Consider the following 42,982-nt stretch of genomic DNA (forward strand, 5'->3'; position numbering starts at 1 on the left):
ATATAGCCAAGATTGGGAATGATGTCAAGAACAAAGTGAGAACATAACATCACGCTTCCGTCCTGCCGCCTCGCCCCTCGTCCCCTCGGCGTCATGGCCGCACTTGGTGCGGCCACCCACGTCTTCGAGAACCACCCCGTTGCCAAGACGTGGGTGCCCGGGACAAGCCCGGGCATGACGGCGCGGGGATGGGGATGACGGGAGAGGATGGGTGACAGCAGAGGGTCGCTTGACGGAGAGGGTGCCATGAGGGGTCGCGTCATTCCCGGACTGCGGCCGCCTGGTATGACACCCTCGCCGTCATGGCCGCACTTGGTGCGGCCACCCACGTCTTGAGGAACTGCAGCGCTTCCAAGGTGTGGATCCCCGGGACAAGCCCGGGCATGACGGCGGAGGGTACGGGGATGATGGGAGAGGGTGTCATTCCCGGCCATGCCGGAGAATGCTGCGGCGTTACTCCGCCGCCACCGGCTGTGCCAGCAGCTGCCTTGCCGCCGGCCCGATATCGCCCGCTGTCCAATGCGGCCGGCAGACGGAGACGTAGCGGCCCTCGCCGCCGATCTCGACCACCTCGCCGGAGCGCACGGCCTCGCCGTTGCGGTCGTATTTCAGGATCATCGTGGCCTTGCGGCCGCAATGGCAGAGCTGCTTGATCTCCTGGAAATCCTGGGCCAGCGCCATCATCGTGATGATGGCGTCGCTGAACAGCGTGCCGTAGACGTTGTTCTTCAGCCCATAGGCCATGACCGGGACGTTCAGCTCGTCGACGATCCAGGCGAGCTGCCTCACCTGCTCCGCCGTCATGAACTGGACTTCGTCGATCAGAACAACCGTCACCGGCTTCTTCGCCTGTTCGGCCGAGACGATGGCCGCGATGTCGTCGCCCTTCTTCAGGGGAATCGCATCGGCCTCGAGGCCGATGCGGGATTTCACCTTGCCGACGCCGAAACGGTCGTCGATCAGGCTCGTGAACAGCAGCACGTGGCCGCCATTCTCGATGTAATTGTAGCGAACCTGCAGGAGATGGGTCGTCTTGCCTGCATTCATCACCGAGTAGATGAAGTGAAGCTTTGCCATGAATCCATATTACATATGGATGGCGCGCTTTTCGACGGCCATCGCCGCTTCCTTCACAGCTTCCGCGAGCGTCGGATGCGCGTGACAGGTGCGGGCCATGTCCTCGGAGGATCCGCCGAACTCCATGGTGATCGCCGCCTCGTGGATCAGGTTGCCCGCCTCCGGGCCGATGATGTGGACGCCGAGCACCTTGTCGGTGCCGGCATCGGCCAAAATCTTCACGAAGCCGTCCGTGGTGCGGTTGACCTTGGCGCGTCCATTGGCGGTGAAGGGGAACTTGCCGACATTGTAGGCGATGCCCGCAGCCTTCAACTCTTCCTCGGTCTTGCCGATGGAGGCGACCTCCGGGAAGGTATAGACCACGCTCGGGATCACGTCGTAATTCACGTGGCCTGCCTTGCCGGCAATGATTTCCGCAACGGCAACACCCTCATCCTCGGCCTTATGCGCGAGCATCGGGCCGGCGATCACATCGCCGATGGCGTAGATGCCGGTGACGTTGGTGGAGAAATGCGCGTCCGTCTGGATGCGGCCGCGATTGTCGAGCTGGACGCCCACATGATCGAGGCCGAGACCCTGCGTATACGGCACGCGGCCGATGGCGACGAGCACCACGTCGGCCTCGATGGTCTCAGGCGTTCCGCCGGCGGCGGGCTCGAAGGTGAGCGTCGCGCCCTTGCCCGTGTTCTCGACCTTGGTGACCTTGGAGCCGAGCTTGAACTGGAAGCCCTGCTTGCCCAGGATGCGCTGGAAGTTCTTGGCGACCTCGCCGTCCATGCCGGGCAGGATGCGGTCGAGATATTCCACCACGATCACTTCCGAGCCGAGGCGGCGCCACACCGATCCGAGCTCCAGGCCGATCACGCCGGCGCCGATGACCACGAGGCGCTTCGGCACGCTCTCGAGTTCGAGCGCGCCGGTGGAGGAGACGACCACCTTCTCGTCGATCTCGACGCCCGGCAGGCGCGTCACGTCTGAGCCCGTGGCGATGACGATGTTCTTCGTCTCGAGCACCTGGTTCGAGCCGTCCTCGGCGGTCACTTCGACCTGGCCGGGAGCGGCGATGCGCGCGGTGCCGAAGAAGGCATCGATCTTGTTCTTCTTGAGCAGGAACTCGACGCCCTTCACGTTGCCGTCGACGCCTTCCTGCTTGAAGGACTGCATCGTCTTGAGATCGAGGGTGGGCGCGGAAACGCCGATGCCGAGACCGGCGAAGTGGTCGCGCGCGTCCTCGAACATGTGCGAGGCATGCAGCAGCGCCTTCGAGGGAATGCAGCCCACGTTGAGGCAGGTGCCGCCATGGGTCTTGCGCTTCTCGACGACGGCGGTCTTGAGGCCGAGCTGCGCGGCGCGGATGGCGCAGACATAGCCGCCGGGACCGGTGCCGATGACGATGAGATCGTAGGACATTGGTTGTCTCCACTTAAACGTCATGCCCGGACTTGATCCGGGCATCCACGTCTTTGCTTTGCGTTGGAAGGCGTGGATGGCCGGGACGAACCGGCCACGACGCTAAATGGGCATTGTTCTTACAGGTCGAGCACGAGGCGGGCCGGATCTTCCAGCGCCTCCTTGACCCGCACGAGGAAGGTCACGGCTTCCTTGCCGTCGACGATGCGGTGATCGTAGGAGAGCGCGAGATACATCATCGGGCGGATGACGACCTGGCCGTTGCGCACCACCGGGCGGTCCTCGATGCGATGCATGCCGAGAATGCCCGATTGCGGCGCGTTCAGGATCGGCGTCGACATGAGCGAGCCGTAGATGCCACCATTGGTGATGGTGAAGGTGCCGCCCTGCATCTCGTCGATGCCGAGCTTGCCGTCTCGCGCCCGCTTGCCGAAATCGGCGATCTTCTTCTCGATGCCGGCGACGGAGAGCAGATCCGCATCGCGCACCACGGGCACCACGAGGCCCTTCTCGGTGCCGACCGCGATGCCGATGTGGTAGTAGTTCTTGTAGACGAGATCCTGGCCGTCGATCTCGGCGTTGACTGCGGGCACGTCCTTGAGCGCCTGGATCACGGCCTTGGTGAAGAAGCCCATGAAGCCGAGCTTGGTGCCGTGCTTCTTCTCGAACACGTCCTTGTACTGGCTGCGTAAGGACATCACCGCGCTCATGTCCACGTCGTTGAACGTGGTGAGCATGGCGGCGCTGTTCTGGGCGTCCTTCAGGCGGCGCGCGATGGTCTGGCGCAGCTTCGTCATCTTCACGCGCTCTTCGCGCTCGGCATCGACCGGCGCGGAAGGAGCGCGGACCTGGACCGGAGCAGCAGCGGGCGCAGGCGCCGAAGCGCCGCCCGTGGCGATGGCGGCGAGCATGTCGCCCTTGGTCACGCGGCCGTCCTTGCCCGAACCCGCGACGCCTGCGGGGCTGACGCCGCTCTCGGCGGCAAGGCGCGCTACGGCGGGACCGTTGTCACGGGAGGCGGCGGCCGCTGCAGGTGCGGGCGCAGCGGCGGGAGCGGGTGCCGGAGCCGCGGCCTTGGGAGCCTCCGCCTTCGGTGCGGCCGCAGGGGCAGCAGCGGCGGCAGCGCCACCTTCGATGACGGAGCCGAGCACGGCGCCGGGGCTTACCGTTTCGCCGTCCTTGGCGACGATGTCGCCCAGCGTACCGCTCGCGGGAGCGTTCACCTCGAGGGTCACCTTGTCGGTCTCGAGCTCCAGCACCGGCTCGTCGGCCTTCACGGGGTCGCCCGGCTTCTTGAACCAGCGGCCGATGGTGGCCTCTGAAACGGATTCGCCGAGAGTGGGTACGCGGATTTCGGTTGCCATGAGTTACGCCTTAGGGACGGCCCATCTTACAGAGGGCTGGGTTGGTGGGTCGTCCGCAGGATGGCCTGCGGAATCGGATGGATGTCGTATCGGAAGCCGCGGCCGGAGCGGATCAGCGGGTCGAACTCCGTCAGAGCGGAAGCCGCCGCCGGATCGCTCACCTCCACGATGGCCAGGCCCCAGACTCCCGCAGGATCGAGGACCGGGCCGACGATCACGGCCTCTCCCTTATCGGCTGCCCGTTGCCAGTACGCTGCATGGTCCTGCATCAGGCGAGCCTCCTCCCCCGTCATGTCGGCGGGGAAGGTCGGCCTTGGAGGCAGAAGCCTGCAGAGAAAAAACGGCATGCCCTGGTGCTCCGGTCAGGCGGCGAAGGCCTCGTCGAGGAAGGCCTGCAGCTGGGCCTGATGCTTGGACATCAGGCCGGTCGCCGTCGCGGCGGAAGCGGGACGTCCCACATAGCGGGGACGGTCGACCTTGGCGCCTGCCGTCTTGAGCGCCCATTCGAGATAGGGCTCGACGAAGGTCCAGGAGCCCATGTTCTTGGGCTCTTCCTGGCACCACACCACGTCGGCCTTCTTGAAGCGGGCGAGCTCGGCTGCCAGCGACTTCGCCGGGAACGGATAGAGCTGCTCGACGCGCAGGAGGTAGACATCGTCGATGCCCCGCTTCTCGCGATCCTCGAGCAGGTCGAAATAGACCTTGCCCGTGCAGATCACCACCCGCCGGATCTTGTCGTCCTTGACCAGCTTGAAGCCCTCGCGCCCGATCTGAGCATCGTCCTGCAGCACGCGGTGGAAATGCGTGCCTTCCGAGATGTCGGCGATGGTCGAGGTGCAGCGCTTGTGGCGCAGCAGCGACTTCGGCGTCATCAGGATCAGGGGCTTGCGGAAGTCGCGCTTCAGCTGACGGCGCAGGATGTGGAAGTAGTTCGACGGCGTCGAGCAGTATCCCACCTGCATGTTGTCCTCGGCGCACATCTGCAGCCAGCGCTCGAGGCGGGCGGAGGAGTGCTCCGGACCCTGGCCCTCATAGCCGTGCGGCAGCAGGCAGACGAGGCCGGACATGCGCAGCCACTTGCGCTCGCCGGACGAGATGAACTGGTCGAACACCACCTGCGCGCCGTTGGCGAAATCGCCGAACTGCGCTTCCCACAGGGTGAGAGCGTTGGGCTCCGAGAGGGTGTAGCCGTACTCGAAGCCGAGCACCGCCTCTTCCGAGAGCATCGAGTTGATGACCTCGTAGCGGGCCTGGTTCTCGCTGATGTGGTTGAGGTTGGTATAACGCTCCTCGTTCTCCTGGTCGGTGAGAACGGTGTGGCGCTGCGAGAAGGTGCCGCGCTCCACGTCCTGACCGGAGAGGCGCACGCGATGGCCTTCGATGAGGAGCGAGCCGAAGGCGAGCGCCTCGGCCATGGCCCAGTCGATGCCCTCGCCCGTCTCCAGCATCTTCTTTCGGTTGTCGAGGAAGCGCTGGATCGTGCGGTGAAGGTGGAAGCCCTCCGGAATCGTGGTGAGCGCCTTGCCGATCTGCTGGATGGCCTCGACCGAGATGCCGGTCTGGCCGCGGCGCGGATCGTCCTGGTCCTCGCGCACAGCCTTCAATCCCGACCAGCGTCCGTCGAGCCAGTCGGCCTTGTTGGGCTTGTAGTTGGAGGCGATGTCGAATTCGGCATCGAGCTTCGAGCGCCAGCTCGACTTCATCTCCTCGACCTCGGCCTGGGTGAGGACGCCTTCAGTGACGAGCTTCTTGGAATAGAGCTCGACGATCGCCGGATGCGAGCGGATCTTGCGGTACATGAGCGGCTGGGTGAAGGCCGGCTCGTCGCCCTCGTTGTGGCCGAAGCGGCGGTAGCAGAACATGTCGATGACGACAGGCTTCTGGAAGCGCTGACGGTATTCCGCCGCGACCTTCGCCGCGAAGGTGACGGCTTCCGGATCGTCGCCGTTCACGTGGAAGATCGGCGCCTCGACCATCTTCGCCACGTCGGACGGATAGGGCGAGGAACGCGAGAAGCGCGGATCGGTGGTGAAGCCGATCTGGTTGTTGATGATGAAGTGGATCGAGCCGCCGGTGCGGTGGCCGCGAAGACCAGACAACCCGAGGCATTCCGCCACCACGCCCTGGCCCGCGAAGGCCGCATCGCCGTGGATGAGGAGCGGCATCACCGCTGTGCGGTTGTCGGGCGAGCAGCCGTGCTGGTCCTGCTTGGCGCGCACCTTGCCGAGCACCACCGGATCGACGATCTCGAGATGCGACGGGTTGGCGGTGAGCGACAGGTGGACGTTGTTGCCGTCGAAGATGCGGTCGGAGGAAGCGCCGAGATGGTACTTCACGTCGCCGGAGCCTTCCACGTCGTCGGGGGCGTAGGAGCCGCCCTTGAACTCGTGGAACAGTGCCCGGTGCGGCTTGCCCATCACCTGGGTCAGCACGTTCAGGCGGCCGCGATGGGCCATGCCGAACACGATCTCCTTCACGCCGAGATTGCCGCCGCGCTTGATGATCTGCTCGAGCGCCGGAATGAGGGATTCACCGCCGTCGAGGCCGAAGCGCTTGGTGCCGGTGTAGCGCACGTCCAGAAACTTCTCGAAGCCTTCCGCCTCGACGAGCTTGTTGAGGATGGCGCGCTTGCCTTCCTTGGTGAAGGAGATTTCCTTGTCCGGACCTTCGATGCGCTCCTGGATCCAGGCCTTTTCGACCGGATCGGAGATGTGCATGAACTCGACGCCGAGCGTCTGGCAATAGGTGCGCTCCAGGATGCCGACGATCTGGCGGACCGTGCCGAATTCGAGGCCGAGCACGTTGTCGAGGAAGATCTTGCGGTCCCAGTCGGCTTCCGTGAAGCCGTAATGGGACGGATGCAGCTCCTGATCGTTCGGGCGCGGGTTGATGTCGAGCGGATCGAGCTTGGCATGCAGGTGGCCGCGCACGCGATAGGCGCGGATCAGCATGATGGCGCGAATGGAATCGCGCGTCGCCTGCTGCACGTCGACCTGGCTGATCTCGGCGCCCTTGGTCTCGGCCTTCGCCTTGATCTTGTCGCCGACCGCCTTCTCGATCTGGGCCCAGTTGCCGTCGAGGGCGGAGACGAGGTCGCCATTGGCGTGGATCGGCCAGTTCGGCTTTTCCCAGGACGGGCCTTTGGCCGCCTTCTCGACAGCCTGCTTGTCGTCCTTCAAGGCGCCGAAGAAAGCCTGCCACTCGGCATCGACCGAGGCGGGGTCTTTCTCGTAGCGGGCCTGAAGATCCTCGATATAGGACGCGTTCGCCCCATAGAGGAAAGCGGTGTTCAGGAGGTTTTGGTTGGCGTCTTGGCGTGCCATGACAATACTCGATCCAAAATGACGGTGGGCCGCCCCGGATCCGGGGCGGCCGTTTGTCGGTTACTTGCCCTTGAGAACCTCGACCAGGGTCTTGCCGAGGCGCGCCGGCGAAGGCGACACGCGGATGCCCGCGGCCTCCATGGCGGCGATCTTGTCCTCGGCTCCGCCCTTGCCGCCGGAGATGATGGCGCCGGCATGGCCCATGCGGCGGCCCGGAGGCGCCGTGCGGCCGGCGATGAAGCCGACCATCGGCTTCTTGCGGCCCTTCTTGGCTTCGCGGGCGATGAACTCGGCCGCCTCTTCCTCGGCCGAGCCGCCGATCTCGCCGATCATCACGATCGACTGGGTCTTCGGGTCGGAGAGGAACATGTCGAGCATCTCGATGAACTCGGTGCCCTTCACCGGATCGCCGCCGATGCCGACCGCCGTCGTCTGGCCGAGGCCTTCATTGGTGGTCTGGAACACGGCCTCGTAGGTGAGCGTGCCGGAGCGCGACACGATGCCGACCGAGCCGGGCTTGAAGATGTTCGCCGGCATGATGCCGATCTTCGACTCGCCCGCCGTGACGATGCCGGGGCAGTTCGGGCCGACGAGGCGCGACTTGGAGCCCACGAGGGCCCGCTTCACGCGCACCATGTCGAGCACCGGAATGCCTTCCGTGATGCAGACGATGAGCGGGATCTCCGCCTGGATCGCCTCGCAGATGGCGTCGGCCGCGCCCGGCGGCGGAACGTAGACGACAGACGCGTCGGCGCCGGTCTTCTCACGCGCTTCCATGACCGTGTCGAACACGGGCAGGTTCAGATGCGTCGAGCCGCCTTTGCCGGGCGAGGTGCCGCCGACCATCTTGGTGCCGTAGGCGATGGCCTGCTCGGAATGGAAGGTCCCGTTCTTGCCGGTGAAGCCCTGGCAGATGACCTTCGTGTCTTTGTTGATGAGAATGGACATCAGCTCGAAACCTTACTTTCCGCCGCGCACGGCGTTCACGATCTTCTGGGCGGCGTCGTCGAGGTCGTCCGCCGGGATCACGTTGAGGCCGGATTCGCGGATGATCTTTTTGCCCTCTTCCACGTTGGTGCCCTCGAGGCGCACCACCAGCGGAACCTGCAGGCCGACCGCCTTCACCGCCGCGAGAACGCCGCGGGCGATGACGTCGCACTTCATGATGCCGCCGAAGATGTTGACCAGGATGCCCTTCACGTTCGGATCGGCAGTGATGATCTTGAACGCCGCCGTCACCTTCTCTTCCGATGCGCCGCCGCCGACGTCCAGGAAGTTCGCCGGCTCCTCGCCGTAGAGCTTGATGATGTCGAGGGTCGCCATGGCAAGGCCCGCGCCGTTGACCATGCAGCCGATCGTGCCGTCGAGCGCGATATAGGCGAGATCGAACTTGGAGGCCTCGATTTCCTTCTCGTCCTCCTCCGTGATGTCGCGAAGGGCGACCACGTCGGGGTGACGGTAGAGGGCGTTGCCGTCGAAGGAGATCTTGGCGTCGAGGCACTTGAGGTGCTGATCCTTGGTGACGATCAGCGGGTTGATCTCGAGCATCTCCATGTCCTTCGCGATGAAGGCCGTGTAGAGCTTGGTCACCAGATCCTCGGCTTCCTTGGCGAGCGAACCTTTGAGGCCCAGCGCCTTGGCGACCGTGCGGCCGTGATGCGGCATCACGCCGGTGGCCGGATCGATGGAGAAGGTGAGGATCTTCTCGGGGGTGTCGTGCGCGACCTGCTCGATATCCATGCCGCCTTCCGTCGAGACGACGAAGGCGACCTGGCCGGTGGCGCGGTCGACGAGCATCGAGAGATAGAGCTCGGTGTCGATATCGGAGCCGTCCTCGATATAGAGGCGGTTGACCTGCTTGCCGGCCTCGCCCGTCTGGATCGTGACCAGCGTGTTGCCGAGCATTTGACGCGCGAATTCCTTGACCTCATCCACGGACTTGGCGAGGCGCACGCCGCCCTTCTCGCCGGCTGCGGCTTCCTTGAACTTGCCCTTGCCGCGGCCGCCTGCATGGATCTGGGACTTCACGACCCAGAGCGGGCCGCCGAGCTCCTTGGCAGCAGCTTCCGCCTCGTCGGGCGAGAAGATGGCAACGCCGCGGGAGACGGGAAGGCCGAATTCCTTCAGGACCGCCTTGCCTTGATATTCATGGATGTTCATCTGTTTTCCTCTTCGTCATGCCCGGGCTTGGCCCGGGCACCCACGCCTTAAACGAGCGTGGCGAGTAAAGACGTGGATGGCCGCATCAAGTGCGGCCATGACGTGCGATGTCTACTTCAGAGCCGGGTTGATCTGCTTGCAGGCGTCGACGAGGCCCTGCACCGAGGCGACGGACTTCTCGAACATGGCCTTCTCGTCGGCGGAGAACGCGACCTCGACGATGCGCTCGACGCCGTTCTCGCCGATCACGATCGGCACGCCCACGAACATGTCCTTCACGCCGTACTGGCCGTTCAGGTAAGCAGCGCAGGGCAGGACGCGCTTCTTGTCCTTGAGATAGCTCTCGGCCATGGCGATGGCCGACGCCGCCGGCGCATAGAAGGCGGAGCCGGTCTTGAGCAGGTTGACGATCTCGCCGCCGCCTTTTCGGGTGCGCTCGACCATGGCGTCGAGCTTTTCCTGAGACGTCCAGCCCATCTTCACGAGGTCGGGCAGCGGCACGCCGGCAACCGTGGAGTAGCGCACCAGCGGCACCATGTCGTCGCCGTGGCCGCCGAGCACGAAGGCGGTCACGTCCTCGACCGACACGTTGAATTCTTCAGCGAGGAAGTGGCGGAAGCGGGCGCTGTCGAGCACGCCGGCCATGCCGACGATCTTTTCCGGCTTCAGGCCGGAGAACTTCTGCAGCGCCCAGACCATGGCATCGAGCGGGTTGGTGATGCAGATGACGAAGGCGTTCGGGGCATATTGCTTGATGCCGCCGCCGACCGCTTCCATGACCTTCAGGTTGATGCCGATCAGGTCGTCGCGGCTCATGCCGGGCTTGCGCGGCACGCCGGCGGTGACGATGATCACGTCGGCGCCTTCGATGGCGGAGTAATCGTTCGCGCCCTTGTACTTGGCATCGAACCCGTCGACCGGCGCGGATTCCGCGATATCGAGACCTTTGCCCTGGGGGATGCCTTCCGCGATGTCGAAGAGCACGACGTCGCCGAGTTCCTTCAAGCCGACGAGATGGGCGAGCGTTCCGCCGATCTGGCCTGCACCGATGAGCGCGATCTTTTTCCGGGCCATAGTCTGTCCTTGGGTTTTGGCACGAGCCTTTGAGGTGGCGCTGTTTGACACAAGAGATGGGCGGCCATCAAGCGAGCAAAAGATTAACGGATAAGGCTTTGCGCCTAAGTAAAAGGCAGATGAAGCTTAACGTTTTGAAAATATCTTTGCAGTTCAATGCTTTGGGCCGATTCAAGGTGAGATAATTTTCTCGTTACAAATTTCAAAAATTGTAACTGGCGCTACACGCTTCCGTTCGCCAGCGCCCGCAGGACCACCCGGATCACAGTCGCAAGGCGCGGATTGAGGATGTCCAGCGGCACCTCCGCGTCGAGGCGGACGGTCAGGGGATTGATGAAGCGATAGACCGCATCGGTGATGAAGGCATGGGCCTTCTCGCGGTCCCGGGGGTCGAACTTGCCCGTGACGATGCCCTCGTCCAGCACCCGCTCGATCAGCTGGCGCATCCGTGCCCGGTGCTTGCGCACGAGGGGGCGCGAGGTCTCGGTCGCGGTGCAATAGACGTCGAAAAGGTGCCGGTCCTCGGTCAGCAGCTCCCGGTGGACCCGGGCCCAGGCCTGGATCAGGCGCTCGAGCTTGTCGTCGGCCGGATCGGGCGAATCCGCGATCTCGGCGATGGTGGCCTCCAGCCCGCGCAGCCACTGGCCGGCCACCGCATCGATGAGAGCCGCCTTGTTGGCGAAGTAGCGATAGACGTTGGCATGGGTCATGCCGGCCGCATCGGCGATGCCGACCACCGTGATATGCTTCGGCCCGAACTCCTTCAGCTGGTCGGCGGCGATGGCGAGAAGCCGGGAATCGGCCGGAGCGAGATCCGCCTGTCGCGCCGCGCCGACGGGCCGCTTCATGTCTCCGCAAGTCCGGTCGTGTCGCCGGAGGCTTCGGAATCCGAGCGGCCATGGGGCAGGGACAGGTATTCCTCGGAACGCATCTCGATCAGGCGCGAGACGGTGCGGTCGAACTCGAAGGCCTCGCGGCCGGAATCGGCGTGATAGAGCTCATGCACCTCGGCCTCGGCGGAAGCGAGGAGCTTCACATGGGCATCGTAGAGGGCGTCGATGAGCAGGATGAAGCGCTTCGCCTCGTTGCGGCGCTCGAAGGACATCGTGGGAATGTTCTCCAGGATGATTGTGTGAAAGTCCTCGGCGACGGCGAGATAGTCGGCGGCGCCGAGCGGCTTCGAGCACAGATCCAGGAAGGAGAAACGCGCCACGCCGCCGGCGGCCTGCGGCACCTCCACCGGATGGCCCTTGACGGTCAGAGTCATCGGCTTGCCCTGCTCGCGGCCGGTGAGGCTCTTGAAGGCGCGGGTCAGGGCCTCGTGCGAGCGCTCGTCGGCGGGCGCATAGAAGACGGGACTGCCGGCGAGCTTTTCCAGCCGGAAATCGGTGCGGGATTCGAGCTTCACCACATCCATCCGCTCCTGCAGGAGCGCGATGAAGGGCAGGAACAGCGAGCGGTTGAGACCGCCCTCGTAGAGCCGGTCCGGCTCCACGTTCGAGGTCGCCACCACCACCACGCCACGGGCGAAGAGCGCCGTGAACAGGCGCCCGAGGATCATGGCATCGGCGATGTCGGTGACGGTGAACTCGTCGAAGCAGAGCACCCAGGCCTCGTCGGCGAGCGCCTCGGCAACGGGCGTGATCGGATCGTCGCCCGAGACCTCGCCGTTCTTGAGCTTCTGGCGATAGACGTGGATGCGCTCGTGCACATCGGCCATGAAGGCATGGAAATGCACCCGCCGCTTGCGCCTGACGGTGAGCGCCTCGAAGAACAGGTCCATCAGCATGGTCTTGCCGCGGCCGACCGAGCCCCAGACATAGAGGCCCTTCGGGGCAGCGGCGCTCTTCTTGCCGAAGAGCCAGCCGAGCGCGCTGGGTTTTCGGGCGAGGCGGTGATTGGCGAGGCTCCCCGCAAGCGTATCGAGACGCCTGAGCAGGGCGACCTGCGCCGGATCGCGCTCGATGGCGCCCGCCGCGACGAGCGCGTTGTACCGGGCCGAGATGGAGTGGGGCGAGGAGAAGGAGGTGTCGTTCACGGGATGATCGATACCTCTCTCACCGTGTAAGCGCAAACGTCCGCTGGCCGGATTGCGCTGAGAACCGGCCTTTCCATGGGGCCTGGCCATTACAAGCCCAACGCTGCTCTACCCCCCTTGCAGGGACGGGTCAGGGGTGGGGGTGGTGCCGCCGGGTGAAACCGTTGCGTCAAACCCGCCACGTCATGGCCGGCCTTGTGCCGGCCATCCCGATACCGTGAAACGCCGTGCTTTTCTTAATCGAGATCACCGGCACAAGGCCGGTGATGGCATGGAGGGAGCACGACATGCGCCGCCTCACCTTTATGCCCAGCACCTTTCATCCAATCACCGCGCCAGCGACAGCGGCGCGCCCGACTTCGCCAGAACGCCGCTCAGCGAGGACGAGGAACCGCGCAGGCGTGCGGCGACCGCGCCGCCGGTCTGGTAGAGATAGACCTCGCCGTCGCGATAGTCCCAGGCATTGACCTTGGACAGGTCCTGGTTCGAACAGCCGGAGGCCGAGGCGCGATAGAGATCGAGCGAGGGAGAGCTCGAGAGCTGGATGCGGCAGGAACCGCCCGAGGTCTGGGCACTCCAGTTGCCGACCATGGCGGTGCGGCTCGAAGGGGCGGGAGCAGGTGCTGGCGCAGGCGCCGGACCGCCGATGGTCGGCGGCGGCGGAGCCGGCGGCAGGCCGGCGATGTCGGTGCCGCCGGCAGGAGGCGGTGCCATCGGGTCCGAGGGCAGCGGCGCACCGGCGAGCGGCGGCAGGGGAGCGGCCTCGATCGGCCCAGAGGGCACGGCCTCGACCGGCGGCGCCTCGATCATGGGCGCCGCGCCTGCGCCGGGAACCGTGGCACCGCCGAGGCGGGTCGAGGAACAGGCGCCAAGCGCCAGGGCAGAGCAGAGCACCGCGCCGGTCAACCACAGAGATCTCGTCATCGTCGTCCTCGAATTCAGGCCGCCCCTGAGGGCGGCTCATCGTATCGGCTCAGGTTATCGGGAGGAATATGAACCCAGGCCAATCGTGTTCCGGTTTCGACATATGGGATCGCCATTCACAAAAAAAGGCGCCCGTGGCGCCTTTTCGCAAGTTGTTGCAAGGAAGCGTCACACGGCGCGCGCGATCATCATCTTCTTGATCTCGGCGATGGCCTTGGCCGGGTTGAGGCCCTTGGGGCAGGTGTTGGCACAATTCATGATCGTGTGGCAGCGATAGAGCCGGAACGGATCGTGCAGGTCGTCGAGACGCTCGCCGGTGGCCTCGTCGCGGGAATCGATCAGCCAGCGATAGGCCTGGAGCAGGGCTGCGGGGCCCAGGAAGCGGTCGCCGTTCCACCAATAGCTCGGGCAGGAGGTGGTGCAGCAGGCGCAGAGAATGCACTCGTAGAGGCCGTCGAGCTTCGAGCGCTCCTCCGGCGTCTGACGCCACTCGGTCTCCGGCGCCGGCGTCTCGGTCTGGAGCCAGGGCTCGACGGAGGCATGCTGGGCGAAGAAGCTCGTCAGGTCCGGCACCAGATCCTTCAGCACCGGCATGTGCGGCAGCGGATAGATCTTGACCGCGCCCGAGCCGCAATCGTCGATGCCGAGCGTGCAGGCGAGCGTGTTGCCGCCCATGATGTTCATGGCGCAGGAGCCGCAGATGCCCTCGCGGCAGGAGCGGCGGAAGACCAGCGTCGCGTCGACGTTGTTCTTGATCCAGAGCAGGGCATCGAGAACCATCGGGCCGCAATCGTCGCGGTCGACGTAATAGGTGTCGATGCGCGGATTCTGCCCGTCATCCGGGTTCCAGCGGTAGATGCGGAATTCCTGGACGTTCGAGGCACCTTCCGGCTTCGGCCAGGTCTTGCCTTCGGTGTAGCGGGAATTCTTGGGAAGTTGAAACTGAGCCATTAGGACTTACCTTGCCTCTACTTCGTCATGCCCGGCGCTCTGAGCCGGGTATCCACGCCTTTGCTGCGCACTGGCGTGGGAAGACGTGGATGGCCGGGACAAGCCCGGCCATGACGGGTGTTGGTCAATACACGCGAGCCTTGGGCTCGATGTACTGGATGTCGTTCGACATGGTGTAGGTGTGCACCGGGCGGTAATCGAGGGTCACCTTGTGCGAGGTGTCGTCGAGCCAGGCGAGGGTGTGCTTCATCCAGTTCTTGTCGTCGCGCTCGGAGAAGTCCTCGCGGGCATGCGCCCCGCGGGATTCCTGACGGTTCGCAGCGCCTTCCATGGTGACGACGGCCTGCCCGATCAGGTTGTCGAACTCCAGCGTCTCGAGAAGGTCGGTGTTCCAGATCAGCGAGCGGTCCGTGACCTTGATGTCGGCGGCCGCGCTCCACACGTCGTGGATGAGCTTCACGCCCTCTTCCAGAACCTCGCCGGTGCGGAACACCGCGCAGTTGTTCTGCATGGTGCGCTGCATCTGCATGCGCAGATCGGCGGTGGTGGTGGAACCGTTGGCATAGCGGAACTTGTCGAGGCGCGAGAGCGCGAGCGCGTCGGCGCTCTTGGGCAGATCCGCATGGCGCGCGTTCGGCTCCAGGATCTCGGCGCAGCGCAGGCCCGCCGCGCGGCCGAACACCACGAGATCGATGAGCGAGTTCGAGCCGAGGCGGTTGGCGCCGTGCACGGACACGCAGGCCGCCTCGCCCAAAGCCATCAGGCCCGGCACCACCGTATCCGGGTTGCCGTTTTTGAGCGTCAGCACTTCGCCGTGATAATTCGTCGGGATGCCGCCCATGTTGTAGTGCACGGTCGGCAGGACCGGGATCGGCTCCTTCGTCACGTCGACGCCGGCGAAGATCTTCGCGCTCTCCGAGATGCCGGGCAGGCGTTCGTGCAGGATCTTCGGGTCGAGATGGTCGAGGTGGAGATAGATGTGGTCCTTGTTCTTGCCGACGCCGCGGCCGGCACGGATCTCCATGGTCATGGCGCGCGAGACCACGTCGCGGGAGGCGAGATCTTTCGCGGATGGCGCATAGCGCTCCATGAAGCGCTCGCCTTCCGAGTTCGTCAGATAGCCGCCCTCGCCGCGCGCCCCCTCGGTGATGAGGCAGCCCGAGCCGTAGATGCCGGTCGGATGGAACTGCACGAACTCCATGTCCTGCAGCGGCAGGCCTGCGCGCAGCACCATGGCGTTGCCGTCGCCGGTGCAGGTATGGGCCGAGGTCGCGGAGAAATAGGCGCGTCCGTAGCCGCCGGTGGCGAGGATCGTCATGTGGGCGCGGAAGCGGTGGATCTCGCCGGTCGACTGGTTGAGCGCGACGACGCCGATGCAGCGGCCGTCGGAATCCATCATCAGGTCGAGGGCGAAATACTCGATGAAGAAGTTGGTCTGGTTGCGCACCGCCTGGCCGTAGAGCGTGTGCAGGATCGCGTGGCCCGTGCGGTCGGCGGCGGCGCAGGTGCGCTGCGCGGTGCCCTTGCCGAACTCGGTGGTCATGCCGCCGAACGGGCGCTGGTAGATCTTGCCCTCGGCCGTGCGCGAGAACGGAACGCCCCAATGCTCGAGCTCATAGACCGCGGCCGGCGCATTGCGCACGAGATATTCGATGGCGTCCTGGTCGCCGAGCCAGTCCGAGCCCTTCACGGTGTCGTACATATGCCAGCGCCAATCGTCCGGCCCCATATTGCCGAGCGAGGCGGAGATGCCGCCCTGTGCGGCGACCGTGTGCGAGCGGGTCGGGAACACTTTGGTGATGCAGGCGGTGCGCAGGCCCGCCTGCGAGCAGCCGACGGTGGCGCGCAGGCCCGCGCCGCCCGCACCCACGATCACCACGTCGAAGGTATGGTCGACGATGGTGTAGGCCTTGCCGTTGACGGCGGCGCCGTTCGTTGCTTGAGCCATGAGAGAATTCCTTAAACCAGAATGCGGCCGAGGCTGACCTTGAGGATGGCGTAGAGGCAGGCCACCGCGATGATCACCGCATAGAAATTGTTGGCCATGACGGCGACGATCTTGAGCATGCGGTCATGGATGTAGTCTTCGATGACGATCTGCATGCCGAGACGCATGTGATTGGTCACCGAGATGACCGCGAGGATCAGGATGATCGCGACGAGCGGATGCGAGATGATGGCGATCGCCTCCTGATAGGAGGGCGAGCCGGCGAGCGCCGCCACGATGATCACGAAGGCGATGACGAGAGGCACGTTCGACACCGCCGTGACGCGGTGGATCCACCAATGCTCGACGCCGTGCCCGGCGGCGCCGAGGCCCTTTACGCGGGCGAGCGGGGTGCGCATGGAAACGCGGGTGTCAGCCCTGTTGTCGGCCATGGGTCCTGCTCCTTCAGAAAGCGATGAGGGCGACGACCCAGATCGCCAGCGTGAGCGCGACCGAGCCGATGAGGGTGAAGCGGGCCATGGCGATGCGCTGATCGGCCTCCATGCCGTAGCCGAAATCCCAGACCAGGTGGCGCACGCCGCCAAGCATGTGGTGCATCAGGATCCAGGTGTAGACGAAGAGGATCAGGTAGCCGAGGGGCGAGCCGAAGAACCATTGCACGGTATCGAAAGCCGAAGGTCCGGAGGCGAGAGCCACGAGCCAGATCGCGAAAAGCGCGATGCCGCCGTAGAGCGCGATGCCCGTGAGACGATGGACGACGGACATCGCCATCGTCCAGCTCCACTTGTAAACCTGAAGATGCGGGGACAGGGGCCGCGGGGCCACTTTCGCCTCAGCCATGATGGTCACTCCTGGTCGGCGACGAAGGGTCGCCCGTAGTTTGGAACGGTTCGTATCGGATGCGCGGCAACACCGCAATGCGCCTTCTGCCCAAGGTGGTAACAACAGGACACACTTCGTCAGCCGCGAAGATACCTCCGAGCTCGCTTATCGCACAATTTTTAATTATTCTTATCTACCTTCGCGGATGACGAAGGAAGCCTATGCAATTCGACCTGACCGATCTGAGCCTCTTCCGGCACGTGGTGGAGGCGGGAAGCATCACCCACGGCGCCGAGAGAGCCCATCTCGCGCTCGCCGCCGCGAGCACCCGTATCCGCAACATGGAGAAATCGCTCGGCGCCCCCCTCCTCCTACGCAACCGTCAGGGCGTGACCCCCACGCCCGCCGGGCGGACCCTGCTGCAGCATGCCCGCGCCATGCTGGCCCAGGCCGAGCGCCTGCGCGAGGATCTCGGCTCCTATACCGGCGGACTGACCGGCCAGATCCGGATCCTGTCCAACACCAACGCCCTGACCGAGTTCCTGCCGGAAGTGCTCGGCTCCTTTCTCGCCAGCCACCCGCAGGTTTCCATCGACCTGGAGGAACGCCTCAGCGACGAGATCGTCGGGCTGATCGCGGAAGGCGTCGGCGATCTCGGCATCGTGGCGGGCACGGTCGATACCGGCCGGCTCGAGACCTATCCGTTCCGCAGCGACCGCTTCGTCCTCGTGGTGCCGAACGGCCATCCCCTCGCCGCCAAGGCGAGCATTCCCTTCGCCGAGGTGCTGGAGCACGATTTCGTCGGCCTCGACCGGGCGAGCGCCCTGCAGCGCTTTCTCGCCGGCAAGGCGAGCCGCATCGGCAAGCCGATCCGCCTGAGGGTGCAGCTGCGCAGCTTCGATGCCGTCTGCCGCATGGTGGAGGCAGGCGTGGGTTTAGGCATCGTGCCGGAAACCACCGCCCGCCGCGCCGCCCGCACCGCATCCATCATCGCCGTCGATCTGGACGACGCCTGGGCCGCCCGCGACCTGACGCTCTGCATCCGGTCCCTGAAGGACCTCCCGCCATCCGCACGGCAACTGGTGGAGCATCTGCGCAAGGAGGCCTGACCGGCCATTCTAGGAATTCACGCCTGCGCGCCTTCAAAACGCCGTGAGGATGGAATGATTATCCTCGGCGAGTTGTCTGTAGAGCCGTCCGTCTCGAACAAGGACGGCCCGACATCTCCAAGGAGGAAACACATGCGTGGAACGGACAGCCTTTCGCTTATCGCCGCCATCGGCCTCTTGACGCTTGCTCCCATCGGGGCGGCCCAGGCCCAGAGCGTGCAGGAGACCACGTTCTTCATCACCAGCGCCGGTTCGGGAAAGGGCGCGGATCTCGGCGGACTCGATGGCGCGGACCGGATTTGCCAGACCCTCGCCGAGGCCGCCGGCATTCGCGGCAAGGTGTGGCGCGCCTATCTCTCCACGCAAGCCGCGGGCGGCGCGACGGCCGTCAACGCCAAGGACCGGATCGGACGCGGGCCGTGGCAGAACGCGAAGGGCGTCGTCGTCGCGAAGGACGTCGCGGACCTGCATGGGCCCAGCAACAACCTCACCAAGCAGACGGCGATCACCGAGAAGGGCGGCATGGTGAACGGCCGCGGCGACCAGCCGAACCAGCACGACATGCTCACCGGCTCGCAGCCCGACGGCACGGCCTTTGCGGGCAATCAGGACATGACCTGCGGCAACTGGACGAAGAGCGGCACGGAGGGCGCGGCCATGACGGGCCATCACGACCGCACGGGCACCGACGATTCGGCGCCGGCCAAGTCGTGGAACTCGTCCCACGCCACCCGCGGCGGCTGCAGCCAGGACGCCCTGCGCGGCACCGGCGGCGCCGGCCTGTTCTATTGCTTCGCGGCGAATTGATTGCTCAGGCGATGGGGCCCCTTCCCCCTTGTGGGGAGCGATGACCACGAAGGTTTGGCGCTGCCTCACCTCTCCTTGAGGGAGAGGTCGCGCCGGAGGCGCGGGAGAGGGGTTACAGGTCTATCCGGAGAAGGCGGTGCCCCCTCACCCTCGCTGCGCTCGACCTCTCCCCACCGGGGAGAGGTGAAGCTGCGGCGGCAGAGATGGATCTCGGGAACACTCGAGATCCGGGGAGAGGTGAGGAAACGGCACCGTCGCGCCTGTTCCTTTGAGCTTAGGAGCTAAATTCATCCCGCTTGCGCGGCGAAATCCACCGCCGGCATCGTGAGCCCGCGCCGGAGGCAGGCTGCTTCGAGCGTGTTGCGCAAAAGACAAGCGATGGTCATGGGGCCGACGCCGCCGGGGACGGGCGTGATGGCGGAAGCGACTTCGGCCGCTTCCGCATAGGCCACGTCGCCGACCACCTTGGTCTTGCCATCGCCGGCGGCCGGGTTCGGCACCCGGTTGATGCCCACATCGATCACGATGGCGCCGGGCTTGACCCAGTCGCCGCGCACCATCTCGGGCCGGCCGACGGCGGCGACGAGAAGATCGGCGCTGCGGCAGACATCCGGCAGGTCGCGCGTCTTCGAATGGGCCACCGTCACCGTGCAGCTCTGGGCGATCAGCAGCTGCGCCAGCGGCTTGCCGACGATGTTGGAGCGTCCGACCACCACGGCGTTGAGACCGGAAAGATCGCGCCGGACCGATTGCGCCAGCAGCAGGCACCCCAAGGGCGTGCAAGAGACGAGGCCCGGCACGCCGGTCATGAGCCTGCCGGCATTGATCGGGTGGAAGCCGTCCACGTCCTTTGCCGGATCGATCGCCTCGATCACCTTCTGCGCATCGATCTGCTTCGGCAGCGGCAATTGCACGAGGATGCCGTCGACCGCCGGATCGGCATTGAGCCGGGCGATGAGCGACAGAAGCTCCGTCTCGGAGGTGGAGGCCGGCAGCTTGTGCTCGAAGGAGCGCATGCCGACCTCGACGGTCTGGCGCGCCTTGTTCTTCACATAGAGCTGGCTCGCCGGATCCTCGCCGACGATCACCACCGCAAGTCCCGGCGTCACCCCCTGCCCCGCCAGGGTCCGGACGGCTCCGGCAATGCGGGAGCGCAGACCCTCGGCATAGGCTTTTCCGTCGATGATGGTGGCGGTCATGGGCTCCGTCCTGTCAAAGCGGCAAGGGTGGCGGCAATCCTGTCACCCTCGCCCGAAATCAAAAAGGTCTTCAGCCGGGCGGAGGCGCCCGCCTCCAGGCTTACAGCCGAGGCGGGCAGCTTCATGCTCTTGGCCAGGAGCCGTCGCACGCCCTCGTTCGCCGCCCCGTCATGCGGCGCGGCCCTGACCCTCACCTTCAGCACCGCCCTGCCGTCCGAGAGGATCTCGACCCCGTCGATGGCATCCCGACCGCCCCTGGGCGTCACACGCACCCGGACCTCGAGCCCGTCGGAGCGAACGCGCCAGGCCGAACTCTCCATCCGCTTAGAAGGCGATCGGCATCAGGTAGTCGACGATCAGGTTCTGGATGAAGATGATGAGCAAAATCAGGATGATGGGCGAGATGTCGACCCCACCGAGATTGGGCAGGATGCTGCGGATCGGCCTCAGGGCCGGCTCCGTCACCGCATCCAGGAAAGTCCAGATCGAGCGGACGAAATTGTTGCGGGTGTTGACCACGTTGAAGGCTACGAGCCAGCTCAGGATCGCCGAGGCGACGATGAGATAGGTATAGAGCTGCAGGGCCAGCAGGATGACATTGAGGAGCGCGCGCATAGGGAACCTGTCAGGGATCGGCTTAGCTCATGTAACGATTGAAGCGGGACTGAACAACCCTGGCCGCACCGACCGGCCCCGATCCGCCCCTGCCGGCCGCCGTCCAATTGGCCGGCCCAGCCGATTGACAGACCAAAGCCGGGAAGCCTAAAACTTCCGCCACTTGGCTCGATTCAATCGACCGGGGCTGTAGCTCAGATGGGAGAGCGCTGCAATCGCACTGCAGAGGTCAGGGGTTCGAATCCCCTCAGCTCCACCAAGCTTTTCAATGCCTTAGCTTAGATACGCATCAAGAGACCTATTGTTGGGTAAGCAATGGGTAAGCGGACGTGTAGAATTTAGCCCTAAATCTCCCGGCTTCTCGCCCACTGGTCAGATCGAATTGACTAACTTTTCGGCGAGCGCCCAAGGAGGTCATCACCTTCGTGCTGGTTCAAGTCGTTGAAGACGAGCTGATCCTCGAAAACAGTTAGCTGCCGGGCTTAGTAAATGCTCCTGGACTAAAGCCAGTGTTCCTCAGAAAGCACAGACTCAGCCCGCCAGCTTGACCACTAACCTATGTTACTGCTAGCTAGATGCTGCCTGCCCTAACGGAAACCCGTGGGCTCCCAACGTGCGTAAAAGGTATAGCGGGAGCTGGGACTGGGGGCAATAATGCGTATTTCTCTACTCGCTATTATCGCGGGCAGCCTTTCGTTGGGCGCCTGCGCCACGGTTACTCGTGGCACGACCGAACAGATCACTTTCGACTCTGAACCGCCGGCGGCAATGCGGACTTCAACCGGCCTGACCTGCCCTACGACTCCTTGCACATTGCAGGTCGATCGGAAGTCAGAATTCGTCGCCACCTTCTCGAAGGACGGCTATGAAAGTCAGGACGTCATGGTCCAGACACGCGTCGCCGGGAGTGGTGCGGCAGGATTTGCCGGCAACGTCCTGATCGGCGGCCTCGTCGGCATGGGCGTCGATGCCGCGACCGGCGCCACGCTGGAGCACTTTCCGAACCCTGTGAATGCTAGCCTGGCTCCGCTGGCTGTCTCGTCGAAATATCGGAACCGGAAGCCGGCAGCCCGGAGAGGTCCGATCAAAGAAGTTGTACCTCCGACCTCCTGATAGATCGAAGCGAAAGCAAACCCCGGCCTTGCGCCGGGGTTTTGTTTGACCCACTCACACGCGAAAATCTCCCAACCTTATGTGGGGCAAGGCGGCTGGCCGTTACGTTGATACCGCAGACCTGGCTCCTCCCCCCATCACTTGGGATCGAAGCAGCTTTCCAAACCAAGTACGCAGATATCGTGCCATGGCAGCTTCAGCTGCCGCGTCAGGCTCATTGAGCCATTCCATAAGCCGCAATGGCAGATCAATATCATTGCAGTCTGGGTGCAATTCATCGAGGAAGCCACGTGCGCCATCAGTTAAGCCGAAGTGTTCGAAGCTAATTGCACTCAAGTCACAGTCTGAGCCGTCCGGAAAGCGCCATAGGGAGTCCCGGATCGCTTCTCGTCGATCGCGAATGAGATGCTTGCCTTGGCGTTCCAGCCTCTCCTTATTGTCAACTGCGCCCCTCAGCCCTGCCAATGAACCTCGCCAGTGCCGCGGAAGGTCCCGATCGGGATAACGTCCAGTTCCGCACCATGGACGGACATCACTAACGGGAAAACACTCATCAACTCGCGCACGGATTCGGTAGAGCATTTGAACTGCGAATGGGTTAGCGAGTTCATCTTCCCAAGGTGCGTCGGATAATCCCACTTCTCGGCGCACAGGCTGTTTAGAGCGTCGTCGGCTAGCGACGATAGCGTGGAGCTTCCAATTCCAGAAGAAGCGCTCCTCAAGCCGCCGCGCCAGGAGATCTGATAGAAAGCTTTCTCGGTCGATTACGACGTCTGGAGGGAGATCTAGACTATCTTGGTATATTGTGCCCCCCGATCCACTAGCGCAGTGAATATGATACCCCTCGGTTTTTGCGACAAGCTCATGCAGCGTCCTTATGGGGTCCGCTGTTGTTTCCGCGCAAGCAATGTAGAAGTCCTGGAGAACATGAAACCGGGACTGCCCGACCTCGAAAGCCTCACCCAGGTCTTGGGGGATATCGCCTGCAAAAAGCACGCCCGGCCGGGCCGCCAAATCAGTGATCGAAAGCGCTGAAACTAGGATCCGTCGTGCATCGAAAAGCGCGCGTTCGGGCGCGACATATACCGGCAGAAACTCGCACTCCCATTCCGACCCTTCAGCCATATCAATGCGGCTTACCCTGGTTTTATGAGGGATAAGTATTCGCCTCGCTTCGAACCATTGCGGGAACTCCACCATGCGCGAGTCCCGCGGATAGCGTTGGCGCCGGGTCTGGAGTTGATGGATGAAAATATAGCGTGGCCCGAATAAGGCGGCGTTGCGGGCTTCTAAAAAGCTGTCGTCAAGGAGAACGAGGTCCTGCGATGACAGATCGAGTGGCTGCGTGCCCATGCGTTTCTCCGATAAAATCGGTGCGGAAAGCATGGCTTGGCCATGGACTACGACGTCGGTATCAGTCTACCTTCGGGGTCGTCAAGATGTTCGGATGCCTCGCCACGATTTGGCTACGTCGTATCGGATAGCTAGGCATGGCGCGATCCATAGGCAGAATTGGTGCCTGGCTAGGCAACGCCACTTCAATTCGGATGCTGTGCCAATAGCGTCATTAGCGCCAATAGCTCACGGACTCCCACTTCCTCAAAATCGCGCACTTCCGGTCAACCCTTGCGACGGTTGAGGCTGACGCTCTCTCACCAATGCCCCGGCATTAAGCTCAACGCCGCCTCCGGAACGCATCAAGCCGCATCACTCTCATCCGGCTTCGGACTATAAACGCGCACGATGGGGAAGGCGACCGGAGCGCCATCGACATCGGCGTCCAGTTCGAGTTGCTTCTTGTCGCGCCACTTGTCGGGCTGACGGTTCTTCAGCCAATTTAAGGCAGCGCCGGGATCGGGTGGGTAATGCGTGACCGTGTCGGCCCTGATGACCTCTCCCTCGAACAGGAAGAGCTTCTCGGTCGGCTGATCGTAGCCGGTCGCACGCTTGAAGAATGAGGCAGCGACCTCGGCGTCGGCCGGTATCTTCCCGCGCGTGACCGCCTCGGAAAATTCCGGGTAGCGTCGCTTCCACTCGTAGAACGTATCGGTGTTGATCTCGAAGAAGGCGGCCATCTCCTCGTCGGTGTGCGAGAGCATGGCCAGCTTGTAAGCGTGTTCGGGATGATAGTCGGGGTCATACTTTGTCGGGCGGCCGGCGGTCATCAAGTCCTCTCCGGGATGTAGCGCAGGGGCTGGATTTTCATGATGCCCTCTCGGATGTCATCGTTGAATGCTGCCATAGCGTGCGGGCCGATTGCTTTCATTTCGGCCATCTTTGCCCTGAGAACGGCCGCCAACCGCGGAGCCTTCATTCTGGCCGCGTACTGAAGCGCCCACGTGTAGGCGGGGTACTTGTAGCGGCTCGGAGGGCGCGGCGAGCTCAGCCTGAACTCGACCCATCCCTGCTCCATGGCAGCGGCGAACTCGGGCCTGGTCTCGATCCACTCATAAATCGTATAGACCGGCACGCCGAGCGCCTGGGCCATGCCCTCTTCGCTCAGGCCGACGCGGGCCAGGCCCCGCACCAGACGGGCGTGATTGTCACGGTATTCAATAGGTTGTGATTGGGGCTCCGTCATCGCAAATCCCGAAGAAGTTGTCGGTTTGTTCTACGTATCATATTCCGCGTCGCATTCGTCGACGGCCGCAATTCAAACTTCCTTGATTGAGGTCAGGCGGGGCCGGGCATGTCACGGTCGCGTAAACGGACCCCTGCGCCACCGCCATTCTCTGGGATGAATTCAACTCCTGCGCGCTCAAAGGTAAGCCGCAGAAGATTGCGGTTGCTGTCACGCATTTCGCCACCTTTTTCGAAGGCTCGCACAGTCACAACACTTAGCCCTGTCTCCTCAGACAGTTTGGCTTGCGTCCAGTTGAGTAGGCCTCTCGCGGCTCGGCATTGGGAAGCACTGATCATACCCGCCAAGATAGGCCAAACTTGCTTTTTTAGCAAGTTACAGCTTGAAATCGAAATAATCGGATGTTACTTTCTTTTTTAGAAACTTATTACGCATAAAGGAAAGACAATGTCCCTTTCGCGTAGAATCGACTGGACCGCCGCGATGCGCGATATGCGCGCCGACCGCGCCAAACCCACTCACGGCTTCCTTGCTTCCCGCTCCCTCGAAGCCGCACGGCTTGATCGGTTGGCCAGGGAAGCCGCCTCCGCGCCTCTCGTGATCGCGGGCGCCTATGACCGCTCTGCCATCATGACGGCGGCCATCGCCCAAGCTCGGGCGCAGCGCGCAAAGGGCAGCAAGGCCCCTTGGCGGCAGCTCATCGGCACGGCTCTTCGGTTCACGTGGGCTCGCGCGAAGTCTGCCCGCAACACGGGAGCGCACTGATGGCCATCCCCGAGTTCATCGTCTTTCTGCACTGCGCCCGCAGGTCCCGCATTCTGGCCAAGGCCTGCCCGGAAGAAGCAGCCCAGCACAAGAGTTGCTGCCGCTTCTGGGTGGAGATGGCTCGCCGGGCGCAGCCGCCGCCGCTTCCCTAAGCCGCGCCTGCACTTTCCCCACGACTGCTGACGAACAGGAGATGACCCCATGGCTCGAAGCACTTCCCCCACCACCGCCCGCATGATCCACAACACTGCCGCTCGAGCCCATCCAGATCTCGTGCTGCTGCGCCTTATGGATCAGCACACGAAAGCGCGAGCCCGTGTCGACGCAATCGAACTTGCCGTCATGGTCAAGCGCCAGCGACTGCCGGAGGCCGAATTTGACCGGCTCTGCGCGAAGGTGTCCGGCATCGAGGACGCCATTCTCGCGCAGCCCTCGCATACGCCCGAAGGCCTCGGCATCAAGGCGCGGATTGCCGCCCGCTATATGCAGACACCGGAGGACTGGGGCGTCCGGACCTACGAAGTCCTCAGCCGCTTCCTCCAGGAGGTCGTGTGCCTGACGGATCCCACGACATCAGGCCGGGTGTGACAACGGCGATGGCTGCAATTCCGAGGCCCGGTACCTCTCCGGGCTTCGGCCAACTTGCAGGAGACCTGCCATGCGCGACGAGCGTGAGTTATCTGGGTCGAAAGAACCGGAAGTCCCTGCCGCCGATGAGAAGACGGAAAGCCGGTTCGAGTGGATCGGCACCCTTTCCATCGTCATCGCGCTCTACGTCTGGCAGCACGGACTTCCGCCGATCTATCCCGGCGACATCGTCGCCCTTGCCGTGAGCGGCCTGATGCTGGCTTGGTTTCTAAGGGGCAAGCGTCAACTCGCCGGAGAGCAGCAGGCGAGCGAGCGCATCGCGTTTCGTCTTGGACAGGCGCTGAAGCGCATTATCCGGCCCTTCTAGCGCCTCACGCGTCCCGCCGGCCCGCATCAGTTCGGCCAACCTGTTCGCCTTGGCCTTCGTCATCCGGTCGGACAGCATCTTCGCACCCGTGCCGATGACTGGAGCCGCCACGGCCGAGGGATAGCCTGACAGAACGCCACTGACCACGGCTGCCGTTGACGACGCCGCGCCAAGCGCGCCCGACTGTGGTGCGAACGCGCGGCCGGCATAAGTCACGCTGTTGCGCAGCGGACCGCCCTTGGCGACATCCATGGCGGCCGTGAATTCGTCCGGTGTCATGCCGCCTTTCTTCGCCAGCTTGCCGATCTGCGTGCGGATGGTGCGCTCGGGGTTCTGCGCGAAGTCAGCATCGCGGATCGCGCTCTCGACAGCTTCCGACTTCGAGGCCCGGCGCCAGAGGTTGCGCGCTTCCTTGATCGCCTGAGCACCGGCCTGCGCATTGCCGAGCAGAATGTCACCGTCGCCGAGCTCGTCGATGTGGCGATCGATGTGCCGGATGATGGTCGAGAGCGCGGCGTTGTCGGACTTGTCGACGCCGAATGCCTTGAACGCCTTCTTACGGATGGCATCGAGCTTCGACAGCGTCACGTGCCCGCCTGCTGCTTCCTGCAAGCGCTTGAGAACGACAGCGGATTTTGCCTGCAGGTCAGGATCAAACCCGAACAGGTCCAAATCGTCCATGAGATCGGCCTGCAGCCGGTTCATGCTGTCCTGACGGATGAGAACACCCGCATCATCGGCCGCCTTGTACGAGGCGTGCGCCTGCGTCTTCAATGCCTCGGAGGACGGCACCTGCGGCTTGTCGCGCTTGAGCGCCTGCGCAAGCTTTCCCGCCACCCCACCGACGGCCTGCGCGGCTGCCGTGCCGCCGATGCCAGCAAGCGCGCCAATGGAGGCGGCGTCGGCGATATCCTCGTCGTGACCGGCTCCGTGGAGCGCGCCGTAGCCCGCTCCCTCGATACCTCCGGCGGCCAGTTTACCGGCAAGCGTCTTTGCCCGCGACAGCCCCTGCGGCACGAGCCGAGTTGCATTGACGCCGACATTCGCCGCCGCGTTCATCGGCAGGAAGCTCGCCCCGATTTCGGCCGTGGTGCCGGCGAGGCCGGATCGGGTGCGGGCGTCCTCGGTCGCTTGCCGATGTAGCTGCAGCGCCTCGTCGTAATCCATATCGGAACGGCCGGCGGCTTCGATCCCGGCTAGCAGTTTGTCGCCGAAGCCGAAGCTCGCGCCGTCAAGTCCGACGCGGGCAATGTCCATCGCGGCCCGACCCGCCTCGCCGTACCAGGGCAGCTCCTCGAAATCATTTTGCACGCGGACTTCATGGGACTGGGGGTCTCTGAACCTCTCCCACGGCTTCCCCTCTGAAGCCACATGGGCCGCTTGTGCCGCACGCGCCCGTGCTCTTGCGCGGGCCAGAGCGAGTTCCTCATCGACGCCCCCAGCGTCTGCCTCGGCCTTGCGCTTGCGAGCCGCCGCCCACAAGAACGCCTCGTCCATGTCCGGATCCGAAGTGCTCGCCGCCTTTTCCTGGTCAAGCCGTGCTCGCTCCCACGGCTTCAACGTGCCATCGCGGCGGGCCTGTTCGAGCCGCGCCCGATCCCAAGGCTTGAGCCCTTCGCCCTGATCTTGGAATTTCTCCCAGGGCCTGCCGCCGGCCTGAGCCTCTGCTATCCGCTGGCGGGCTCGCGCCCGTGCGCGCTCCAAGGCCTGCTGTTGTTCCTGGGATAGTTCCATATGAAGCTCCTCGTGCTGCATCGATCATCGCAACTTGATGCAGCAGTGGAGCGGGAACCGCTGTATCAAGCGGCACGATTATAAGGGTAAAAAGTCGGTCTGGATTCAGGCCGGAATGCCGCAGCTAGGCAGGGTTGTGACCGCAGTTCGTCGGGCTGTTGTATTACCCTTTGGGGACGCATGCTCCTTCCGTCGCCCTCCGAAATCGCGCTTACGCATCTCACTATTCACCCGCATCCTTGTCCCCCGATTGCAGGACCCCAAGGATCACTCTTGCAGCTTGATGACCCCTTTCCCCTCGAAGAGCTTCCCGTTCGCATCCGACATACAATCCTGGAAGAGTTCGAGGGCCGGCGCCCGTCTATCCGGGAGGTCGCCAGCCTCCCAGATACTCATTGGCTCCAGCTGCCTCATATCGGCCTAAGGGTCTTAGCGTCGATGCGTGAACTGACACGGGGAGCCCGTCGGAAAGCGAGATTGCCCTCCTTGGCAGGAATGACAGACGCCGAGCTGCGAGCGGAGTTCGACCGCCTGAGCGAGGAGAGAAGGGCTGTCGATACTCAGCTCAAGGAGGTGAAAGCTGAAATGCGTTTGAGATCCGAGGCTAAACGATATGTCGACGGGAAAGGCGCATTTTGAACTTGAGGCGGGCATCCCGCGTACTCTGCGCCAATCGCTTCACCGACGCGTTTGAATTGCGTCCGGCACAATCGAAGTAGCTAATTATAGGTAAAATAGAGCATTGCTAAGTAGGCAATAGCGCAAAATACCCATCACCCCGCCAGGTATACAAGACCTTGGTCCATATTATTGGTTTGCCTCGTGCGGCATCATCACCTGCATGTTGCTTCTTGCTCCGAACGCATAACTCGATCTCCTGGACCGGCGGAGACGATATGCTTCGGAACTAGTAGCACCGTACAACCAGTACTAGGGAACCAAGCATGCCTATCGATGGCGATTTGAACGAGTGGACTGCTGCTGAGCGCCTTGATTTTCCGGGATCAGGGTCCGTCGGCTACGAACTTTATGGAAGAGTGGAAGGTAGCGGCGCTGAAGCAAAGTTAGTATTCGCCATTCGCGCGCCCACTGGAACAGTCATCGGTGCCGGAACCACACTATGGCTCAATACCGACCGTGACAGCGGCAGTAGTTCGGCTACCGGTCAGCCGATTTTCGGAGGTGTAGGATTTGATGGAGGAGGGGCCGAATACAACATCAACTTCTTTACCGACGGTCAGCCCTATCTTTATACGGGAGCCGATGGCGAGAATTTTGTTAGGGGCCCGATCACCCATGTCTTTAGCGCGGAAAAAGACGTGGTCGAATTTGAAATTCCTTTCGAATGGATCGGCGAAACGGATGGGGCCGTTGACGTCCTAGTCGATGTCAACAACTCAATCTCGGGCTTCCTCCCCAATGATTATGACCTGGTCACATACTCTGTCGTAGCCGCAAATCCTTATTCCATCTCCGATGCCGCCACCGTGACCGAAGGCGGAACCCTGGAGTTCACGATTACGCGCCTGTTTCCCACGGCTACAGACGTCTTGGTTAGCACCAGCCACGGCGATGTGCTGATGAAAGCCGGTGAGTTGTCCGCTATCCTGGCAGTGCCGACCGCAGATAATGCCTTCTGGGGGTCTAATCCGGATGTAGTGGTGACGTTGACCGGCACCTTCGGCAGTGACACAGGTGTCGGCAGCGTCCTTAATAATGACGCGGCTCCTCCGCCTGTCACGCCACCCGTTGTAGATCCTGGCCCTGTGGTAGTGAATCCAGGCCCTGTAGTACCTGCCGGTAAGGTGCTGAACGGCGGGCGCGGAGGCGAGGTCCTACAAGGCGATGCCGGTGGCGATTGGCTCAAAGGGAATGCCGGCAACGACAAACTCTTCGGTCACGGCAGCGACGACTATCTCTATGGGGGCCTCGGCAAGGACGTGCTTTCGGGCGGAGCCGGGCGGGACAGCTTCGTCTTCAACACGAAGGCTGCAAAGTCCAACGTCGACAAGGTGACGGACTTCAACGTCTTCGATGACTCGATCTATCTGGAAAACGCAGTCTTCAAAGCGCTCGGTAATAAGGGCTCGATCAACAAGCCTGTTCAGCTAAAGAAGGCCGAATTCGCCCTTGGAAGCAAGGCAGCGGATAAGAGCGACCACGTCATCTATAACAAAAAGACTGGCGCCCTCTTCTATGATGCCGATGGCACTGGATCTCAGGCTCAAGTGCAGATCGCCACCCTGTCGAAGAACCTGAAGATGACCCACAAGGATTTCTTCGTCATCTAGCTCAAACACAGATCGGCGAGCCCGGGAAAGGCACGGACGTGCTGCTCTCCCGGGCACTTCACCGTAACCTTCTCCAGTGACACCGGCGTTCCTCTCTGAGAGCACGGGCAAACCCAATGAATGGCTGCGCGAGGCGCCTCTACCTCTTCGTGCCACTCCCGTAGCAGCCCCTATCGGCGATAGTCAGGGGCGGGATATGACTAGGACAGGCAATGATGAACCGGCTACAGATAGTTTTGGCCATTGCTGGGTGGGTTCTGTCTGGATTCTTCTTTCTGGAGAGCCGCTCGGGATCCGAGACACGGGCTGAAATTGCGCGCTTGACCAGAGCCGTCCAGACGGCCGAGGCGGACCGCAATGCGCTCGCTGCTGAGTTGGATCAGTTCAAAGAGGCGCATCAGGATCTGAAGCATGTAGAAAGGCGGATAGCTTCCACGTCTGAGGAATTGAAGCACCTCGAGTATCTTCGTGCTCGGGTCAGCGGTGAGATCGACACGATGCGCCCTTAGTCCATTCCTCACCTACAGTGCCGTCCTTAAAGACGGTCGCAAGCCCAGGAGCAGCCCAACGTTCAAGATTCCGATATGCTAAGCGCCAGCCACGCCTGAACGAAAAAGACTGCCGACGGTTGGGGTTATTGCGGACATTCGCCGACTTGTCCGTTTGCGCTGTGCAGCGCTACGCCCTCCCTCAGCCTAAAGGCTCCGTCAGGAAAGTTTCGTTTACTGCCAGAGCCTAGCCGCTATGGTGTGACGGAAGGATGAGGGGCAAAGATGAAGCGCGATATGGACCTCGTGCGCGACATTCTATTCGCACTTGAGGAAGGGACTGATCTCTATCAGAAGCCAGAAGAGCTCAATGTGCAGGGCTCCACGGCTGAAGAGATCCGAAACCATCTCACCCTACTTGAGGACGCCGGGTTCGTTTCGAGCTTCCCTATGCCTAAGGCCCACCCCAGCGGGCTGGGATCATTCGTCAAGGGACGCATTGGCACCTACAGGCTCACCTGGCAGGGGCATGAATTCTTAGCGACCGTGCGCGACCCCGAGATTTGGCGAAAGACGAAAGCGGGCGCCGCCAAAGTGGGGGGTCTTGGTGTCGAAGTCTTGTGGGGGCTGGCGAAGGAATATGTAAAAGCTGAGGTCCGCGACCGCTTGGGTGTTCCTCTGACGTAGACTTTGACCACTTCCTCGCCCCTCCCGCTACCCTCTCCCCATCGCCAAAAGGATTTTTGCAGATGAGCTCACTTGAACGCGCCATCGCCATAGCGGCCGAGGCCCATATGGGTCAGACCGACAAAGGCGGCTCGCCGTACATCCTGCATCCTTTGAGGGTGATGATGACCGCTCGCCAAGATGGCGGCGACGATGCTGCTATCGTCGCTGTCCTTCATGACGTAATCGAAGATTGTCCGGACTGGCCGGCTGAACGCCTTGCCTCGGAAGGGTCTAGCCCCGAGATCATGGCCGCACTCGACTGCCTCACCCGCCGCCAGAGCGAGGACTACATGGAGTTCGTGGCTCGATGCAGCCAGAACCCGATCGCGCGGATCGTGAAGCTGGCGGATCTGAAGGACAATATGGACCTTGATCGCCTTCAGTCTCCGACGCCCAAGGACTTGGAGCGTCTTGAGCGCTACAAGCAGGCAGCCGCATGTTTGGCGATCCCGGAATGACCTACTCCCGCGACACCACCGCGATCTCCGAGATCACCGGCCAGCCGGTGAACACCTGATCTGAGGAATGGCGGATCGAGACCGAAGCCCGGACCGTCTAGAGCGTTCAAACACACCGCCCTTCCGCAAGGGAAGATAATCCTTTATGTGGTTCTACTCGGATTTGAACCGAATAACCGGACCAACGTAGATCCTGCGGGGGCACATAGTGACTGGACACAACACCGTAGAGCGCCTGGACGACGTTCATGCCATGGCCGATTCCAAATTCACGCTCAACCTGCCCCCCGGCATGTTTCGAGACGGGGAGCCCGTCCTTGTGACGATCAAGCCAACCAAAGTATCCGAATCCTTGACCGTTGCTTGGAAAGTGGTGAATTTCGCCACCCAGTCGCAGCAGAGCTTTGGGTCTCTCCCCTACCTCAAATCAGGCGGATACACGGTCACACTGTCTGACAGTGACTCGTTCTTCCTGGCTCCCGAGGCGTCTTTCACCCTTATCGTGCATGCGACCCATGCGATCTCAGCAGGAGTCGGAGATGACGACGTTCATGGAAGCACGGGCGATGACACGCTCAGCGGCGGGAGCGGCGCAGATTGCCTGTATGGCGGCGAGGGTTCAGACATTCTGCGTGGCGGATCCGGCAAGGACATCTTCGTGTTCGACACCACGCCCAACAAGAAGACCAACCTCGACAGGATCGTCGACTTCAATGTGAATGACGACTCGATCTGGCTCGACAATGCCGTGTTCACCAAGCTCGGCAAGAAGGGGACGCCCGACCACCCGGCGCCGCTGAAGAAGGACTTTTTCACCATCGGCGACAAGGCTAAGGACAAGAACGACTACATCGTCTACGACGATAAAAAAGGGATCCTGTACTACGACCAAGACGGCTCGGGTTCAAAGGCAGCTATCGAGATCGCTAAGCTCGATAAGAATCTCAAGATGACCAATAAGGACTTCTTCGTCGTGTGATCAACGAGGGGCGGGGTCGCTTCCGCTCCATCAACCTTCATTGACGGCCGGAAGGATGCCGACGGCAGGTCGATCGACCGCGGCGTGAGCGGCATGATCGGCATGCGGGTTGTGAAGGCTGCCGAGGAGATCCGGGCCACCATCGAACAGATGCAAGCTGCTCGAACCGAGCGGAAGTAAGCCATCCACTCCGAAACAGATTCAATAATACGTCAGCCGCCAATTGCGAACTAAAGCGACAGCCGCAAACAATGCGGCGGTGGCCAGCGCGGTTGTTGCGATTTCTCCGGTAATTTGCGCGAAGGGCTCGACCTCGCCCATATCGTGAAAGATAGCCTCGGTCACCTCGTATAAACATCCCACGGCCGTGCCGAGGAGCGCTCCAAAGTAAGCCAACATCTCGGCATCCCATTTTTTGCTGACGGCTGGTCCGACTGAGTTTCTGGCGAGAGTGAGCGGCAAGGAAGACCTCCCGGGGGGACTGCTAAGCCGCCTTAACATTCGGCAACTCGTCTTTGTTCCAGCAGTTGCCGCCGCTAAGATCCGTGCCCTGGAATCAGGACGGAGCCGCTCGCGTGTGCAATCTCTACAGCGTCCACACCACCCAGGCGATGATCCGGCAGACCTTCAACGTCGGCCGCGACAATGCCGGCAACATGCCTCCCCTGCCCGGCATCTTCCCGGACCAGATGGCGCCGGTGGTGCGGGTCCATGATGGCGAGCGCGAGCTGCTGCAGATGCGCTGGGGCTTCCCGCCACCGCCGAAGGTCGGCAACCAGCCGGTCACCAACGTCCGCAACGTCGCCTCCCCATTCTGGCGCGCCTGGCTCAAGCCGCAGTGCCCCTGACCTCCTTCAGCGAGTACAAGGACACGAAGCCGCGCAAAACGCCAATCTGGTTCGCCCTGTCGAAGGAACGTCCCCTGGCGGCCTTCGCCGGCATCTGGCGGCCCTGGACCAGCGTGCGCGGCACCAAGGCCGACCCGGCCGAAGGTGAGCACCTGCTCTATTCCTTCCTGACCTCGGAGCCGAACGGAATCGTCGGGCCCATCCATCCCAAGGCGATGCCAGTGATCCTGACGACGCCCGAGGAATACGAGACCTGGCTGACCGGGCCGACGGAGGAGACCCTGAAGCTACAGCGCCCCCTTCCTGACGACATGCTCGAGATCGTCGCCGAAGGCCAGCGAGCAGACCAGCCGGAGGCGGCCTGGGTCGCAGCTTCTCAGACTTGTGTTCAATGCCCTGCCACTGAACATGATCGCCCTGCCTGCTGCAGCCGAGATCGTCGATGGCCGGCGGATTGTCATCATAGACGGCGACAACATCGATGTCTGAGGTGGCCGGATCCGGTTCGTAAATTTCCACGCGTCGAAAAGCTTTCGCTCGCGATGTGAGGCGGAGCTGAAGTTGGCTCTAAGGAAGAAATCACGGCTTGCCGAATGGCTGCGTGCCGTTCCTGTGGAGGTCAACCGCGAAGGCGGGGACCACCAAGAGCGCTGGCTGAAGGTATCCAGACCTTCCTCGAGGTCAGCGAATTTCTTTGTCTGATCCAGAAGTGACCTTCAGCGAAATCGCCAAGTTGAGAGGGCCCACGCATCGCGAGGCTCGTGAAAACGACTTCAGGGAAGAACTAACGGGTCTAAAGCAAATTGTTGGGACAGATTTTCGATTGCGGTCTTTTTTACCGAGGCGACTCGATCCGGTGACGCGTAAGGAGTACTTATATAGTACTAATCTTGTGAGATTCGGTGGACAATCTTGGTTTAATTTGGTGAATTAATATAAATATCCAGGACGAATCTTACGCCTGAAGGATTTGCCAGTTCTTGCTTGTGAACGACTTGCGTACGACACGTTAGCTCGGCCGTTGCAAGAGGACTCCACATGTCGAGGCATTCGAATAAGCTCGTCGTGCCAACTACGTTCGCATCCGTGGTAACACTCTGGACTGTGGCAGCCACGGCTCAGCTAACCCCCGGTTCACAACAGGCGCAGCCTGTTCCAATGCCGCAGCTTTCCTCTCCTGCTGTTGAGGTGGCACCGGTGGCGAGTACGCCGCAGCGCAAGCCCAGCAACCTGCGACCTATCCGAGAGACCGTTGTCTCCAGCGCGATCTCTGCTGCAAACCAGGATCAGGATGTTTCGTCATTGAGCGGGAAGCTATACCTGACCATTAACAGCACTCCCCACTACTGTAGTGGCGTATTCGTTGACGATAACATCATAATCACCGCTGCGCATTGCGTGCAACAGAATGGGACTACTACGAGATACCAAGTCGAAAAATTCGTGAGAAGAGAAGGCACCCCTCAAGCCGAAGATTTCCTCTTAAAGAAGGACACCGGCAATCAAGACTGCATCAAGCTGCCTAGCGAGTGGGCCAGTCAAACCGACGAGTATCTTCGGATCAATTACGATTTCGCCTTTCTTAAATTGGCCTCGTCCGTAACAGCTCCAAAGGTCAAGCTCGTCGAGGCCGATCCATACGAGAAACCGGTCAAGGCTTACGGGTATCCAAATTCGAACGGTCAGATCCTGACTGCAATCTCGCATAATGCCGCTAGAGACGTGCTCCACCCACAGCTATTGGGTTTGAATACGGGCAGTCTTGGATTCACTGAAGGAACAAGCGGTGGAGCATGGGTGTGGGACCAAGGCGCTGGCTCACAGCAATTTAAGGTCGTTTCAGTCAATTCATCCTATGCCGTTCCAATATACGACAAGTCTAAAATCTGGATCTATGGGCCGAACTTCAACCGCCTGAAGAAGGGAGGCGAAAAGTCGGCGAACGAAATCTTCACAGAGGCAAAGAACTGCCAGTGAACCGGTTGGAGAGTGAAATGACACTCAGCCCTGCACCGCAGCCCGGCTTGGACGACGCCGCAGACCGGCCGTTAGCGACCCGACGCGAGCTACTAGCAGCAGCAACGGCGCTGCTCGCCTCCGCTGCGGCGGGTTCGCCCGCCCAGGCTAGTTTCGGGGCGGAGGGCTATTTCCTGGTGTTCGATCGCGTGGGCAATAATCCGGCAGATGACAACCTAGATCGTGTGTTCTTCATTCCGTCTGCGTGGCTCGAGCTTTTCGAGGTAACAGATGTTTACAAGGCCCGATACCCAACGAATTGGAAGGAAGCACTAAAGAAGATTCGGAATTCGACTGCTTCCGGTAAAAAGCAGAAGTTTCAGGCCCTCTATGCGGACACAATAGACCCTGACGTCCAAGCGCCGTTCCCAGGACTTGCTGTCATTCCAGCCGTGCCACCTGACGCCAACCATACTTACCTCGCGGCGATGATCAGTCCGACGTGACGTTCGGAATGCAATCCTCCCCTGCCTGGCACCTCTTGAGGGATATCCTGGATGAGGCCAACCGTTCGCCGAAAGTCGCCTCGCAACGCATCCGCACGCCGGACGAGACCTTTGCGCGAGTTGAACCGCTTTTGGCTGCCGCCGGGATCACCCGGATTGCGGATGTGACCGGGCTCGATCGGCTGGGTATTCCGGTTGCCGTCGTGGTGCGGCCCAACTCTCGGGGCCTGTCGGTCGCCCAGGGAAAGGGGCTTGACTTTATGGCGGCCAAGATCTCTGGGGCTATGGAGGCACTTGAAAGCTTCCATGCCGAGCGCATTGACCGGCCAGTCTACATCCTGCGATGGAGCGAGGCTGCCGGCACAGCTCGAACCGTCGATCCCGGTCGTCTGCCCCGGCTGCGCAACAGCCTTTTTCATGTCGAGAAGCGTATCCCATGGATTGCGGCACTTGACCTCGTGAGTGGCCGCGAGCGACTCGTTCCCTTGGAACTCGTCCATACTGACTTCACCGTGCCGGCGCTGCCGGGAACCGGATGTTTCCCCCGAAGCTCCAACGGTCTGGCATCCGGCAACAGCTTCGGCGAAGCCGCCGTCCACGGTTTGTGCGAACTCATCGAGCGCGATGCCTACGCGCTTTACCAATCGAACCCGGAGCGAGGTTCCCGGGTCGATCTCGTCACCGTCTCCGATCCCGTTGCGCGCTCACTCGTCGAGCGTATCGAGACAGCGGGCTGCCGCCTCGCCCTATGGGATATCACTTCCGACATAGGCGTTTCAGTCTTTTGGGCGACTATTACGGGCGGAGCGTCTGGGGTGACGGCCGCGCCTGCTGGAGGGCTCGGGTGCCACCCCGACCGGGTCTGGGCCTGCATTCGTGCCCTCACAGAGGCCGCGCAGTCGCGGGTGACACGTCTCTCGGGCTCGCGCGATGACCTTACGCACCGATGGTTCAAGCTTGTGGGCCCGCCTCCCGCTCCACTTGCGGAGAACGGCACCGCAGTTCTCGACGCCGGGCCCAACTTTCGTGGCGAGACCGTTGAAGATGACCTGCGCTGGCTCATAGATCGGCTGATCGCTAACTCCTTCGACAGCATTGTTGCCGTCGATCTAAGCCGCCCGGAGTTCGACCTTCCGGTTTTGCGGCTCGTCGTGCCGGGCCTTGAGTACCCGAGCGAGGAAGCGCTACCTGGGCCGCGGGCGTCCAGATTATGACGCTTGATCGCCCCGTGCTCTTCCTTGGGCCGACGCTCCCTGCAGAACGGGCGCTGGCAATTCTACCGGCCGAGTTGCGGCCGCCGGCCGCTCGCGGTGACGTATACCGGGCCGCATTGGAGGAACCGCGTGCAATCCTTCTCGTGGACGGTGCCTTCGAAGACGTACCTGCCGTGTTCCACAAGGAGATCCTTTGGGCACTCAAGGAGGGAATTCACGTGTTCGGGGCCGCCAGCATGGGAGCGCTTCGCGCGGCCGAACTCCATCGCTTCGGGATGGCAGGCATCGGCGAGATCTTCGAGGCCTATCGGGACGGACGACAGCAGCGTGACGATGCAGTTGCCGTGCTGCACGGGCCTGCAGAACTTGGCTGGCCGCAGCTGACCCGCTCGCTTGTAGACATCCAAGTTACACTCACAACTGCCGAGCGCATTGGCATTCTCGAATCTGGGGACACCAGGGCCCTCGTACAATCGGCAGAGGCCTTGTTCTGGCGCGAGAGAACCTACTCCGCCGTGGTTGAATACGCACTTGAAAGGGGGTGGAGCGGTGAGTGTGCCGATACTTTCCTCGATTGGGTCTTGCATAATGAGGTTTTCCAGAAGGAGTTCGACTGTCTTGCACTTCTCAAGCATGTCGCGGAGAGCTGGCAGGATTTGGAAGAGCCATTCCAGCCGGTATTTCGCTTCGAGCACACTGAGGCTTGGCGGGTCCTCCAGTCGGACGTTGCGGAGAGCGCAGCGTTGACCTCCGAAATGCAAGTTGAGCCGCTCCAGCTGCACGGTACATACGAAGCCATCGAGAGGGAGGCGCTCCTCGCATTTCTAGCGGAAGAATTCCTGCGCGAGGCTGATGGACCCGCCGATCCGCTGGCGTTCGAAAAGGCGGCAGCCTTATTCCGCAGCCGGCAAGGGCTGACACGAGCCGACAGTGTGGCGCGCTGGATGGCCGAAGCCGGGCTCTCCCATGCCGACTATGCTGCACTTGTCCGTGATACCGGAAACATCGACCTACTAAGGCGTCGCCTCGGTTCGCGCCTCTCTGCCACGATGCTGCGCATCGCCCGCGCGCGGTCAGCTAAGTCCTGCCGACGTTACGAGCAAATAAAACGGTGAAACTTCTCTTTCCACCAAACCTATTGGAGCGTGGCGAACAAGCCCTGAGAGAAATGGTTAGTAACCCTACAAGCCCGCCCTGCGAAGCCCCTCCACGAAATGCATGGTGTCGAACTCAAGCCGATCCGGCTGGACGGCGGCCCACCGATCGACGTTAAATGCTGGGTGGGCCTCGCGGATTTTCGCGGCCTCGCGCCGCGCCTCCACAAGCCGACCGAGTTGGGCATAGCTCGCCGCCAGGATCCGACGCCCCTCGGTGGGGTTCTGCATACTATTGATGGTATGCACTGCGTCCTCATAGCGACCCAGTTTGTAATAGGCGCCGCCAAGGTGCCAGAGATACTGGTCAGGGTAAAAGGGGTTGAGTCGCTTGGCTTTGTCGAGCAGTGCAACGGCCTTTGCAGCCTCGCCTGAATGGGCCAGTGCGTCAGCCATGTCGGACATAAGATCGGCGTCGTTCGGGTTAAGGCCGAGTGCCCGGTGGTACGCGCTCAAGGCTGCATCGTGCTCCTTGCGGTAGAGGTGCGCAAATCCGAGTTCACCGAAACCTCGTGCGTCCGTAGGATCAACCTCGATAGCCGATTGCGCGAGATTGAGCGCTGCATCCAGGGCCTTTTCTCGCGTCTCAGTCCAGCTGTAACGCCAGTCGATGTTGAGCGTGCGCGACTTTGCGGCCATCGCCCTCGCATAATGGGGATCGACCTTGAGCGCGCTCTCATAGAGTAATCGGGCCCGACGGTTCTCTTCTCGGGTATAGTGGAAAATGTGCTGCTGGCCCTGTAGTACGAGGCTATAAGCCCTCAGGTCGGAGGGGCCGACCTGCTGCATCCGTTCCCATTCCGAGACATGAATGCTCACCGCCGTCGCGGAGGCGATGATCTGAGTAATTTCGTCTTGAAGCTCGAGGATATTTTCGAATTCGCGGTTGTATTGCTCGCCCCAGATAGTCCGGTCTCTCTCAGCATCAATGAGCTGGATGCCGATACGGATACGGTTCCCCGCCACGCGCACCGTGCCAGCGACCACGTACCGCACGCCAAGCTCCCGCGCCGCATGCAGCGGCGTCTCCGAAGCTCCCCCGACCACATAGGCTGAATTGCGAGAAATCACGAAGAAGTCGTGGAAGCGCGAAAGACTCGTTGTGATGTCGTCGGTGAACCCATCAGCAAGCCAATACCACGCTGGGTTGTTACCCTGGAACCGGAATGGTAGGACGACGACGGACGCTTCCGCGACAAGTGGGCAGTTCGGCTGCTCCGGCGCTGCCATTCGCCTGAGGCCAGTGGTCATCGCTGCCGCGGTCGCATCCTCTTGAACCTGAAAAATGTCGACAGGTTCGCGGACGTTCTTGAGGCGCTGTGCCCCGAGATAGGAGTAGCCGAATCCAAGTTTGTCACAGACCTGATCGTAGACCGCCGCGGAGATACAGACCTGTCCTGGCCGCGCGTGTGCTTCAATTCGTGCGGCAATATTCACGCTGTCGCCGCCGACTTGTCCGTCGTCGAATAGAATCTCGCCGAGATTGATGCCGATCCTGAAGAGAATCTGCCGATCCTCTGAAGTCCCCTCGTTGAGGACCCGCATCTGCTTCTGAAACCTCATCGCACAGCCCACGGCCGCTAGGGCGCTTCCGAATAGGAGGAAGAGCCCGTCACCACTGACCTGCTGGACCTCTCCATCGCACTCCTGCGCGATCTGCTTAAAGATCTGGATCCGCTCCTTGACGGCGTGCCAAGTGCCGATCTCATCGTCGCCCATGAGCCGTGTATAATCGACGATGTCAGCAAACAGCATCACACCAAATCGGCGATGCGGAGCGATCTGATCTACATCCGGCATAGCGACAACTCAAGGCCAAGACGGGAGCATGGTCAGCCGAATTCCGCGGCAACCTGGACTCCGAATTTACCAGCGATCAAGCCGACGGAGCAAGCTATCAGTGGAGCTATACTGGACGGTTCAAGTTGTCGCAAACTGAAGTCGATGAGAGCTCCCTACAATTCCGAAGCCTGGGTGACTTCTCTCATTGTTGAGCAGCCGATGAAACATAGTTTCCATAGCCGCATCTCCGACTGCCAACAGTTGAGCTGTGGAACAAACTAGCTAAGTTGGAGGCCCAGCGAAGCTGGTGGTAATGGGTATGGCGCTGCTCGGCCAAGCAGGAAGCAAGTATTCTGTCAATACGTCGCACGCATGATGATCTTTCAGTAAATTAGACATTGCTTGTTCGCATGCCATCTAACCGAATCCATAAGCATATCCGCTTGACGATTAATATTTGCAGGTGCGTGATCAGCGGGTTGCTCAAGGGCTGCCGTCCAGCCCGTTACTGGCTTTTGAGAACTCAGGCCACTGACGCCACCATGCCAGCCGATACTCAACATCCTGTCTTTGACCCGAAAAACGGCAGTTGGGGAGTTTTTCAAAATCGGCACTACTGAGACGTAAGCCTGAGGGCAGCAATCCTGCCGGAACCGGACTTTCCGTAAGAGCACCGAATATTAGCGCGCTCGCTTCTCTGTGGACTGCGGGGAAAAATCTCAGGCCTTATTGGCTTTCCTATCCTGAGAGAGAATGTTCACTGTCCGTTCTAATTGAGCTGGGCAGGATCATGTCACGGACCACCAAATTGACGGTCGAACAGGTGTTGGAGGCGAGACTGCGCTACGCAGCCGGCGAGCGAAATCTGAAGAAGCTGGCTCAGACTTACCGGGTCGGACGCTCGACCATAACCAACGCCGTGCTCGGCTATACCTTCAAGGATCTGCCCATGCCGCCTCGGGGCCGCCTGTCGTGACGAGAGTCGGCGATCTGAAGCGCTTGGGAAAGGAAGGGCTCGAGGTCCACTGCTCTGGCTGCGGTTGGACCGTCATCCATTGGTGGACAACGTTGGGTGTCGGAGGCGGTGAAGATGTGGATCGCGTGATCAGACGCCTGCGCTGCAAACGATGCGATAGCCGTCCAAATCCTTCCGATGTGAACCCTTATAGCCAGAAAGATGCGTATGGGCACATGGGCCTCGGAGGCTACAGCTACCCGAAACCCAATTGAAACAAGAAGGCCCTCCAAAGCCAAAGCTCGGGAGGCCAAGTTTAGGAAGGAGACACCCGCCCCGGGGCCGGGCCGTCGCATCCGCCCCGCTGCTTAGACCATCTGGCCTAATTGACGGCCTGAACGTCCGGCTCAATCCTTAGACACGGTTGCGCTCAAGAATGCGTGGAGCCGACCTGAGGGCGATGATGGGGCAACTAGTTCAATTCGGTAAACGCCAGCCTGAGCGCCCACCCCCGAGCTTTAGACATTCGACCGATAGGCGAGGGAAGCAGATTAAGGGCCGCCCGAGCAACAATCAGAGGAAGCGCGCGCGCTCTTGGGTTCCTGTCATCCTCGGAGGCTTCTTTCTGGCAGGCGTCATCAGCGTTGGTCTTGGTCCACAACTTAGCGGGTGCACGATCAAAGGGAACATCAGCGTCAATACAGGCGAGCGGATCTACCACGTACTTGGCCAAGAATTTTATTCGGAAACGAGGATCGACTTGCTCAAAGGCGAGCGCTGGTTCTGCTCTGAGGACGAAGCTCGAAAGGCGGGCTGGCGTAAGTCACGGGTTTAACCTCCCTTGGACAATGGGGCGTAGTCCCCTTCTGCTGCTTCTCTTTCAGAGAACGCCCACTCTCCCGGACAGGGAGAGGAGAGGATGGCCGATTGAACGTTTTGCGGCCCCCTGAGTCTACTTCTCCCGAAGGAAGGAGGGAGAGGTGAATTGGCAGCTAATTGAAACAGCCCCGAAGGATGGCACACGGGTGTTGGTCTATCTCCCCGACGGGAAGCAAGCCGTGGCCTGGTGGGAATTAGAGTTCGAACCAATATTGTGGGACCAGAGCCGCGAGGATTCAAAGTACCGTTCTGCATGGACGGATGGAACGATGGCCTCGTGGGCCTGTGAGGAGATGCGAGAGTTAAACCCGACCCACTGGATGCCCCTTCCAGAACCACCCGCCTCCCTCCGCTCTCCCGGACAGGGAGGGGAGTAGCTGCCCTCCGTCAGCCCAAAGGCTTCGTTGGGAAAGTGGTGTTCTAGGCTCAGGCAGCCCACTATGGTGTGATTGGGAAATTATGCGGGGCTGCTCTTGGGCTGGTTATCCATATTTGGTGAGACCGAGTTTATTGCCGCTGTAGTCAGCTCAGTCGTCGGCGGCGGCATTGCATATCTCATGCAGCGATCAGCTACCGGAAAGGAGGATCGACGTCGTTCCGCTGAGAGAAAAGAGGCGCAACAGGCTCTTGGGCAATCTCTGTTGATCAAGACGATCCGCATCCAGAGCAATATCGGGGCGATTCAGAAATACATTACGGTGGGTTCAACCGGTCAGTGCACCATGATTGATTTCGTTGCGCTTCGGGAGAACTACTCATGGCACGCATGGGTCG

The 42,982-nt window shown here is 61.9% G+C and carries 46 protein-coding genes, 1 tRNA gene and 1 pseudogene; 23 read left to right on the plus strand and 25 right to left on the minus strand.

Annotation, left to right across the window (positions count from 1 at the left end; translation table 11 throughout):
* Window positions 1–453 precede the first annotated feature (453 nt).
* From JKL46_RS26210 to sdhC, 15 genes are all read right to left on the minus strand, one after another.
* Window positions 454–1,077, minus strand: coding sequence for a thymidine kinase (locus JKL46_RS26210; protein ID WP_201838809.1), 624 nt, complete (start codon window positions 1,075–1,077; stop codon window positions 454–456).
* Between the two features lie 9 nt (window positions 1,078–1,086).
* A complete protein-coding gene (gene lpdA / locus JKL46_RS26215; RefSeq protein ID WP_201838810.1) occupies window positions 1,087–2,487 on the minus strand; it encodes a dihydrolipoyl dehydrogenase in 1,401 nt (466 codons plus the stop codon).
* 119 nt (window positions 2,488–2,606) lie between these two features.
* Window positions 2,607–3,851: a 2-oxoglutarate dehydrogenase complex dihydrolipoyllysine-residue succinyltransferase gene (gene odhB / locus JKL46_RS26220; RefSeq protein WP_201838811.1), complete on the minus strand. Its 1,245-nt coding sequence runs from the start codon at window positions 3,849–3,851 to the stop codon at window positions 2,607–2,609.
* A gap of 26 nt (window positions 3,852–3,877) precedes the next feature.
* A complete protein-coding gene (locus tag JKL46_RS26225; protein ID WP_201838812.1) occupies window positions 3,878–4,198 on the minus strand; it encodes a YciI family protein in 321 nt (106 codons plus the stop codon).
* 15 nt (window positions 4,199–4,213) lie between these two features.
* Complete coding sequence (locus JKL46_RS26230) at window positions 4,214–7,174, minus strand: 2-oxoglutarate dehydrogenase E1 component (protein WP_201838813.1); 2,961 nt, start codon at window positions 7,172–7,174, stop codon at window positions 4,214–4,216.
* Between the two features lie 60 nt (window positions 7,175–7,234).
* Complete coding sequence (gene sucD, locus JKL46_RS26235; protein WP_201838814.1) at window positions 7,235–8,122, minus strand: succinate--CoA ligase subunit alpha; 888 nt, start codon at window positions 8,120–8,122, stop codon at window positions 7,235–7,237.
* Window positions 8,123–8,134: 12 nt separating this feature from the next.
* Window positions 8,135–9,334 carry an ADP-forming succinate--CoA ligase subunit beta gene (sucC, locus tag JKL46_RS26240; RefSeq protein WP_201838815.1) on the minus strand — a complete coding sequence of 400 codons (1,200 nt, stop codon included), beginning with the start codon at window positions 9,332–9,334 and terminating at the stop codon, window positions 8,135–8,137.
* Window positions 9,335–9,445: 111 nt separating this feature from the next.
* On the minus strand, window positions 9,446–10,408 hold the full coding sequence (gene mdh, locus JKL46_RS26245) for a malate dehydrogenase (RefSeq protein ID WP_201838817.1): 963 nt from the start codon (window positions 10,406–10,408) through the stop codon (window positions 9,446–9,448).
* 221 nt (window positions 10,409–10,629) lie between these two features.
* Entirely contained in the window at window positions 10,630–11,256 is a 627-nt protein-coding gene (locus JKL46_RS26250) for a TetR/AcrR family transcriptional regulator (RefSeq protein ID WP_201838819.1), read from the minus strand.
* Window positions 11,253–12,446 (minus strand): cell division protein ZapE, encoded by a 1,194-nt coding sequence (zapE, locus tag JKL46_RS26255; RefSeq protein WP_201838821.1) that lies wholly within the window; start codon window positions 12,444–12,446, stop codon window positions 11,253–11,255. Before zapE ends, JKL46_RS26250 begins: the two co-directional genes overlap by 4 nt.
* A 327-nt stretch (window positions 12,447–12,773) precedes the next feature.
* The gene (locus tag JKL46_RS26260; RefSeq protein ID WP_201838823.1) at window positions 12,774–13,370 is read right to left on the minus strand and encodes an AprI/Inh family metalloprotease inhibitor; all 597 of its coding nucleotides are present in this window, start codon (window positions 13,368–13,370) and stop codon (window positions 12,774–12,776) included.
* Between the two features lie 168 nt (window positions 13,371–13,538).
* The gene (locus JKL46_RS26265; protein WP_201838825.1) at window positions 13,539–14,321 is read right to left on the minus strand and encodes a succinate dehydrogenase iron-sulfur subunit; all 783 of its coding nucleotides are present in this window, start codon (window positions 14,319–14,321) and stop codon (window positions 13,539–13,541) included.
* A 124-nt stretch (window positions 14,322–14,445) separates the two neighbouring features.
* Entirely contained in the window at window positions 14,446–16,269 is a 1,824-nt protein-coding gene (sdhA, locus tag JKL46_RS26270) for a succinate dehydrogenase flavoprotein subunit (RefSeq protein WP_201838827.1), read from the minus strand.
* 11 nt (window positions 16,270–16,280) lie between these two features.
* A complete protein-coding gene (gene sdhD, locus JKL46_RS26275; protein WP_201838829.1) occupies window positions 16,281–16,700 on the minus strand; it encodes a succinate dehydrogenase, hydrophobic membrane anchor protein in 420 nt (139 codons plus the stop codon).
* Between the two features lie 13 nt (window positions 16,701–16,713).
* Window positions 16,714–17,109, minus strand: a complete 396-nt coding sequence (sdhC, locus tag JKL46_RS26280) for a succinate dehydrogenase, cytochrome b556 subunit (RefSeq protein ID WP_201838830.1) — start codon at window positions 17,107–17,109, stop codon at window positions 16,714–16,716.
* Between the two features lie 203 nt (window positions 17,110–17,312).
* On the opposite strand from sdhC, the gene JKL46_RS26285 reads away from it, so the two are divergent.
* Window positions 17,313–18,200, plus strand: coding sequence for a LysR family transcriptional regulator (locus JKL46_RS26285; RefSeq protein WP_201838831.1), 888 nt, complete (start codon window positions 17,313–17,315; stop codon window positions 18,198–18,200).
* A 132-nt stretch (window positions 18,201–18,332) separates the two neighbouring features.
* Window positions 18,333–19,007 carry a hypothetical protein gene (locus JKL46_RS26290; RefSeq protein ID WP_201838832.1) on the plus strand — a complete coding sequence of 225 codons (675 nt, stop codon included), beginning with the start codon at window positions 18,333–18,335 and terminating at the stop codon, window positions 19,005–19,007.
* A gap of 287 nt (window positions 19,008–19,294) precedes the next feature.
* Here the strand turns inward: JKL46_RS26290 and folD are convergent, their stop codons facing one another.
* The 3 genes from folD to JKL46_RS26305 are packed head-to-tail and all read right to left on the minus strand — an operon-like array spanning window position 19,295 to window position 20,821.
* Complete coding sequence (gene folD / locus JKL46_RS26295) at window positions 19,295–20,206, minus strand: bifunctional methylenetetrahydrofolate dehydrogenase/methenyltetrahydrofolate cyclohydrolase FolD (protein WP_201838833.1); 912 nt, start codon at window positions 20,204–20,206, stop codon at window positions 19,295–19,297.
* Window positions 20,203–20,526 (minus strand): DUF167 family protein, encoded by a 324-nt coding sequence (locus JKL46_RS26300; protein ID WP_201838834.1) that lies wholly within the window; start codon window positions 20,524–20,526, stop codon window positions 20,203–20,205. Before JKL46_RS26300 ends, folD begins: the two co-directional genes overlap by 4 nt.
* A 4-nt stretch (window positions 20,527–20,530) precedes the next feature.
* Window positions 20,531–20,821, minus strand: a complete 291-nt coding sequence (locus JKL46_RS26305) for a YggT family protein (RefSeq protein ID WP_201838835.1) — start codon at window positions 20,819–20,821, stop codon at window positions 20,531–20,533.
* A 183-nt stretch (window positions 20,822–21,004) separates the two neighbouring features.
* Here JKL46_RS26305 and JKL46_RS26310 point away from each other — a divergent pair.
* Together JKL46_RS26310 and JKL46_RS35765 are read left to right on the plus strand one after the other, a co-directional pair.
* Window positions 21,005–21,080 (plus strand) — tRNA-Ala (locus tag JKL46_RS26310).
* 623 nt (window positions 21,081–21,703) lie between these two features.
* Window positions 21,704–21,934, plus strand: a complete 231-nt coding sequence (locus JKL46_RS35765) for a hypothetical protein (RefSeq protein WP_246529545.1) — start codon at window positions 21,704–21,706, stop codon at window positions 21,932–21,934.
* Between the two features lie 102 nt (window positions 21,935–22,036).
* Here the strand turns inward: JKL46_RS35765 and JKL46_RS26320 are convergent, their stop codons facing one another.
* The 4 genes from JKL46_RS26320 to JKL46_RS26335 form a co-directional block, all read right to left on the minus strand.
* Window positions 22,037–23,287, minus strand: coding sequence for a hypothetical protein (locus JKL46_RS26320; protein WP_201838838.1), 1,251 nt, complete (start codon window positions 23,285–23,287; stop codon window positions 22,037–22,039).
* A 344-nt stretch (window positions 23,288–23,631) separates the two neighbouring features.
* The gene (locus tag JKL46_RS26325) at window positions 23,632–24,099 is read right to left on the minus strand and encodes a helix-turn-helix domain-containing protein (protein ID WP_201838839.1); all 468 of its coding nucleotides are present in this window, start codon (window positions 24,097–24,099) and stop codon (window positions 23,632–23,634) included.
* A complete protein-coding gene (locus JKL46_RS26330; RefSeq protein ID WP_201838840.1) occupies window positions 24,099–24,515 on the minus strand; it encodes a hypothetical protein in 417 nt (138 codons plus the stop codon). The genes JKL46_RS26325 and JKL46_RS26330 overlap by 1 nt, the downstream gene beginning before the upstream one ends.
* 92 nt (window positions 24,516–24,607) lie before the next feature.
* Window positions 24,608–24,853: a helix-turn-helix domain-containing protein gene (locus JKL46_RS26335; RefSeq protein ID WP_201838841.1), complete on the minus strand. Its 246-nt coding sequence runs from the start codon at window positions 24,851–24,853 to the stop codon at window positions 24,608–24,610.
* A gap of 109 nt (window positions 24,854–24,962) precedes the next feature.
* On the opposite strand from JKL46_RS26335, the gene JKL46_RS26340 reads away from it, so the two are divergent.
* The 4 genes from JKL46_RS26340 (at window position 24,963) to JKL46_RS26355 (ending at window position 26,235) form a co-directional block, all read left to right on the plus strand.
* Complete coding sequence (locus JKL46_RS26340; RefSeq protein WP_246529546.1) at window positions 24,963–25,280, plus strand: hypothetical protein; 318 nt, start codon at window positions 24,963–24,965, stop codon at window positions 25,278–25,280.
* Window positions 25,280–25,432, plus strand: coding sequence for a hypothetical protein (locus tag JKL46_RS26345; protein WP_201838842.1), 153 nt, complete (start codon window positions 25,280–25,282; stop codon window positions 25,430–25,432). The genes JKL46_RS26340 and JKL46_RS26345 overlap by 1 nt, the downstream gene beginning before the upstream one ends.
* 49 nt (window positions 25,433–25,481) lie before the next feature.
* The gene (locus JKL46_RS26350) at window positions 25,482–25,868 is read left to right on the plus strand and encodes a hypothetical protein (RefSeq protein ID WP_201838843.1); all 387 of its coding nucleotides are present in this window, start codon (window positions 25,482–25,484) and stop codon (window positions 25,866–25,868) included.
* Window positions 25,869–25,938: 70 nt separating this feature from the next.
* Window positions 25,939–26,235 carry a hypothetical protein gene (locus JKL46_RS26355; protein ID WP_201838845.1) on the plus strand — a complete coding sequence of 99 codons (297 nt, stop codon included), beginning with the start codon at window positions 25,939–25,941 and terminating at the stop codon, window positions 26,233–26,235.
* Here the strand turns inward: JKL46_RS26355 and JKL46_RS26360 are convergent.
* A complete protein-coding gene (locus JKL46_RS26360) occupies window positions 26,137–27,969 on the minus strand; it encodes a hypothetical protein (protein ID WP_201838846.1) in 1,833 nt (610 codons plus the stop codon). The two genes, JKL46_RS26355 and JKL46_RS26360, sit on opposite strands and share 99 nt — an antisense overlap.
* Before the next feature lie 273 nt (window positions 27,970–28,242).
* On the opposite strand from JKL46_RS26360, the gene JKL46_RS26365 reads away from it, so the two are divergent.
* The 6 genes from JKL46_RS26365 to JKL46_RS26385 all read left to right on the plus strand — a co-directional run bounded on the left by JKL46_RS26365 (window position 28,243) and on the right by JKL46_RS26385 (window position 32,914).
* Entirely contained in the window at window positions 28,243–28,608 is a 366-nt protein-coding gene (locus JKL46_RS26365) for a hypothetical protein (RefSeq protein WP_201838847.1), read from the plus strand.
* Window positions 28,609–28,913: 305 nt separating this feature from the next.
* Window positions 28,914–30,260 (plus strand): calcium-binding protein, encoded by a 1,347-nt coding sequence (locus tag JKL46_RS36400; RefSeq protein ID WP_201838848.1) that lies wholly within the window; start codon window positions 28,914–28,916, stop codon window positions 30,258–30,260.
* A gap of 212 nt (window positions 30,261–30,472) precedes the next feature.
* The gene (locus tag JKL46_RS35220; RefSeq protein ID WP_210381475.1) at window positions 30,473–30,769 is read left to right on the plus strand and encodes a hypothetical protein; all 297 of its coding nucleotides are present in this window, start codon (window positions 30,473–30,475) and stop codon (window positions 30,767–30,769) included.
* Window positions 30,770–31,033: 264 nt separating this feature from the next.
* Complete coding sequence (locus JKL46_RS26375; protein ID WP_201838849.1) at window positions 31,034–31,435, plus strand: DUF2513 domain-containing protein; 402 nt, start codon at window positions 31,034–31,036, stop codon at window positions 31,433–31,435.
* 62 nt (window positions 31,436–31,497) lie between these two features.
* Complete coding sequence (locus JKL46_RS26380) at window positions 31,498–31,935, plus strand: HD domain-containing protein (RefSeq protein WP_201838850.1); 438 nt, start codon at window positions 31,498–31,500, stop codon at window positions 31,933–31,935.
* Window positions 31,936–32,188: 253 nt separating this feature from the next.
* Entirely contained in the window at window positions 32,189–32,914 is a 726-nt protein-coding gene (locus JKL46_RS26385) for a M10 family metallopeptidase C-terminal domain-containing protein (RefSeq protein ID WP_201838851.1), read from the plus strand.
* Window positions 32,915–33,115: 201 nt separating this feature from the next.
* Here JKL46_RS26385 and JKL46_RS26390 read toward each other — a convergent pair whose 3' ends face one another.
* A complete protein-coding gene (locus tag JKL46_RS26390) occupies window positions 33,116–33,376 on the minus strand; it encodes a hypothetical protein (protein ID WP_201838853.1) in 261 nt (86 codons plus the stop codon).
* Between the two features lie 113 nt (window positions 33,377–33,489).
* On the opposite strand from JKL46_RS26390, the pseudogene JKL46_RS26395 reads away from it, so the two are divergent.
* The 5 genes and pseudogenes from JKL46_RS26395 to JKL46_RS26415 all read left to right on the plus strand — a co-directional run.
* Window positions 33,490–34,112, plus strand: a pseudogene (locus tag JKL46_RS26395) (SOS response-associated peptidase); the annotation flags it as partial.
* 688 nt (window positions 34,113–34,800) lie between these two features.
* Window positions 34,801–35,739, plus strand: a complete 939-nt coding sequence (locus tag JKL46_RS26400; RefSeq protein WP_201838854.1) for a trypsin-like serine peptidase — start codon at window positions 34,801–34,803, stop codon at window positions 35,737–35,739.
* Window positions 35,740–35,756: 17 nt separating this feature from the next.
* Window positions 35,757–36,224: a hypothetical protein gene (locus tag JKL46_RS26405; RefSeq protein WP_201838855.1), complete on the plus strand. Its 468-nt coding sequence runs from the start codon at window positions 35,757–35,759 to the stop codon at window positions 36,222–36,224.
* Window positions 36,225–36,232: 8 nt separating this feature from the next.
* Window positions 36,233–37,438, plus strand: coding sequence for a YcaO-like family protein (locus tag JKL46_RS26410; protein ID WP_201838856.1), 1,206 nt, complete (start codon window positions 36,233–36,235; stop codon window positions 37,436–37,438).
* On the plus strand, window positions 37,435–38,553 hold the full coding sequence (locus JKL46_RS26415; RefSeq protein WP_201838857.1) for a TfuA-like protein: 1,119 nt from the start codon (window positions 37,435–37,437) through the stop codon (window positions 38,551–38,553). Before JKL46_RS26410 ends, JKL46_RS26415 begins: the two co-directional genes overlap by 4 nt.
* Before the next feature lie 66 nt (window positions 38,554–38,619).
* Here the strand turns inward: JKL46_RS26415 and JKL46_RS26420 are convergent, their stop codons facing one another.
* The gene (locus JKL46_RS26420; protein WP_201838858.1) at window positions 38,620–40,392 is read right to left on the minus strand and encodes an adenylate/guanylate cyclase domain-containing protein; all 1,773 of its coding nucleotides are present in this window, start codon (window positions 40,390–40,392) and stop codon (window positions 38,620–38,622) included.
* Window positions 40,393–41,164: 772 nt separating this feature from the next.
* On the opposite strand from JKL46_RS26420, the gene JKL46_RS26425 reads away from it, so the two are divergent.
* The 4 genes from JKL46_RS26425 to JKL46_RS26435 form a co-directional block, all read left to right on the plus strand.
* Window positions 41,165–41,350, plus strand: coding sequence for a helix-turn-helix domain-containing protein (locus JKL46_RS26425; protein ID WP_201836201.1), 186 nt, complete (start codon window positions 41,165–41,167; stop codon window positions 41,348–41,350).
* 529 nt (window positions 41,351–41,879) lie between these two features.
* Window positions 41,880–42,164, plus strand: coding sequence for a sunset domain-containing protein (locus JKL46_RS36950; RefSeq protein WP_425493305.1), 285 nt, complete (start codon window positions 41,880–41,882; stop codon window positions 42,162–42,164).
* Window positions 42,165–42,309: 145 nt separating this feature from the next.
* Window positions 42,310–42,585, plus strand: coding sequence for a DUF551 domain-containing protein (locus JKL46_RS36955; RefSeq protein ID WP_201838859.1), 276 nt, complete (start codon window positions 42,310–42,312; stop codon window positions 42,583–42,585).
* A 96-nt stretch (window positions 42,586–42,681) separates the two neighbouring features.
* The coding region (locus JKL46_RS26435) for a hypothetical protein (RefSeq protein WP_201838861.1) at window positions 42,682–42,982 on the plus strand (301 nt) is incomplete at its 3' end.

Origin of the sequence: Microvirga zambiensis WSM3693 (genome assembly GCF_016735695.1) — a bacterium.
Taxonomy (GTDB): Bacteria; Pseudomonadota; Alphaproteobacteria; order Rhizobiales; family Beijerinckiaceae; genus Microvirga; species Microvirga zambiensis.

Bases quoted from the DNA above. Each gene is read 5' to 3' on its own strand.
- JKL46_RS26210 (WP_201838809.1), bottom strand. From the start codon at position 1,077: ATGGCAAAGCTTCACTTCATCTACTCGGTGATGAATGCAGGCAAGACG.
- lpdA (WP_201838810.1), bottom strand. From the start codon at position 2,487: ATGTCCTACGATCTCATCGTCATCGGCACCGGTCCCGGCGGCTATGTC.
- odhB (WP_201838811.1), bottom strand. From the start codon at position 3,851: ATGGCAACCGAAATCCGCGTACCCACTCTCGGCGAATCCGTTTCAGAG.
- JKL46_RS26225 (WP_201838812.1), bottom strand. From the start codon at position 4,198: ATGCCGTTTTTTCTCTGCAGGCTTCTGCCTCCAAGGCCGACCTTCCCC.
- JKL46_RS26230 (WP_201838813.1), bottom strand. From the start codon at position 7,174: ATGGCACGCCAAGACGCCAACCAAAACCTCCTGAACACCGCTTTCCTC.
- sucD (WP_201838814.1), bottom strand. From the start codon at position 8,122: ATGTCCATTCTCATCAACAAAGACACGAAGGTCATCTGCCAGGGCTTC.
- sucC (WP_201838815.1), bottom strand. From the start codon at position 9,334: ATGAACATCCATGAATATCAAGGCAAGGCGGTCCTGAAGGAATTCGGC.
- mdh (WP_201838817.1), bottom strand. From the start codon at position 10,408: ATGGCCCGGAAAAAGATCGCGCTCATCGGTGCAGGCCAGATCGGCGGA.
- JKL46_RS26250 (WP_201838819.1), bottom strand. From the start codon at position 11,256: ATGAAGCGGCCCGTCGGCGCGGCGCGACAGGCGGATCTCGCTCCGGCC.
- JKL46_RS26260 (WP_201838823.1), bottom strand. From the start codon at position 13,370: ATGACGAGATCTCTGTGGTTGACCGGCGCGGTGCTCTGCTCTGCCCTG.
- JKL46_RS26265 (WP_201838825.1), bottom strand. From the start codon at position 14,321: ATGGCTCAGTTTCAACTTCCCAAGAATTCCCGCTACACCGAAGGCAAG.
- sdhA (WP_201838827.1), bottom strand. From the start codon at position 16,269: ATGGCTCAAGCAACGAACGGCGCCGCCGTCAACGGCAAGGCCTACACC.
- sdhD (WP_201838829.1), bottom strand. From the start codon at position 16,700: ATGGCCGACAACAGGGCTGACACCCGCGTTTCCATGCGCACCCCGCTC.
- sdhC (WP_201838830.1), bottom strand. From the start codon at position 17,109: ATGGCTGAGGCGAAAGTGGCCCCGCGGCCCCTGTCCCCGCATCTTCAG.
- JKL46_RS26285 (WP_201838831.1), top strand. From the start codon at position 17,313: ATGCAATTCGACCTGACCGATCTGAGCCTCTTCCGGCACGTGGTGGAG.
- JKL46_RS26290 (WP_201838832.1), top strand. From the start codon at position 18,333: ATGCGTGGAACGGACAGCCTTTCGCTTATCGCCGCCATCGGCCTCTTG.
- folD (WP_201838833.1), bottom strand. From the start codon at position 20,206: ATGACCGCCACCATCATCGACGGAAAAGCCTATGCCGAGGGTCTGCGC.
- JKL46_RS26300 (WP_201838834.1), bottom strand. From the start codon at position 20,526: ATGGAGAGTTCGGCCTGGCGCGTTCGCTCCGACGGGCTCGAGGTCCGG.
- JKL46_RS26305 (WP_201838835.1), bottom strand. From the start codon at position 20,821: ATGCGCGCGCTCCTCAATGTCATCCTGCTGGCCCTGCAGCTCTATACC.
- JKL46_RS35765 (WP_246529545.1), top strand. From the start codon at position 21,704: ATGGTCCAGACACGCGTCGCCGGGAGTGGTGCGGCAGGATTTGCCGGC.
- JKL46_RS26320 (WP_201838838.1), bottom strand. From the start codon at position 23,287: ATGGGCACGCAGCCACTCGATCTGTCATCGCAGGACCTCGTTCTCCTT.
- JKL46_RS26325 (WP_201838839.1), bottom strand. From the start codon at position 24,099: ATGACCGCCGGCCGCCCGACAAAGTATGACCCCGACTATCATCCCGAA.
- JKL46_RS26330 (WP_201838840.1), bottom strand. From the start codon at position 24,515: ATGACGGAGCCCCAATCACAACCTATTGAATACCGTGACAATCACGCC.
- JKL46_RS26335 (WP_201838841.1), bottom strand. From the start codon at position 24,853: ATGATCAGTGCTTCCCAATGCCGAGCCGCGAGAGGCCTACTCAACTGG.
- JKL46_RS26340 (WP_246529546.1), top strand. From the start codon at position 24,963: ATGTCCCTTTCGCGTAGAATCGACTGGACCGCCGCGATGCGCGATATG.
- JKL46_RS26345 (WP_201838842.1), top strand. From the start codon at position 25,280: ATGGCCATCCCCGAGTTCATCGTCTTTCTGCACTGCGCCCGCAGGTCC.
- JKL46_RS26350 (WP_201838843.1), top strand. From the start codon at position 25,482: ATGGCTCGAAGCACTTCCCCCACCACCGCCCGCATGATCCACAACACT.
- JKL46_RS26355 (WP_201838845.1), top strand. From the start codon at position 25,939: ATGCGCGACGAGCGTGAGTTATCTGGGTCGAAAGAACCGGAAGTCCCT.
- JKL46_RS26360 (WP_201838846.1), bottom strand. From the start codon at position 27,969: ATGGAACTATCCCAGGAACAACAGCAGGCCTTGGAGCGCGCACGGGCG.
- JKL46_RS36400 (WP_201838848.1), top strand. From the start codon at position 28,914: ATGCCTATCGATGGCGATTTGAACGAGTGGACTGCTGCTGAGCGCCTT.
- JKL46_RS35220 (WP_210381475.1), top strand. From the start codon at position 30,473: ATGATGAACCGGCTACAGATAGTTTTGGCCATTGCTGGGTGGGTTCTG.
- JKL46_RS26375 (WP_201838849.1), top strand. From the start codon at position 31,034: ATGAAGCGCGATATGGACCTCGTGCGCGACATTCTATTCGCACTTGAG.
- JKL46_RS26380 (WP_201838850.1), top strand. From the start codon at position 31,498: ATGAGCTCACTTGAACGCGCCATCGCCATAGCGGCCGAGGCCCATATG.
- JKL46_RS26385 (WP_201838851.1), top strand. From the start codon at position 32,189: ATGGCCGATTCCAAATTCACGCTCAACCTGCCCCCCGGCATGTTTCGA.
- JKL46_RS26400 (WP_201838854.1), top strand. From the start codon at position 34,801: ATGTCGAGGCATTCGAATAAGCTCGTCGTGCCAACTACGTTCGCATCC.
- JKL46_RS26405 (WP_201838855.1), top strand. From the start codon at position 35,757: ATGACACTCAGCCCTGCACCGCAGCCCGGCTTGGACGACGCCGCAGAC.
- JKL46_RS26410 (WP_201838856.1), top strand. From the start codon at position 36,233: ATGCAATCCTCCCCTGCCTGGCACCTCTTGAGGGATATCCTGGATGAG.
- JKL46_RS26415 (WP_201838857.1), top strand. From the start codon at position 37,435: ATGACGCTTGATCGCCCCGTGCTCTTCCTTGGGCCGACGCTCCCTGCA.
- JKL46_RS26420 (WP_201838858.1), bottom strand. From the start codon at position 40,392: ATGCCGGATGTAGATCAGATCGCTCCGCATCGCCGATTTGGTGTGATG.
- JKL46_RS26425 (WP_201836201.1), top strand. From the start codon at position 41,165: ATGTCACGGACCACCAAATTGACGGTCGAACAGGTGTTGGAGGCGAGA.